The 56,739-nt window shown below is 64.4% G+C and carries 52 protein-coding genes, 1 tRNA gene and 1 pseudogene (1 of these 54 cut by a window edge); 24 read left to right on the top strand and 30 right to left on the bottom strand.

From position 1 onward, the window contains the following. Positions 1–7: 7 nt before the first annotated feature. Complete coding sequence (locus EBS11_RS02790) at positions 8–760, bottom strand: phosphatase PAP2 family protein (protein ID WP_365954704.1); 753 nt, start codon at positions 758–760, stop codon at positions 8–10. Positions 761–907: 147 nt separating this feature from the next. Here EBS11_RS02790 and EBS11_RS02785 point away from each other — a divergent pair, with 147 nt between their 5' ends. Next, positions 908–1,132 (top strand): hypothetical protein, encoded by a 225-nt coding sequence (locus EBS11_RS02785; RefSeq protein ID WP_010396348.1) that lies wholly within the window; start codon positions 908–910, stop codon positions 1,130–1,132. A 212-nt stretch (positions 1,133–1,344) separates the two neighbouring features. Here EBS11_RS02785 and EBS11_RS02780 read toward each other — a convergent pair whose 3' ends face one another. The 4 genes from EBS11_RS02780 to EBS11_RS02765 form a co-directional block, all read right to left on the bottom strand. Continuing rightward, positions 1,345–2,445: an AI-2E family transporter gene (locus tag EBS11_RS02780; protein WP_290600355.1), complete on the bottom strand. Its 1,101-nt coding sequence runs from the start codon at positions 2,443–2,445 to the stop codon at positions 1,345–1,347. A 242-nt stretch (positions 2,446–2,687) separates the two neighbouring features. Further along, a complete protein-coding gene (locus tag EBS11_RS02775; RefSeq protein ID WP_290600352.1) occupies positions 2,688–3,869 on the bottom strand; it encodes a DUF1501 domain-containing protein in 1,182 nt (393 codons plus the stop codon). An 11-nt stretch (positions 3,870–3,880) separates the two neighbouring features. Continuing rightward, a complete protein-coding gene (locus EBS11_RS02770) occupies positions 3,881–5,446 on the bottom strand; it encodes a DUF1800 domain-containing protein (RefSeq protein ID WP_290600351.1) in 1,566 nt (521 codons plus the stop codon). A 99-nt stretch (positions 5,447–5,545) separates the two neighbouring features. Beyond that, complete coding sequence (locus EBS11_RS02765) at positions 5,546–6,448, bottom strand: LysR family transcriptional regulator (protein WP_290600350.1); 903 nt, start codon at positions 6,446–6,448, stop codon at positions 5,546–5,548. A gap of 105 nt (positions 6,449–6,553) precedes the next feature. Between EBS11_RS02765 and EBS11_RS02760 the strand changes: the two genes are divergently transcribed. Then, entirely contained in the window at positions 6,554–7,567 is a 1,014-nt protein-coding gene (locus EBS11_RS02760; protein WP_290600349.1) for a zinc-binding alcohol dehydrogenase family protein, read from the top strand. Positions 7,568–7,569: 2 nt separating this feature from the next. Here the strand turns inward: EBS11_RS02760 and EBS11_RS02755 are convergent, their stop codons facing one another. Then, positions 7,570–8,838: a glycerate kinase gene (locus EBS11_RS02755; protein ID WP_290600347.1), complete on the bottom strand. Its 1,269-nt coding sequence runs from the start codon at positions 8,836–8,838 to the stop codon at positions 7,570–7,572. Between the two features lie 90 nt (positions 8,839–8,928). Here EBS11_RS02755 and EBS11_RS02750 point away from each other — a divergent pair, with 90 nt between their 5' ends. Further along, on the top strand, positions 8,929–9,282 hold the full coding sequence (locus EBS11_RS02750) for a YnfA family protein (RefSeq protein WP_290600345.1): 354 nt from the start codon (positions 8,929–8,931) through the stop codon (positions 9,280–9,282). A gap of 6 nt (positions 9,283–9,288) precedes the next feature. Here EBS11_RS02750 and EBS11_RS02745 read toward each other — a convergent pair whose 3' ends face one another. Both EBS11_RS02745 and EBS11_RS02740 read right to left on the bottom strand, forming a co-directional pair. Then, positions 9,289–9,690: a TerB family tellurite resistance protein gene (locus EBS11_RS02745; RefSeq protein ID WP_290600343.1), complete on the bottom strand. Its 402-nt coding sequence runs from the start codon at positions 9,688–9,690 to the stop codon at positions 9,289–9,291. Between the two features lie 69 nt (positions 9,691–9,759). Next, a complete protein-coding gene (locus EBS11_RS02740) occupies positions 9,760–10,722 on the bottom strand; it encodes a TerC family protein (RefSeq protein ID WP_290600342.1) in 963 nt (320 codons plus the stop codon). A 160-nt stretch (positions 10,723–10,882) separates the two neighbouring features. Here EBS11_RS02740 and nhaR point away from each other — a divergent pair, with 160 nt between their 5' ends. Further along, the gene (gene nhaR, locus EBS11_RS02735) at positions 10,883–11,782 is read left to right on the top strand and encodes a transcriptional activator NhaR (RefSeq protein ID WP_290600340.1); all 900 of its coding nucleotides are present in this window, start codon (positions 10,883–10,885) and stop codon (positions 11,780–11,782) included. Positions 11,783–11,950: 168 nt separating this feature from the next. Then, complete coding sequence (locus EBS11_RS02730) at positions 11,951–13,279, top strand: chloride channel protein (RefSeq protein ID WP_290600339.1); 1,329 nt, start codon at positions 11,951–11,953, stop codon at positions 13,277–13,279. On the opposite strand, the gene EBS11_RS02725 is transcribed toward EBS11_RS02730, so the two are convergent. From EBS11_RS02725 to msbA, 3 genes are all read right to left on the bottom strand, one after another. Continuing rightward, entirely contained in the window at positions 13,269–13,763 is a 495-nt protein-coding gene (locus EBS11_RS02725) for a MarR family transcriptional regulator (RefSeq protein WP_290600392.1), read from the bottom strand. The two genes, EBS11_RS02730 and EBS11_RS02725, sit on opposite strands and share 11 nt — an antisense overlap. 80 nt (positions 13,764–13,843) lie before the next feature. Beyond that, positions 13,844–15,007 (bottom strand): toxin-antitoxin system YwqK family antitoxin, encoded by a 1,164-nt coding sequence (locus EBS11_RS02720; RefSeq protein WP_290600337.1) that lies wholly within the window; start codon positions 15,005–15,007, stop codon positions 13,844–13,846. Between the two features lie 157 nt (positions 15,008–15,164). Beyond that, positions 15,165–17,000 (bottom strand): lipid A export permease/ATP-binding protein MsbA, encoded by a 1,836-nt coding sequence (gene msbA, locus EBS11_RS02715; protein WP_290600335.1) that lies wholly within the window; start codon positions 16,998–17,000, stop codon positions 15,165–15,167. Between the two features lie 240 nt (positions 17,001–17,240). On the opposite strand from msbA, the gene EBS11_RS02710 reads away from it, so the two are divergent. After that, a complete protein-coding gene (locus EBS11_RS02710) occupies positions 17,241–17,603 on the top strand; it encodes a hypothetical protein (RefSeq protein ID WP_290600334.1) in 363 nt (120 codons plus the stop codon). Between the two features lie 67 nt (positions 17,604–17,670). Here EBS11_RS02710 and EBS11_RS02705 read toward each other — a convergent pair whose 3' ends face one another. Continuing rightward, positions 17,671–18,054, bottom strand: coding sequence for a hypothetical protein (locus tag EBS11_RS02705; protein ID WP_290600333.1), 384 nt, complete (start codon positions 18,052–18,054; stop codon positions 17,671–17,673). Positions 18,055–18,112: 58 nt separating this feature from the next. After that, positions 18,113–19,075: a Dyp-type peroxidase gene (locus EBS11_RS02700; RefSeq protein WP_290600332.1), complete on the bottom strand. Its 963-nt coding sequence runs from the start codon at positions 19,073–19,075 to the stop codon at positions 18,113–18,115. 161 nt (positions 19,076–19,236) lie between these two features. Here EBS11_RS02700 and EBS11_RS02695 point away from each other — a divergent pair, with 161 nt between their 5' ends. After that, the gene (locus tag EBS11_RS02695; protein ID WP_290600330.1) at positions 19,237–20,658 is read left to right on the top strand and encodes a PLP-dependent aminotransferase family protein; all 1,422 of its coding nucleotides are present in this window, start codon (positions 19,237–19,239) and stop codon (positions 20,656–20,658) included. A 6-nt stretch (positions 20,659–20,664) separates the two neighbouring features. On the opposite strand, the gene moaA is transcribed toward EBS11_RS02695, so the two are convergent. Next, entirely contained in the window at positions 20,665–21,753 is a 1,089-nt protein-coding gene (moaA, locus tag EBS11_RS02690) for a GTP 3',8-cyclase MoaA (RefSeq protein ID WP_290600329.1), read from the bottom strand. A 100-nt stretch (positions 21,754–21,853) separates the two neighbouring features. Further along, complete coding sequence (locus tag EBS11_RS02685) at positions 21,854–22,138, bottom strand: helix-turn-helix domain-containing protein (RefSeq protein WP_290600328.1); 285 nt, start codon at positions 22,136–22,138, stop codon at positions 21,854–21,856. Between the two features lie 197 nt (positions 22,139–22,335). Here EBS11_RS02685 and EBS11_RS02680 point away from each other — a divergent pair, with 197 nt between their 5' ends. From EBS11_RS02680 to EBS11_RS02665, 4 genes are all read left to right on the top strand, one after another. Next, positions 22,336–24,651, top strand: coding sequence for an FdhF/YdeP family oxidoreductase (locus EBS11_RS02680; RefSeq protein ID WP_290600326.1), 2,316 nt, complete (start codon positions 22,336–22,338; stop codon positions 24,649–24,651). Continuing rightward, positions 24,648–25,568 (top strand): bestrophin family ion channel, encoded by a 921-nt coding sequence (locus EBS11_RS02675; protein WP_290600325.1) that lies wholly within the window; start codon positions 24,648–24,650, stop codon positions 25,566–25,568. Before EBS11_RS02680 ends, EBS11_RS02675 begins: the two co-directional genes overlap by 4 nt. Positions 25,569–25,758: 190 nt before the next feature. Next, on the top strand, positions 25,759–27,252 hold the full coding sequence (locus EBS11_RS02670) for an amidohydrolase family protein (RefSeq protein ID WP_290600324.1): 1,494 nt from the start codon (positions 25,759–25,761) through the stop codon (positions 27,250–27,252). A 46-nt stretch (positions 27,253–27,298) separates the two neighbouring features. Continuing rightward, entirely contained in the window at positions 27,299–28,279 is a 981-nt protein-coding gene (locus tag EBS11_RS02665; protein ID WP_290600323.1) for a ribonuclease Z, read from the top strand. Here EBS11_RS02665 and EBS11_RS02660 read toward each other — a convergent pair. Further along, positions 28,266–28,922, bottom strand: coding sequence for a tetratricopeptide repeat protein (locus EBS11_RS02660; RefSeq protein WP_290600321.1), 657 nt, complete (start codon positions 28,920–28,922; stop codon positions 28,266–28,268). The two genes, EBS11_RS02665 and EBS11_RS02660, sit on opposite strands and share 14 nt — an antisense overlap. A gap of 260 nt (positions 28,923–29,182) precedes the next feature. On the opposite strand from EBS11_RS02660, the gene EBS11_RS02655 reads away from it, so the two are divergent. Together EBS11_RS02655 and EBS11_RS02650 are read left to right on the top strand one after the other, a co-directional pair. Continuing rightward, on the top strand, positions 29,183–29,755 hold the full coding sequence (locus EBS11_RS02655; RefSeq protein ID WP_290600319.1) for a hypothetical protein: 573 nt from the start codon (positions 29,183–29,185) through the stop codon (positions 29,753–29,755). A gap of 51 nt (positions 29,756–29,806) precedes the next feature. Further along, positions 29,807–30,277: a GNAT family N-acetyltransferase gene (locus tag EBS11_RS02650; RefSeq protein WP_290600318.1), complete on the top strand. Its 471-nt coding sequence runs from the start codon at positions 29,807–29,809 to the stop codon at positions 30,275–30,277. On the opposite strand, the gene EBS11_RS02645 is transcribed toward EBS11_RS02650, so the two are convergent. Beyond that, a complete protein-coding gene (locus EBS11_RS02645; RefSeq protein WP_365954694.1) occupies positions 30,274–30,915 on the bottom strand; it encodes a TetR/AcrR family transcriptional regulator in 642 nt (213 codons plus the stop codon). The two genes, EBS11_RS02650 and EBS11_RS02645, sit on opposite strands and share 4 nt — an antisense overlap. A 224-nt stretch (positions 30,916–31,139) precedes the next feature. Between EBS11_RS02645 and EBS11_RS02640 the strand changes: the two genes are divergently transcribed. After that, positions 31,140–32,285 (top strand): MFS transporter, encoded by a 1,146-nt coding sequence (locus EBS11_RS02640; RefSeq protein WP_290600390.1) that lies wholly within the window; start codon positions 31,140–31,142, stop codon positions 32,283–32,285. Here EBS11_RS02640 and EBS11_RS02635 read toward each other — a convergent pair whose 3' ends face one another. The 5 genes from EBS11_RS02635 to EBS11_RS02615 all read right to left on the bottom strand — a co-directional run bounded on the left by EBS11_RS02635 (position 32,286) and on the right by EBS11_RS02615 (position 34,494). After that, the gene (locus EBS11_RS02635; protein WP_290600317.1) at positions 32,286–32,783 is read right to left on the bottom strand and encodes a prolyl-tRNA synthetase associated domain-containing protein; all 498 of its coding nucleotides are present in this window, start codon (positions 32,781–32,783) and stop codon (positions 32,286–32,288) included. Between the two features lie 70 nt (positions 32,784–32,853). After that, positions 32,854–33,054, bottom strand: coding sequence for a DUF3079 domain-containing protein (locus EBS11_RS02630; protein ID WP_290600389.1), 201 nt, complete (start codon positions 33,052–33,054; stop codon positions 32,854–32,856). Between the two features lie 132 nt (positions 33,055–33,186). Then, the gene (locus EBS11_RS02625; protein ID WP_290600316.1) at positions 33,187–33,645 is read right to left on the bottom strand and encodes a hypothetical protein; all 459 of its coding nucleotides are present in this window, start codon (positions 33,643–33,645) and stop codon (positions 33,187–33,189) included. Between the two features lie 29 nt (positions 33,646–33,674). Continuing rightward, positions 33,675–34,082, bottom strand: coding sequence for a GNAT family N-acetyltransferase (locus EBS11_RS02620; protein WP_290600314.1), 408 nt, complete (start codon positions 34,080–34,082; stop codon positions 33,675–33,677). Positions 34,083–34,254: 172 nt separating this feature from the next. Further along, positions 34,255–34,494 carry a hypothetical protein gene (locus tag EBS11_RS02615; protein ID WP_290600313.1) on the bottom strand — a complete coding sequence of 80 codons (240 nt, stop codon included), beginning with the start codon at positions 34,492–34,494 and terminating at the stop codon, positions 34,255–34,257. 283 nt (positions 34,495–34,777) lie between these two features. Between EBS11_RS02615 and EBS11_RS02610 the strand changes: the two genes are divergently transcribed. Further along, positions 34,778–36,178 carry a PLP-dependent aminotransferase family protein gene (locus EBS11_RS02610; protein WP_290600311.1) on the top strand — a complete coding sequence of 467 codons (1,401 nt, stop codon included), beginning with the start codon at positions 34,778–34,780 and terminating at the stop codon, positions 36,176–36,178. An 85-nt stretch (positions 36,179–36,263) separates the two neighbouring features. On the opposite strand, the gene EBS11_RS02605 is transcribed toward EBS11_RS02610, so the two are convergent. Beyond that, positions 36,264–37,130 carry a helix-turn-helix domain-containing protein gene (locus EBS11_RS02605; protein ID WP_290600310.1) on the bottom strand — a complete coding sequence of 289 codons (867 nt, stop codon included), beginning with the start codon at positions 37,128–37,130 and terminating at the stop codon, positions 36,264–36,266. A gap of 89 nt (positions 37,131–37,219) precedes the next feature. Here EBS11_RS02605 and EBS11_RS02600 point away from each other — a divergent pair, with 89 nt between their 5' ends. The 5 genes from EBS11_RS02600 (at position 37,220) to EBS11_RS02580 (ending at position 42,491) form a co-directional block, all read left to right on the top strand. Next, entirely contained in the window at positions 37,220–38,650 is a 1,431-nt protein-coding gene (locus tag EBS11_RS02600) for a cytochrome P450 (protein WP_290600309.1), read from the top strand. A 361-nt stretch (positions 38,651–39,011) separates the two neighbouring features. Continuing rightward, positions 39,012–39,617 carry a hypothetical protein gene (locus EBS11_RS02595; RefSeq protein ID WP_290600308.1) on the top strand — a complete coding sequence of 202 codons (606 nt, stop codon included), beginning with the start codon at positions 39,012–39,014 and terminating at the stop codon, positions 39,615–39,617. 800 nt (positions 39,618–40,417) lie between these two features. Then, entirely contained in the window at positions 40,418–41,296 is an 879-nt protein-coding gene (locus EBS11_RS02590; protein WP_290600306.1) for a ParA family protein, read from the top strand. Next, complete coding sequence (locus tag EBS11_RS02585) at positions 41,293–41,778, top strand: hypothetical protein (protein ID WP_290600304.1); 486 nt, start codon at positions 41,293–41,295, stop codon at positions 41,776–41,778. The genes EBS11_RS02590 and EBS11_RS02585 overlap by 4 nt, the downstream gene beginning before the upstream one ends. An 8-nt stretch (positions 41,779–41,786) precedes the next feature. After that, positions 41,787–42,491, top strand: coding sequence for a hypothetical protein (locus EBS11_RS02580; protein ID WP_290600302.1), 705 nt, complete (start codon positions 41,787–41,789; stop codon positions 42,489–42,491). Between the two features lie 432 nt (positions 42,492–42,923). Here the strand turns inward: EBS11_RS02580 and EBS11_RS02575 are convergent, their stop codons facing one another. From EBS11_RS02575 to EBS11_RS02545, 7 genes and pseudogenes are all read right to left on the bottom strand, one after another. Continuing rightward, entirely contained in the window at positions 42,924–43,139 is a 216-nt protein-coding gene (locus tag EBS11_RS02575) for a hypothetical protein (RefSeq protein WP_290600300.1), read from the bottom strand. Next, positions 43,136–43,795, bottom strand: a pseudogene (locus tag EBS11_RS02570) (phage portal protein); the annotation flags it as partial. The pseudogene EBS11_RS02570 and the gene EBS11_RS02575, both read right to left, overlap by 4 nt. Positions 43,796–44,085: 290 nt before the next feature. Then, positions 44,086–44,175, bottom strand: a tRNA-Ser gene (locus tag EBS11_RS02565). A 149-nt stretch (positions 44,176–44,324) separates the two neighbouring features. Further along, entirely contained in the window at positions 44,325–46,370 is a 2,046-nt protein-coding gene (locus EBS11_RS02560; protein WP_290600299.1) for an EAL domain-containing protein, read from the bottom strand. 1 nt (position 46,371) lies between these two features. Beyond that, a complete protein-coding gene (locus EBS11_RS02555) occupies positions 46,372–47,439 on the bottom strand; it encodes an HDOD domain-containing protein (RefSeq protein WP_365954689.1) in 1,068 nt (355 codons plus the stop codon). Between the two features lie 338 nt (positions 47,440–47,777). Continuing rightward, positions 47,778–48,404: a response regulator transcription factor gene (locus tag EBS11_RS02550; protein WP_290600296.1), complete on the bottom strand. Its 627-nt coding sequence runs from the start codon at positions 48,402–48,404 to the stop codon at positions 47,778–47,780. Positions 48,405–48,417: 13 nt separating this feature from the next. Continuing rightward, a complete protein-coding gene (locus tag EBS11_RS02545) occupies positions 48,418–49,788 on the bottom strand; it encodes a cache domain-containing protein (RefSeq protein ID WP_290600295.1) in 1,371 nt (456 codons plus the stop codon). Between the two features lie 246 nt (positions 49,789–50,034). Between EBS11_RS02545 and EBS11_RS02540 the strand changes: the two genes are divergently transcribed. The 4 genes from EBS11_RS02540 to EBS11_RS02525 all read left to right on the top strand — a co-directional run. Then, positions 50,035–52,095, top strand: coding sequence for a carbon starvation CstA family protein (locus EBS11_RS02540; protein ID WP_290600293.1), 2,061 nt, complete (start codon positions 50,035–50,037; stop codon positions 52,093–52,095). Further along, complete coding sequence (locus tag EBS11_RS02535; protein ID WP_290600387.1) at positions 52,095–52,295, top strand: YbdD/YjiX family protein; 201 nt, start codon at positions 52,095–52,097, stop codon at positions 52,293–52,295. The genes EBS11_RS02540 and EBS11_RS02535 overlap by 1 nt, the downstream gene beginning before the upstream one ends. Before the next feature lie 226 nt (positions 52,296–52,521). Further along, positions 52,522–55,383, top strand: coding sequence for a response regulator (locus tag EBS11_RS02530; RefSeq protein ID WP_290600292.1), 2,862 nt, complete (start codon positions 52,522–52,524; stop codon positions 55,381–55,383). Position 55,384: 1 nt separating this feature from the next. Next, positions 55,385–56,739, top strand: the 5' portion of a protein-coding gene (locus tag EBS11_RS02525; protein WP_290600291.1) for an EAL domain-containing protein. Its footprint extends 805 nt past the window's final position; the window shows 1,355 of its 2,160 coding nt (coding positions 1–1,355); the start codon lies at positions 55,385–55,387; its stop codon lies off the right edge, out of view.

Genomic DNA, 56,739 nt, shown 5'->3' with positions numbered 1-56,739 from the left:
TTTCCCCTTATCTGGTTTGCCGGATGTGCCGGCGGCGGCGCAGGGTCGACACGCCGGCGATGCAGATGGCCAGCCAGCCATAGCTTTCCGCCATGGCCGCCAGCACGTCGCTCAGGTAATGCGCGCCCAGGTAGATGCGGCTGAAGCCCACCAGCGCCGCCATCAGGAAAGCCCCCAGCGCGATGGCGATGCGCCTGCCCCACGCGCCCGGCGCCGTCTGGCAAATCAGGTAGGCGGCCAGCAGGCCGTACAGGGCCGTCGAGGTGGCAGTATGGCCACTGGGAAAGCTGTACGTACCCAGGGCCGTCTGCAGGATGGGCGTGTCAAAGCTGGGCCGCGCGCGCACAAAGATGTACTTTAGCAGCAGGTTCAAAAACATGACGCCCGGCATGGTTATCACCAGGGTCAGCAGCCAGTAAGTGGCGCCCTTGCGGTACCAGTACCAGCCCAGCAGGACCGCCAGGGTGATGGCGCCGATCACCCCATGCAGGTGCGTGACCACCAGCAGGCAGCTGGTGACCCACGGCACGGCATGCTGGTTGAACCACTGCGCCACCTGCAGGTCGATCACCGTGATCTGCGCCATGCCCATGACGGCTTCCGCGATCTCGTGGAATACGACGATGGCGACGAGCATCACGGCCACGCCCACCGTCATGTGCAGGCCCAGTTCGCCCTCGGGCGACAGGCGCGCCTCGACGAAGCGGCGCAGTTTCGTGGTCCAGCCCGTGGTCATGCCCATGTCATTCTTCTGTTGCAAACTGATCCCTCTTCCTTGTTCCCGGTGCTGATCAAAAAAACCACACCATTAAAAAAATACTGTTTATTCATACAGTAGCTGTGTATTCATACAGTAGTTATGCTATTCTGATGACTCGTTCAACACATCTCCCTCAAAGGAATTGTCATGGCAACATTGAATAGCGGTTTTGGCTCACGGTTCGGCCTGGAATACGCCCCAAGCTCTTTCCTCGTCCGCATGGGCAAGCGCGAAATCCTCGTCTGCCGCGACTTCCGCAAGCGCTACTACACCGTCAATCCCTTGATCGAGTGCGGTACGGGCATCGAGCCGGGCTATGTTGAAGTGCTGCTGATGCGCCGTTGGTTGTTGATCTTATCTAAAGCGCATTAAATACGCCTTAAAAATCTGCCGCGCGGCGCGATATGCGGCCTGCGATACGCGCTGTACCAAAGTACGGCGGCGCTTCCTGGCCACGACTCATTGCCGCTCGCGACGATTTTTTCGGCGTATTCCGGGGCTTTCGGCGACCTTGCTTGAAAGCCTCGCCCGGCCACGCCGGGAACGCCCAGTACCGGCCGGCGGCAACGCTGGCCGACCCCTCATTACTGCGTGCGTTCCGGTGCGGCCGGGCTGGCAGGTGTTTGCACTGGAGGCACCGCCTCAAACACGTTCGCCTCGTACCACAGGGTGACGAACAGCACCATCACGGCGGGGCCGATGAACAGGCCCACGAGGCCCAGGGTTTCCACGCCGCCCAGGATGCCGAACAGCACGGCCAGGAAAGGCAGGCGGGTGGCGTTGCCGATCATGCCGGGACGCACGAAATGGTCGGCCACGAACAGCACCACGGTGCCCCACGCGGCCACGCCGATGGCGGCGCCCACGCTGCCCTGGAACAGCAGCAAGGCAGCCGCGCACAGGTAGGCCAGCGGCGCGCCGAACGGAATGATGGCGAGGATGCCCGTGGCGAAGGCCCACAGGGCCGGCGACGGCAAGCCGGCGATGGCGTAGGCAATACCGATCAGCACGCCTTCGGCCAGGCCCACCAGCACCAGGCCGTTGACGGTGGCGCGTATGGCCGTGGGAATCTTTTGCGCATAGCGCCCCCACCGCTCGGGGCGCAGGAAATGGCTGCCGATGGCCGTGATCTGGCGCGTCAGCGCCTCGCCATCCTTGTAGAAGAAAAACAGGCACAGAAAGGCCAGGCCGAAATCGACGAGGCGGTGGAAGACGTCCGCGCCGAGGATTTTCAGCATGTCGCGCGCGGAATGAAAGCCGCCCACGGCGCTGCCCGCAAAGAAGTGGCCCAGGCCGTGGGGCTGGCTCAGGGTGGCCAGCCACCAGTCGCGGATGGCATCCCCCGCCAGGGGAATGTGCGTCACCCAGTCCGGCACGGGCAAGCCGTTGGTATTCGCATTGACGACGAAATTGGCCAGTTCGGGCACTTCGCGCGCCGCCTGCGCCACGCCGAACAGCACGGGAATGATGAAGATGCAGGCAAACGCCAGGGTCAGCAGGGCCGCCGCCACGATGGTGCGCTGCCCCAGCGCCGCGCGCACGCGCAGGTACAGGGGCCAGGTGGCCACGCACAGGATGCCGGCCCACACGAGCGGCAAAAAGAAACGCTGCATGACGAAGGCCGTCAGGGCTATCAGCGCCAGGGAAAAGCCTGCGCTGAGCATGTCGCGCTGGGTATCGGTCATACCACTCCATTCGTGCCCCGCACTGGGAACAATGACGGGGCCAAGCTACGCGCCAGTTGCGCAGGCGTAGCGTAACACGGCGGCATGCCGATGCAGAATACCCGTCCCCGCCTGCCATGCGTGGACATGGCGGCCTGCCGTCTCCGCGCCGTCCGCTGCCCCCGCGCCAGCGGACGCGCCGGCCCGCCCTGCCGCCTGCCGCCCGCCGCCCTGCCGCCCGCCGCCGCTGGCGCCAGGCGCGGCTACACGAGGCCCAAGTCCGCCGGCTTGACGCCGGCAAACACGTGCTCGAGCTGTGCCGAACTCAAGCCGAAGGTGCGGCGCAGCAAGCCGCCCAGCACGGCACGGTATTCGTTGAGCACGGGCATGTCGCGGTTCTGGAACAGATTCGCCTGCGTGATGGCCAGTTGCTCGCCCGCCACCTGTTTCCCCTTGATGCCGCCGCCCAGCACCCAGAATACGCTGCCGTGGCCGTGGTCCGTGCCGCGGTTGCCGTTCTCGCGGAAGGTGCGGCCAAATTCGCTGACGACGACGACGACGGTCTGGCGCCATTCGCTGCCCATTTCCTGGGAAAACGCGGCCAGGCCCCGTCCCAGCTCGTCGAAGCGCCCCGCCAGGTAGCCGTTCGCCCCGCCCTGCCCCACATGCGTGTCCCAGCCGCCCACGTCGACGAAGCCGATGTTGTATTTGTCCTTCATCAAGCGGGCGATGCGCTGCGCTTCCAGTTCAAAGCCGCGGGTAGAGATGGCGTTGCGGTTGGCCGCCTGCATTTCCCCCGTCAATTCCCGCGTGACGTCGTCGCGCACGACGAAGCCGGCGGCCACCTGCTGCTGCAGGGGCGTGCCGTGGTACATGGCGGCGATGATCTGGCTTTGATGCGCATCAATGCCGGACTTGCCCAGCGAGCGCAGCGCCATGTTCGGCACTTGCACGCCGCCCTGGAAGATCAGCGGCAGCTGGTCCGTGAAGGCGATGGCATGGTTGGCGTTGAGCGTCTGCGCCAGGCGGTTCAGGAAGCCCGAGCGGAAGTCGCGGCGCGCATTGATTTCCTGCCCCAGCTCGATCGTGTCCTGGGTTTCGAAGTGGCTGCGCGTCAAGTCCGTCGTGCCGGCAAAGGGGATGAAGGCCGCCTCGCCGCCGTTGAACATGAGATAAATGGTGTCGCGCAAGGCCGGATGCAGGGCCCAGTCGGCGTTCAGCGCCAGCGCGCCATTCTCCGCGCCCGGCTTCGCAATGGCGATATTCGGCCGCGCCGCATAGTAAAAATCGCTGCCCACGGGCACCAGCAGATTGTTCGCGTCATAGCCGCCGCGCAGGAAGACGAACAGCAGCTTCGCATCGGTGGCCGGGGCGGCCAGCAGGCTGCCCGCATGGGCCAGCAAGGGGGCGGCGGCCAGGGCTTTCAACAGGTCACGACGGTGCATGGTAATTCCTTTCAGCGATGCATCATTTCTGGCGAGGACAGCAGGAAAGTATTCCACTCCTGGGGCGAGGCGGCCTGCGCCAGCGCCTGGCGCGTGCCGGGGCTCAAGGTCGCTTCCAGCGACTGGAAATACAGGGCGCTGGCCAGCTGGGGAAACGCCACTTTTTCCTGCGGCTGCGGGCCATCCGTCTTGAACAGGCCGGCGCTGCCCGAGCCGATGGTACGGGCGATATCGAAGCGCGTCGTCATCTGGCCGGGGCTGGCCCAGGACGGGTCCGTCAAGGGATAGCCGTCCGGCGTCTGGCGCCCGTACAGGGGCTGGCCCATGCGCGAGAGCCAGTTCAGCATGGGTCCCGCATTCAGGATGGGCTTATCGTCATAGCTGAGGCGCACGGCCGACACCACGTAATGCATGGGGTCCTTGAACTTCTTGCCCAGCGACTGCTTGAACTCGGGGCTATTGAACATGGTCTGCAGCACGTCGGCGATCATGCCGTCGCTGTGCTGGAAGGTGGCCGCCATGCGCGCCACCAGCGCCTCGGGCGGATTGTCGCCGACGAAATACTGGGCCAGCTTGCCGCTGATGAAATGCGCCGTGGCGGGACTGCGGCTGAGGCGGTCCAGCGCTTCGTCCAGTTCGGCCAGGCCCCGGCCCTTCACCGTCTGGCCGAGGAATTGCTTGTCGCCGTAATCGTGGCGGTTGGGGTTGAATTCGAACAAGCCCCGGCGCACGTACTGCGCCCGCAGGGCCGGCTTGACCTTCGGCGCATCCGCTCCCAGGTTCACGCCCACGCCCGTGAGGATGCGCGCCAGTTCCTGCACGTCCTTCTGGCTGTAGCCGCCATTCACGCCCAGGGTGTGCAGTTCCATCAGCTCGCGCGCATAGTTTTCATTGATGCGGTTGGCGGCATTGGCCTCGTTGTCCAGGTAGCGCAGCATGGCCGGATGGTGGACGGTGGCGCCCAGCAAGTCGCGGAATTTCCCCAAGGCATGCGGCGCGATGGCGTTCGCCTCGTAATCGCCCACCATGGCGCGCAGGTTGTGCTTGCCCTGGTGCACGCTGAAATGGTTGAGCCAAAACCAGTCCAGCTGCTGCTGCAGCTGGTTAGGCGAATACACGTCCAGCAGCAAGGAGCGCGTGGCCGCCTCGCGCGCCAGGCGGTTCAGTTCCTGCTGATAATCCTTTTGCGCCTGCTGCTTGGCCATGTCATCCATCACGGCGGCCGATTCCTTGCGCTTCTGCTCCATGCTCATGACGAGCTGGTCGAGGGGCACTTGGCTGATGGTCATGGCGTCGATCTGGGCCTGGATGGCGGGCGGCAGGCTGGCTTTGCCGGGATGCAATTGCGCCTGCAGGTAGCGCTGCCAGCCTTCCGCCTGCAACTGGCGCGCGCTGCCGCCGTTCACGCCCCAGCTGACGCGCTCGAGCATGGCGATGCCTTGCGCGGCATTGTCCGGCGCACCGGCGCGCGCATCGCCGGCAGGCGCCAGCGCGCTGCCATGGCCGGCCGTGCCGGCGCAGCCGGCCAGCAACAGCAGGGAAATGAGGGTGGTCGGCAGCAGTCGGTTGGGGGTCATGGCGATCCTTCAGGCGGTTTCAACCAGAATGCTTGAGAGTACGCCCTCGTTGACGCGCGCATGATTGCCATTTGCAACGAGTTGTAATGAAACGTTACTTTATGGCAATGCCACGCACTTGTCGCGCAGGAAATCGCGCAGCTGCAGCACGAGCGGCGTCACCTGTGCCCGGTGCATGCACACGAGGTGCAGGGGTGCCGCTTCGCCCGCCACCTGGGGCAGCAAGGCCAGCAGGCGGCCAGCGGCCAGGTCGGCGGACAGGTCCAGCCGCGATTTATACGCGATGCCCAGCCCGGCCACGGCCCAGCGCCGCACGAGGTCGGCGTCGTCCGCGCTGCGGTTGCCGCTCACTTGTACCGTCACCTGCTCGCGCTGGGGCAGGCGGTAGAAGGTCCAGCGGTCGTGCATGCCGTCTTCCAGGGCGAAGCGCAGGCAATTATGTTGCGGCAAGTCTTCCAGCGCCAGCAGGGGACCGTGCGCGCGCAGGTAGGCGGGCGAAGCCACCAGCACCCTGTCGTTGGCGGGTGCGATGGGCAGGGCGATCATGGACGAATCGTCCTGCTGGCCGTAGCGGATGGCCACGTCGACCTGCTGGCGCACCATGTCGGCCACGCGGTCGCTGACGCTGAGCTGGTAGTGCAGCGTAGGGTGGCGCACCTGGAACTCGTCCAGCCAGCCCAGCATCAAATTGCGTCCCAGGTCGGAGGGCATGGCAATTTTCAAGGTTCCGCCGAAACTGTCCTTGCCCGCCAGCAGTGCGTCATGACCCGCGCGCAGCAGGCGCAAGGCTTCGCGCGCATGCTCCAGGTATTGCGTGCCTTCCGCCGTCAGGCTCAGCGAGCGGGTCGTGCGGGTCAGCAGGCGCAAGCCCAATTCCCCTTCCAGGCGCTTGACGGCGGCGCTGGCCAGCGCGGGCGAGATGCCGATCTCGCGCGCGGCCGCCGACAGGCTGCCCCGGTCGGCCGTGCGCACAAACACCTGCAAGTCGTCGAGTCGCAGCAATTTTCAGCATTCCTTTGAAAGTGTTTCGGTACGCGCCCACTGTTTCTCGGGCGGAAATGCCACCATCATACGTCATCCCCCCTTCACTCTTTGCCAAGGATCAGCATGAAAGCCATCGCCTACCGCCACAGCCTGCCTATCACCGATGACGACGCCCTGCTCGACATCGACCTGCCCATGCCCGTCGCCACGGGGCGCGACCTGCTCGTCGCCGTCCATGCCATTTCCGTCAACCCCGTCGACACCAAGGTGCGCAAGAACCGCGCGCCGAAAGAGGGCCAGCCGGAAGTGCTGGGCTGGGATGCGGCCGGCATCGTCACGGCCGTCGGCCCCGACGCCACCCTGTTCCAGGTGGGCGACAGGGTCTGGTACGCGGGCGCCATCAACCGCCCCGGCAGCAACAGCGAATTTCAATTGGTCGACGAGCGCATCGTCGGCCACATGCCCGCCAGCCTCGATTTCGCTCCCGCCGCCGCCCTGCCCTTGACGGCCATCACGGCCTGGGAATTGCTGTTCGACCGCTTGCAGCTCAGCCGCGACAAGAGCCTGACGGGCAAGTCCCTGCTGGTGATCGGCGCGGCGGGCGGCGTCGGCTCCGTGCTCGTGCAGCTGGCCCGTCAGTTGACGGGCGTGACCATCATCGGCACGGCCTCGCGTGCGGAAACGGCCGCCTGGGTGCAGGAACTGGGCGCCCACCACGTGATCGACCACAGCCTGCCCCTGGCCGCCGAAATCACGCGCCTGGGCTTGCCGCCCGTCGACTATGTGATCAGCCTGAACCAGACGGACCGGCATTTCGAGCAGATCGTCGAACTCATCGCCCCGCAAGGCAAGTTCGCCCTGATCGACGACCCCGAACAGATCGACGTGCGCAAGTTCAAGGGCAAGAGCGTGTCCCTGCACTGGGAACTGATGTTTACCCGCTCCCTGTTCCAGACGCCCGACATGGTCAAACAGCACGCACTGCTCGATGAACTGGCGCAGCTGGTGGACGCGGGCGTCATCAAGACCACCCTGGCCGAGCGCTTCGGCACGATCAACGCGGCGAATTTGAAGCGCGCGCATGCCCTGCTGGAGAGCAACACCGCGAAAGGGAAAATTGTCCTCGAAGGATACTAAATTCAGGTCATCAGGATGGCCCGGAAATCATTGACATTCGTCAAGGTCGGGCCCGTCACCACGCTGTCGCCCAGCGCCTGGAAGAAGCCGTGGCCATCGTTATTGTCCAGGCTGTCGCGGGGATGGATGCCCAGCGCCCAGGCCCGCTGCAGAGTGTCGGGCGCCAGGACCGCGCCCGCGATCTCTTCCTGGCCGTCGACGCCATCCGTGTCGCCGGCCAGCGCGTGGATGCCCTCCCGCCCTTGCAGGGCGATGCCCAGCGCCAGCAAAAATTCCACGTTGCGCCCGCCGCGGCCCTTGCCGCGCACGGTCACCGTCGTCTCGCCGCCCGACAGCAGCACGCAGGGAGGGGGAAACGGCTGGCCCCATTGCGCCGTTTGCAGGGCGATGCCGGCCATCACGGTGCCCACTTCGCGCGCCTCGCCTTCCAGGCTGTCGCCCAAGATATATGGCGTGACGCCGGCCGCCCGCGCCACGGCCGCTGCCGCTTCCAGGGCCAGTTGCGGCGTGGCGATCAGGGTCGTCTGCGTGCGTGCCAGCCGGGGATCACCGGGCTTCACGGATTCGCCGCGCCCGCTCTCCAAGGTCGTGCGTATGCTGTCCGGCAAGGCGATGCCGTAGCGGCGCACGATGGCCAGCGCGTCGGCGCACGTCGTCGCGTCGCCCACCGTGGGGCCGGAAGCGATGTCGCCCAGTTTGTCGCCGGGCACGTCGGAAATGGCCAAAGTAACGACTTGCGCCGGATGGCAGGCGGCCGCCAGCCTGCCGCCCTTGATGGCGGACAAATGGCGACGCACGCAATTCATTTCGCCGATGGTGGCGCCCGACGCCAGCAGCGCCCGGTTCAAGGCTTGCTTGTCTTCCAGGCTGATGCCATCGAGGGGCAAGGCCAGCAGGGACGAGCCGCCGCCGGAAATGAGGCACAGCACGGTATCGTCCGGCTGCAGGTTGCCGACCAGCTCGAGCATGCGCTGCGCGGCCAGCATGCCGGCAGCGTCCGGCACGGGGTGTGACGCTTCGGCGATCTCGATGCGCTCGCAGGGCACGGCATAGCCGTAGCGCGTCACCACCAGCCCCGACAGCGGCCCCGGCCAGTGCCGTTCCACGGCGTGCGCCATGGCGGCGGAGGCCTTGCCTGCGCCGATGACGATCAGCCGGCCTGCCGGCACGGGCGGAAGGTGTGGCGGTACGCAGTGCGACGGTTGCGCCGCTTCGATGGCGGCGTGGAACATGGCTTGCAGCAAGGCGCGTGGCGCCGGGGTCGTCGTCATTGCTTTCTCCTCGGGTCTCCGAACCCGATCATAGCAGTGCCGCCGCCACCTGGCAGCTACAATGGCGGCAAGATTACTCACAGGAATGAAATGAACGACGCCATCGCATGGACCCCACTTGCCCGCACCTTCGGGCTGTTTACCGTCACGGCCGTCGCCGAACTGCTGGGCTGCTACCTGCCCATGCTGTGGCTGAGCAACAAGGGCAGCGCCTGGCTGCTGCTGCCAGCCGCCCTCAGCCTGCTGGTCTTCGTGTGGCTGCTGACCTTGCATCCGGCCGCCAGCGGCCGGGTGTATGCCACGTATGGCGCCATCTATATCGCCACGGCCCTGGGATGGCTGTGGCTGGTGGACGGCATCACGCCCGCCTGGACGGATGTGGCGGGCGTGGGCCTGGCCCTGGCCGGTGCCGCCGTCATTGCCATGGGGCACAAGGCGGCTTGATGCGCGTCAAGCGGCATGCGCGCGGAAGTTGGTTTCCGCCGACCATGCCGCGCTGGCGCGGGCCAGCAGCACGGCTTCGCCATCGGCCAGCCAGTCGTCCGCGTCGGCAATCTTCCACATGGCATGCAGCAGCTTGCGGCGCAGGTCCGGGTCCGTGATTTCATCGAGCAGGCTGTCGATCACGCCATGGGCCAGCTGCACGGCGCCATGCACGGTCGAGGTCAGCATGTCGTCGCACAGGTCTTGCAGCAACTGCTGAAAAGCGGCCGGTTCCAGCTCGATATGCTCGAGGATCTTGCTGCGGTGCATGGCCTGCAGCTCGGCGCTGGCCAGGTTGCCGTCGACCACCATCATCAGGGCCAAAATACGTCCCGCTGCCTGGGGACTGTTCACTGCATACGTACGCATGATGCATTCTTTCATTGTGATTGATTAAAAAGCGCGCCACCGCCACGCGGGGCGCGCCGTACTGCCGTTTTACTTCTTGTCGCTGCGGGTAATGAACACGCTGGCCACGCAGCTGGCCACGATCAAGACCGCCACCACCAGCAGGGACGCTTCCACGGGCACGTGGTACCACGGCATGATCAGCATCTTGGCGCCGATGAACACCAGCACCATCGCCAGGCCGTACTTGAGCATGTGGAAGCGGTCCGCCACGTCCACCAGCAGGAAGTACAGGGCGCGCAAGCCCATGATGGCGAACAGGTTCGACGTGAAGACGATGAACGGGTCCGTCGTGATGGCGAAGATCGCCGGGATCGAGTCCACCGCGAACACCAGGTCCGTCACCTCGATCAGGATCAGCACGAGGAACAGGGGCGTGACATAACGCAAACCGCCCTTGGTCACGAAGAAACGCTCGCCGTGGTCGCCGTCCGCCACCCGCAGGTGGCGGCGGGCAAAGCGCAGCACGGGGTTGTTCGCCACGTCCGGTTCCGCATCGGCCGCCACCAGCATGCGCATGCCGGTAATCAAGAGGAAGGCGCCGAACAGGTAGAGCACCCAGCTGAACTCGCTTACCACCCACGCGCCGGCCATGATCATCACGGCGCGCATGACGATGGCGCCCAGCACGCCGTAGATCAGCACGCGGCGCTGGTACTGGACCGGCACCTGGAAGGCGCTGAAGATCAGCAGGAAGACGAAGACGTTGTCGACGGACAGGGCTTTCTCGATCAGGTAGCCGGAGAAAAACTCCAGCGCCTTCTGGTTGGCGATCTCGGGTCCGGCCGTGCCGTTCAGATACCACCACAGGCCGCCGTTGAACAGCAGGGCCAGGCTGACCCACACGAGCGACCACGTCGCCGCTTCCTTGACGCCCACCTTGTGCGCCTTGTTGCCGCCGAAGACGAACAGGTCCAGCGCCAGCATGAGCAGGACGAAGACGATGAAGCCGGCCCACATGGGCGCCGTGGCGATGCTTTCCAGGCCGTTCATCGCTGGCCCCCGTCAGTGTTTCCGTTTACCTTGCAGCACATGGCGCTCTCCTCGTTTGAATGTCAGGCAACCATCATATGCCTGATTAACACATCGAACAAATCGAATATAATTAAGTCATACATCGAAAAATTCGATGCATTAACGCACCGGAGCGGCCATGTCGAACCTTAATTTCAAGCACTTGCGCTATTTCTGGATGGTGGCCAAGACGGGCAGCATCGCCCGCGCCGCCGAGCAGCTGCACCTGACGCCGCAATCGATTTCCGGCCAGCTGGGCGACTTTGCCGACACCCTGGGCGTGGAACTGTTCCGCCGCAGCGGACGCCAGCTGGAGCTGACGGACACGGGCCGGCGCATCCTCGGCCATGCGGAAGAGATTTTCAGCGCGGGCGATGAATTGCTGGAAATCGTGCGCGACCAGTCGCGCACGACGACGACCACCTTCCGCGTGGGCTGCGCCGATTCCGTCTCGAAACTGATCGCCTGCCGCCTCGTGGAGCCGGCGCTGGGCCTGGACGAACCGCTGCGCATCATTTGCCGCGAGGGCCGCCTGGCCAGCCTGCTGGCGGACCTGGCCGTGCACCGGCTGGACCTGATCATCGCCGACCGCCCCATGCCGGCCCATTTGAGCGTGCGCGGCTACAACCACCTGCTGGGCGAAAGCGGCATGACCCTGCTGGGCACGGCCGCCCTGGCCGCCACCCTGCAGGGCGGCTTTCCCCGCTGCCTGGACGGCGCGCCCTTGCTGCTGCCGGGCGAGGACTACGCCATCTACGGCCGCCTGCTGCAGTGGCTCGGCGAACACAGCCTGCACCCGCGCGTCGTGGGCGAATTCGACGACAGTGCCATGATGCAAGCCTTCGGCCAGTCCGGGGCCGGCCTGTTCTTTGCCCCCACCGTCATCGCGCGCCAGGTCTGCCAGCAATACGCCGTGGTGGAACTGGGGCGCGTCGACAGCCTCGTCGAGCAAGTGTATGCCATCACGACGGAGCGGCGCCTGCGCCACCCGGCCACCGTCGCCATCAGCCAGAATGCGCGGCACGAGCTGTTCGCGTAGGCGCGGGAGACGCCCGCCCTCGCCGGGTTCCCGGCCAGGGTGAAGACTGTTGCCGGCTGCCCACGGATCAGGCACATTCTCGGGCACATAAAATACATTCGAACAAATACACATATATAATGGCACTCCTCCCCGACGCCCTGCGCGCCCCTTCCTGGACTTGCCGCAATGAAGCACTTGCACGACATCCCCTCTGCCTTCAAGCATGAATTTGCCAACCCGCGCCTGTGGTGGTCGCGCGCCGTCGTCGTCGGCATGGCCGCCATCGCCGGCCTCGTCGTCGTGGGCTTTACCTGGCTGGCGGAGGAAGCGCTGGACCTGTTCCTGTTTTTTGACGGCAAGGCCTGGTGGTTCGCCCTGCTGTGGACGCCCGCCTGCGCCGCCCTGCTGGTGTGGCTGACGCGCCGCTATGCCATGGGCGCGGCCGGTTCCGGCATCCCGCAAGTGATGGCCACCCTGGACCCGGCCGTGGCGCCGGAACAACGCTCGCTGTTTGTCTCGCTGAAACTCAGCGCCGCGAAGATCGGCCTGACGGCGGGCGGCTTGCTGGGGGGACTCTCGCTGGGACGCGAAGGGCCATCCGTGCAGATCGCCGCCGGCGTGATGCTGGCCGCCCGGCGCTGGCTGCCCCGCCACTCGCAGGTGAGCGCCCATTCCCTGCTGGTGGCCGGCGGCGCGGCCGGCATCGCGGCCGCCTTCAATACGCCGCTGGCGGGCGTCATGTTTGCCATCGAAGAACTATCGCGCTCGCCGGAGCAGCGCAACAGCGGCCTCATCGTGGCCGGCATCGTGCTGGCCGGCATGATGGCCGTCTCCATCCACGGCAACGCCACGCATTTCGGCATCATCCACCCTGGCCCCATCGGCCTGGCGCTGGCCCTGCCCGGCTTGCTCGTGACCCTGGTGGCGGGCGTGGCGGGCGGCCTGTTCGCGCGCCTGCTGCTGGCGTCCGCCCGAGGCAATCCGCTGGGGAAACTGTCCGCATGGAGAAAAGGCCGGCCCGTGCTGTTCGCCGCCGTCTGCGGCTTGCTGGTGGCGGCCATCGGCATCGCCAGCCATGGCGCCACCTTCGGCAGCGGCACCGTGGCCACGCGCGCCATGCTGGAAGGCTCGTCCGACGTGGCGCCCGCCTTCGTCGCCTTCAAATACGTGGCGACGTGGCTGACCGTGTGGTCGGGCGTGCCGGCCGGCATCTTCGCCCCGTCCCTGGCCATCGGCGCGGGCATCGGCCACGATATCGCCGTGCTGCTGCACTATCCGCACGCGCCCGCCCTGATCGCGCTGGGCATGGTGGGCTTCCTGGCCGCCGCCACGCAGGCGCCGCTGACGGCTTTTATTATTGTCATGGAAATGGTCGACGGCCACGGCATGGTACTGAGCCTGATGGCCTGCGCCGTCGTGGCCAGCACCGTGTCGCGCGTGCTCAGCGAGCCGCTGTACGGCGCGCTGGCGCAGCTGCAGCTGCAGCGCCTGCCGCAGCGGGACACTACATCGTGAATGGAAACGGCTGCATGCCCGCCTGCCTGTCATCTGGGGCGACGACGGCCAGCAAGGCGCTCAAGCCCTGGTTCAGCTGCGCCAGGCTGGCCGCGTCCAGCTGGGCCAGCGCACTGGGCAGCAAGCCGCGCGCCGGCTGCGGCGCGCCGGCGATCACGGCCTGGCCTTCCGGCGTCAGGGTCAGGGTGACCACGCGCTGGTCGGGCTGGTCGCGCGCCTTGCGCACATAGGTTTTTTTCACCAGCGCCTCGACCAGGTTGCTGGCCGTCGTCTGGTGGATGGACATCTTGACGGCCAGTTCGCCCATGCGCAGTCCTGGCCGTTCCAGCAATTCCTGCATCACCCACAATTGCGCGCCCGACACGCCGCACTGTTTCTCGATCTGCGCCGAGTGCCGCTGCGCCGCGCGCATGACGACACGCATGTTTTGCAAGGCCAGGCTTTGCGCCCTGGCCACCGCCGATGCTTCCGCTTCCACCACCATTGCCTCCAATTATCAGATCCGGCATCGCGCCTGCTGGCGGACCGGAATCCGTACATGATACCTGCAAAGGCGGGCGGCTCCTACTGCCCGTTTCGGCCGGTTTCGGCCGCCTCATGGCCCATGGGCACTGGCTCTCCGGCCTGCCACGCCTGCTCCAGCACCAGCTTGCCGGCCGCATCCCACTGGCGCTCGATGCCCTGCTTCCTGCCATGTTCATACGGCACGAGCTGCCGCAGGCTGCCGTCGCTGGCCCAGGTCCGCAGCAAGCCGTGGCGCTGGCCGTCGCGCATGGGTATGACGCTGGCGCGCGCGCCATTGTCATGCCACTGCGTCACGTCGCCCTGCTCGCGCCCCTGCGCATCCTGCCGCCAGGCGACCGAGGGCTGGCCGTTGCTGCCCCATTTCTGCATGCTCAGCAGCTTGCCCTGGCGGTACAGGGCCTTTTGCGCCAGCCGGCCATTGTCATGGCTTTCGAAGGACCAGCCGTCCGGCTCGCCCTGCACGTACACCGTCCTGGCGCGCAGGCTGCCATCCTGCGCATAGGTGGCGAACTCGCCATCGCGCTTGTCATGCACAAAATGCGTGCGCTGGAACAGCGTGCCATCGGCGTAATACACGTCCTGCACGCCATGCATGCGCCCCCCTTTCAGGAAGGCGCGGCTGCTGACCTTGCCATTCGGTCCATACGACACGTAAGCGCCATCGGCCATCCGCTTGCCGTGGTAGCGGATGCGGTTCATCAGCTGGCCATTCTCGTGATACGTTTCCGAGATGCTGTCGCGTCCGTTCGGCAGCGGCGTGACCTTTTGCTTGAGCTGTCCGTTGGCATAGTAGGAAGCGCCGCCGGCCGCCTCCTGGCCCCGCGCATCGAGCGGGGTGTCGCGCAGCAGCTGGCCATGCTCGTCGTAATACTTGCGAAAGCGCACGAACTTGATCTGGCTCAAGTCCAGGTCCGTTGCATAGGTTTCGAAGGCCAGTGCGCCCGGCGTGTCGGGAAACTCCAGCCGCACGTGCCAGGCGCCCAGCGCCCCGTCGCGCACGGGCGGCGTGCGCAGCGCATACGTGGCGCGGCCCGGCTCGCTGGGCACGAAATTTTCATCGAGATACATGGTCTGCTGTTCCTCTTGCGCCTGGCCGGATGCCGCTGCCGGCAACGGCGTCCGGGCTTGCGCCGCCAGCGGCAAGGCCGCGCCCATGCCCAGCGCGGCGGCCAGCAGCCAGCGCCCCGTGTGTTGATTCTTCATCTTAATCCAGTGGAAATGTTGCCTTGCGGCTTACATGATAAGGGCAGGCGCCAGGCGCCACGGGCACGATTGCCGCGCCCGCCATGAAAAACCGGGACCGGACCTGCTGGTCCGGCCCCGGCCCGGGGGTGCCTGGAAGCGGCAAGCGCGCCAGTGGTCAGCCCGCGCTGTCCCTGTGCGGCGACAGCTGGCTCGCATGCAGGCGCGCATACGCGCCGCCCTGCTGCAGCAAGGCGGCGTGGCTGCCCGATTCCACCAGGCGCCCGCCCTGCATGACGACGATGCGGTCGGCGCTTTCGATGGTGGACAGGCGGTGGGCGATGACGATGGTGGTGCGGTTGCGCATCAGCACTTCCAGCGCCGCCTGCACCTGGCGCTCCGATTCCGTGTCCAGCGCGCTGGTGGCTTCGTCGAGCAAAAGAATCGGCGCATCCTTGTACAGGGCGCGCGCGATGGCCAGGCGCTGGCGCTGCCCGCCCGACAGGCGCGAGCCGTTCTGTCCCGCCTGGGTGGCGTAGCCTTGCGGCAGCTGCATGATGAAGTCGTGGGCGTAGGCGGCGCGCGCCGACGCTTCGATGCGGGCCTGGTCCGGCGCCGGGTCGCCATAGGCGATATTTGCCGCCATCGTGTCGTTGAACAGGATCACGTCCTGGCTGACGAGGGCGAACTGGCGCCGCAGGGCCAGGAGAGCGTAGTCGCGCAGGTCGACGCCGTCGAGCAGGATCTGCCCGCTGCTGACGTCATAGAAGCGCGGCAGCAGGCCCAGCAAGGTCGTCTTGCCGCCGCCGGAGCCGCCCACCAGGGCCACCGTTTCGCCGGCGCGGATATCGAGCGTGATATTGCTCAAGGCCGTGGGCGCATCGGGGTCGTCGCTGTTGTAGCGGAAGTTGACGTTCTGCAAGGACAAATTGCCCTGCACCGTGGCGGGCGCCACCGTGCCCGGGTCCGGCTCCAGCGGCGTGTCGATCAGGCCGAAGACGGATTCGGCCGCCGCCAGGCCCCGCTGCAGCGGTTCATTGATCTTGGTCAGGTTCTTGATCGGCGACTGCATGGCCATCAGGGCGCCCATGAAGGCGACGAAGGCACCCGGCGTGATGGCGCCGCTCTGCGCGCGCAGCATGGCGAAATAGATCACGGACGACAGGGTAATGCCGACGAGCATCATGATGAAGCCGGAATTCATGGCCGACGTGGCCGCGTGCTTGACGGCCAGCTGGCGGTTGCGCTTGACCACGTCGACGAAGCGCGCCTGTTCATACTCCTGGCCGCCGAAGATCTTCACCACGCGCTGGCCGGCAATGCTTTCGTCGAGCACGGAGGTCAGCTCGCCCACGGCTTGCTGCGAACTCTTGCTCAGGTGGCGCATGCGGCGCCCCGCCAGGGTCACGACGATGGCGACGATGGGCATGGATGCCATGCAGAACAGGGCCAGCTTGACGTCGATGCTGAACAGCAGGATCAGGTAGCCGAGGGTGGCGACGGAATCGCGCACCATGACGTTGAGCACGTTCAAGCCCGCCTGCGACACCTGGCTGGCGTCGAAGGCCACGCGCGACTGCGTCAGGCTGGTGGTGGTCGTGTCGAAGAAACGGCTGGGCAGGCGCATGATGGTGGCGAACATCTGTTCGCGCAAGTCCGCCTGCACGCGGCTCGACAGCCACACGGAACCATAATCGCCGGAAAAACTGGACACCATGCGCAGCGCCGCCAGCCCCAGGATGGTGGCGGGAATCACCCACAGATCCACCTGCCCCGCCTGGGCCGGCAGGAAGCGGTCCACCCAGCCCTGCAGCATGCCCATCACGCCGGACGTGGGCACGACCTGCGCCGTCGCCGTGTCGCGCATGGCGTCGACGACGTTTTGCAATTGACGGATCAGCAACACATCGGTGGCCGACGCCACGCCCACCGCCAGCAAGGTGGCGGCGACGATGGCGCCATAGCGGCGAAACTGACTGGCCAGGCGGAAAAACAGGAGGCGACTTTGCTGCATGCAGATGGGAAAAATGAAGGTAAAACGTGATTCTAACCGTTGCGGCTGGCTTTCCGACGAGAAAGTGGAGAAGCAGGGCTTGCGCACCCGGCGGCGGCGGCGTGGCCATGGTGACAATTGGAGATGGTGATGGTGAAAATCCGGCCTACACTGGCTGAGCCAGCTTACGATGCCGAGCCATCGGAACTGGCCCCTCACGCTGCGGGCCTGGCGGCGCGCCACATCCTTCCTGGAGATACCATGAGCGTTCTCATCTACAAAGTCAAAGCCGTGCACCTAGCCATCGACAAGAGCCATCCGCCGCATCTGCATGTGAGCGCGACGGGCGAAGTCAGTTCCGGCGGCTGGAAGGCGGCCACCCTCACGCCGCACGTGTACATCACGCCGCCGCAGGACGGCATCCAGGACCTGGACTTCGAGGCGACGCCGCCCAAAGGCAGCGAACCCGTGATCCAGGTCATCCTGCCCATCGCCGCGGGCGCCGTCCTTGCCCTGCCGGACTGGCTCAAGGGCGTGCGCATCCGTGCAAAAACCAATACGGTAGTCACCCTGCTCACCGACGAAGCAAGCTTGCGGCAAGTGGCCGCCATCAACCACGACTAGGCCGCCGCACAGCGGCTGCGGACAGGCATCGCGGCGCCGCCCTCCCGGCAAGGAAGGGCGGCCGGTCTTATTGCTTTTTCACCTTCCACTCGCCCGCGCCCGCCTTGCAGACCGTCAGCTTGAGGGTCTGTTCCTGGCCCTTGGCACTCAGGGCCACCTGCACCTTGCGGCAGGTTTGCGCCTCCGTCTTTTGCGTATCGCTGGCCGTGATGTCGGCTTGGATGCGCACGGAGTTGCGCAAGCCTTCATTGCTCCATTGCACGGTTTCGCCATCTTTCTTGTCATTGAGCACGTCGCCCACGGCCTTCACGAAGACGGGCTTGTCGTTCTTGTTCAGATAAGCCATCGGCGTATCGGCCAGGAAACCCAGGCCCACGGCGGAAGCGGAAGCGCTGAAGACGACGCTGCCGAGGATGAGGGCGGACAGCAATGTGGCGGGACGACTACGCATGGAAAACTCCTTGTAAAGTAAAAATAGGGACCAGTGGCCGGAACTGCCGGGATGGCACTCAGCCGGGGTCCGCCGGCGAAATCCCCACGGCCAGCAAGGCGTCGATGCTGGGCACGAAATAGATCGCCGACGACAGCGCCGTGGAAAAATCCAGCAGCCGGTCCGTTTGGGTGATGCCATCATAGCCTACGCCGTACATTTGCCGCAGCATGCCCATCGTCACCGTGATGTCCTTGCAAAAACCGACGAACATGACGCCCGCCTCGCCGGCATTGGCGTAATTGGCGTTGCGGCGCACGATGTCGACTTCCTCGCCATCGCGGATGAACTGGTTGCGGCCCACGTGGGAATCGACGGGCAGCGGCGACAATTCGTGGCTGCCCGCCTTGGTGCGGCCCCATACCTGTTCCGCCGCGTGCACGGGCAAGGCGCGCAGGCGCTCCACGTCCATGCGCCATTTCTGCAGCAGCACGGTGGAGCCGCCCGCGCCCGCCTCGCCGTCGGGAATGATGGCCACGCCATGGGCGCGGAAGGGATTCGGATTGGCGACACCGTCGGCAAAGCCGTCGAAGGTCACATTGTTATGGTAGGGGAAACACAGCTGCTCGCTGGCCAGCTCGGCGAAAGGAGCCAGCAAGGTAAGCGCCGTGCGCATGCTGTCGTACAGGGTGGCCGCGTTCGACTGCGTGATCCAGACCCAGAAATCGTGCTGCGTGGCCGGCGCCGTCTTGCCGTTGGCGCCCACCAGGTCGTGCGAGAACGATGCCATGTTGTCCGGCACGCAGCCGGGGCACGCCGCGCGCCACAGCTCGGGCCGGAAACCCAGCACCACGTTGGCCGTGCCGCCCGTCAACTGATGGTGGCGGTTCAGGGTGGGGTCCAGGATGCCCGTGACCTGGGATTCCCACAGCTTGCCCAGCACCCTGAACAGCTGCGCCGGCTCGACGCCCGCCTTGATATTGAACTGCAAATGCACTTCATCGCGCGCGACGACGGACAGCATGCTTTGTGGAATGGCCATACCAGAGATTCCTCTTTTGATGTGCTATGTGGATCTTAAACCAGGACGTGCGAAATGCCAGTTTCATTTAGGCAACATGCGATAACTGTCATGATGCGGCCCCATGAATTGGACGATAATGCAATGACGTAGAGCAAGAATCAAAGAATGGACGCCTTGGCATGAAACTGTATGAAAAGCTCGCCGGAGAAATCGAGCAACTGGTTGCGCAAGGCGTGCTGCTGCCCGGGGAACGCATCCCGTCCGTACGCCAGACCAGCCAGCAGCACAAGCTGAGCATCACCACGGTGCTGCGCGCCTACGTCAAGCTGGAAAGCATGGGCGTGATCGAAAGCCGGCCCCAGTCCGGCTACTTCGTGCGCGCCCGCGCCGGCGATGCGCAGCCCGCCGGCCTGAGCATGCAGGCGTCCCAGCCCAGCCCCGTGCCGGCGGAAGTGCACGTGAGCCGCCTGGTGCTGTCGACCCTGCGCTCGATCGGCCAGAACGAGGCCATCCCGCTCGGCTCGCCCTACCCCGACCCGTCCCTGTTCCCCTGGGAACGCATCAACCAGTACGCGAGCGCCGTGGCGCGCCGCAACCGCGACTGGCGCATGACGGACGACCTGCCACCGGGCAATCCACAGCTGATCCGCGAAATCGCCCGCCGCTACCTGGAAAACGGCCTGGTTGTCGATCCCGACGAAATCATCGTCACCGTGGGCGCCACGGAAGCCATCAACCTGTGCCTGCAGGCCGTGGCCAGGCCGGGCGACACCATCGCCGTCGAATCGCCCGCCTTCTATGCCATGCTGCTGGCCGTCGAGCGGCTGGGCATGAAGGTGGTGGAAGTGTCCACCGATCCCTACGACGGCATCCGCATCGAGGCGCTGGCCGACATCATGGCCCGCCAGCCCATCGCCGCCGTGATGGTCATGCCGAACTTCCAGAACCCGCTGGGCTTCCAGATGTCGGACCAGCGCAAGCACGCCCTGGTCCAGCTGCTGGAACAGCACGACGTGCCCGCCATCGAAAACGGCGTCTACAACGAACTGTATTACGGCGACGCCCACCCGTCCTCGCTCAAGTCCTACGACCGCAAGGGCCTGGTGCTGCACTGCGCCTCGTTTTCCAAGAGCCTGAGCGCCGCCCAGCGCGTGGGCTGGGCCCTGGCCGGACGCTATCGCGGCAAGGTGGAAGAGCTCAAGTTCCTCAACACCCTCACCACGTCCTCGTTCCCGCAGCTGGCGATTGCCGCCTATCTGCAGAACGACGGCTACGAACAGCATCTGCGGCGCATCCGCAAGGCCTACGCGCAGCAGGCGCGCATCATGGCCGCCGCCGTGCAGCGCTTCTTCCCGGCCGGCACGAAAATCTCGCAGCCGCAGGGCGGCTACGTGCTGTGGGTGGAATTGCCCGGCAACGTAGACTCCATGCAGCTGTACCGGCGCGCGCTGGAGTGCCGCATCACGGTGGGACCGGGCCGCATGTTTTCCGTCAGTCACGCCTACAAGCATTGCATCCGCCTCAACTACAGCTATCCGTGGAGCGCGGGCGTGGAGCAGGCCATCATCCTGCTGGGCAAGCTCATCACCGAATTCCTCTAGGCGCCCTCAGCCGCCCACCAGCGACATGCGCACGGTGGCATACTGCTTGCCCGGCCGCCCGCCGGCCTGGGCCAGGGCGCCGCGCACTTCCGAATAGCGGTCGCCGCGTCCCCGCCAGTGCCGGCGCAGCACGGTTTCCAGCGCTTGCGCTGTAACAAGGTGCGGGCGCAGGTCGATGCCGTCGCGGGCGAACAGGCACAGGAACATCTGGCCGTCCGACGACACGCGCACGCGGCTGCAGTCGCCGCAGAACGGCTGCGACACGCTGGAAATGAAGCCCACTTCGCCGCCCCGGTCGCGGTAGCGGTAGCGGCTGGCCGTTTCGTGCAGGATGGGCTTGCCTTCGCCCAGCGCTACGAGGGGGAATTCGGCGTCGATCAGGGCGCGCGCCGCGTCCGACGTGACGACATGCGTGCGCGACCAGGCGCCGATGCCGCCCACGTCCATGAACTCGATCAGGCGCAGCACCACGCCCGTGTGGCGGAAATGGCGCGCCAGCGGCACGATCTGGCTGTCGTTGACGCCTTTTTGCACGACCATATTGACCTTCACGGGATGCAAGCCGACGGCTTGCGCCGTCGCTATCCCATGCAGCACTTTCTCGACGGGAAAATCGACGCCGTTCATGCGCTGGAAAATGCCGTTGTCCAGGCTGTCGAGGCTGACGGTGACGCGGTCCAGGCCCGCGTCCTTCAGGGAGCGCGACTTGGCCGCCAGCAGGCTGCCATTCGTCGTCAGCGCGATGCGCACGGCGCGCCCGTCCGGCGTGGCCAGGCGCGCCAGGCGTTCGATCAGCCGCTCCAGGTTCTTGCGCAGCAGCGGCTCGCCGCCCGTGATGCGGATTTTATCGACGCCGAGGCGCACGAAGGCGCGCGCCATCGTCTCGATCTGCGCGAAGGACAGGCGCGCGCTGGACGGCAGGAAGGGGTAGTCGCTCGGGTACAGCCCGGCCGGCATGCAATAGGTACAGCGGAAATTGCACTGGTCGATGACGGAAATGCGCAAGTCCGTCAACGGGCGGCCCAGCATGTCCACGCACGGCTCGGCAGGGTCTGGCTGCCAGGGCGCTGGCTGCGGAGACAGGATGGTGTTCATTGCTTTCCCTCGTTAGGCATTCATCTGTGTCCAGCATAAGGCCTATGGAGGCAGGCAAGGAGGTACAGTCCGGCGCCAGGCGATAGAGTACAGACGCCCGCTATGGCGCGGGCGGCGCGGCAAAGACCGTGGCGCACAGTTCCGCGCCCGCCGCACTGAGCAGCGCGCTGCCGCCGCCGCTTTCCGCCATGGCGACGTCCGCCAGCCCCGCGCTGGACAGCGCATTGAGCTGGCGCAACAAAGTACTCATCTGTACTCCCGCCCGCTTGGCCAGCTTGGCCAGCGAGCACGGTTTCCCGGGCGCCTCCTGCCGCGCCTGCCACAGCAGCGCCAGCAAGGCCACCAGCGCCGCGTCGATGCCTTCCATCCCGTCTTCCTGTTGCATGTATTTTCTCGCTGAAAGCCGGAAATGCGCGCCGCACTTCCCTCGCCTGTATCATAAATCAGCGGCATGGCCGGCGCGACGCTGCTCGCCATCTTCCCATCTGTACTCTGTTTTTTTGCCCGGAACTGTGCGCCTATGGGGCAGTGCGCCGCCACTACCATGTGGGTGTCCCATCGCAGATCACCAGGAGAGTCATCATGAGCAAGCCCAAGTCCGACGCGCGCATCGCGCCCTACACCCATCCTGCGGCAGGCTGGGGTGCCCTCAAGTACGTGGCCATCAACCTGCTCAAGGAAAAAGTCGGCGCGGGCAATTACCGCGCGCTGTTCGAGCAAAACCAGCCCGATGGCTTCGACTGTCCCGGCTGCGCCTGGCCCGACCGCGAACACGCGTCGACATTCGAATTCTGCGAAAACGGCGTCAAGGCCGTGGCTGCCGAATCGACGAGCAAGCGCGTGCGTCCGGAGTTTTTCCAGCAGCACACGGTCACGCAGCTGATGGAACAGTCGGACTATGATCTGGAACAACATGGCCGCCTGACGGACCCCATGGTGTACGACGCCGCCAGCGACAAATACCAGGCCATTTCCTGGGATGACGCCTACGCCCTCGTGGCGCGGCACCTGCACGCGCTGGACGACCCCGACCAGGCCGCCTTCTACACGTCGGGCCGCGCCAGCAACGAGGCGGCCTTCCTGTATCAACTGTTCGTGCGCGCCTACGGCACCAACAACTTCCCCGACTGTTCCAACCTGTGCCACGAGGCAACGAGCCGCGGCTTGCCGGAAACCGTGGGCGTGGGCAAGGGCACGGTACTGCTGGACGACTTCGAGCATGCGGACACCCTGCTGCTGTTCGGCCAGAATCCCGCCACCAACCACCCGCGCATGCTGGGCGAATTGCGCGAAGCGTCGCGCCGCGGCGCCACCATCGTTTCCATCAACCCGCTGCACGAACGGGGCCTGGAGCGCTTCACCAGCCCCCAGCATCCGCTGGAAATGCTGACGGGCGGCAGCACCAACATCTGTTCGCTGTTCATCTGCCCCACCCTGGGCGGCGACTTCGCCCTGATCAAGGCCATGGCCAAGCGCGTCGTCGAGCTCGATGACGAGGCCGTCGCCCACGGCCAGGAGCGCGTGCTCGACTGCGATTTCATCGCCGAACACACGCGCGGCTTCGACGCCTTCGCGGCCGACCTGCGCGCGGAAAGCTGGGACGTGCTGCTGGCCGAATCGGGCGTGGCGCGCGACAAGATCGAGGAATTGACGCAGATCTATGTGAAGGGCAAGGCCGTCATCGCCACCTGGGGCATGGGGGTGACGCAGCACAAGCATTCCGTGGCCACCGTGCAGATCCTGTCGAACTTGATGATGATGCGCGGCAATATCGGCAAGCGGGGCGCGGGCCTGTGCCCCGTGCGCGGCCATTCGAACGTGCAGGGCGACCGCACCATGGGCATCGAGGAACAGCCGACCCAGGCCTTCCTCGACCGCCTGGGTCTGGTCTTCAACTTCGAGCCGCCGCGCCACCACGGCTACGACGCCGTCGGCACCATCGCCGCCATGCTGGAGAAAAAGGTGAAGGTGTTCGTCGCGCTGGGCGGCAACTTCGCGATGGCCACGCCGGACACGCCGCGCACCTGGGAAGCGCTGCGCTCGTGCGACCTGACGGTCCACATCGCCACCAAGCTCAACCGCAGCCACCTCGTGCACGGCAGGGATGCGCTGATCCTGCCCACCCTGGGACGCACGGAAATCGACCTGCAGGGGGGCGTGGCGCAGGGCGTGACGGTGGAAGACTCCATGAGCATGGTGCACATCTCCTTCGGCATGAACCAGCCCGCCTCGCCCAATCTGCGCTCGGAAATCGCCATCGTGGCCGGCATGGCGCAGGCGACCCTGGGCAGCGAAAAGATAGCCTGGCTGCGCTTCAGCGGCGACTATGCGCTGCTGCGCGACTCCATCGAACAAGTGTTTGACGATTTCTTCGACTACAACCTGCGCGTGGCCAAGCCGGGCGGTTTCCACCTGAACATCGCCTCGCGCGAACGCGTGTGGAAGACGGCCAGCGGCAAGGCGCAATTCCTCGTCAACGCCATCGAATTGGACACGCCCATCCAGCGCGCGCGCCAGCAATATGGCGAGCGTTTGATGGTGCTCATGACGACGCGCTCGCACGACCAGTACAACACGACCATCTACGCCATGGACGACCGCTACCGTGGCGTGTTCGGCCAGCGCCGCGTCGTCTTCATCAACAGGGACGATCTGGCCATGCTGGGCTTTGCGGCGGGCGACTGGGTCGACCTGATCGGCGTGTGGCATGACGGCATCGACCGCCGCGCCGACCGCTTCCTGCTCGTCGAGTACGACATTCCCCGTGGCTGCATCGGCGCCTACTACCCGGAAACCAATCCGCTGGTGCCGCTCGACAGCGTGGGCTACGGTTCGGGCACGCCGACCTTCAAGTCCATCCCCGTGCTGCTGGCCCCTTCCGCCGGGGCCGGCGCGTGATCGTTCGCTCCACCTCGAACTGGCTGCGCATGCTGTTCGTCTGGGACGGCTCCGTGCTGCAAGCCATCATCCCGCAACTGCTGCTGATGCTCCTGATCAGTTCGCTGGCCCTGCTGACGGACGGGCGCGTCTTCGGCGTCAAGATTCCCCTCGACACGGCGCCGTTCCCCATGGTCGGCATCAGCCTGGCCATCTTCCTCGGCTTTCGCAACAATGCCAGCTATGCCCGCTTTGCCGAGGCGCGGCATATCTGGGGACAATTGCTGATCGCCGCGCGGGCCCTGGCCTCGCAGGCGATCACCTACCTGCCGCAGGAAACGAGCGGCCTGGACCACCAGTTGCTGCTGCGCCGCCTGGTCGCCTTCGTCTACGCGCTCAAGCACCAGCTGCGCCAGACGGCCCCGCAGGAAGACCTGGCGCGCTACCTGCCGGCCGCCGAAGCGCAGCAGTTGCAGGGCATGACCTTCAAGCCTGTCGCCGTGCTGCACACGGTGCGCGCCATGCTGCGTGACGCCGCGCAGCGCCAGGGCGGCCAGGCGCAGCTGCTGTGGATGCTCGACCACCAGCTCAACGACCTGGCCGCCACCGTGGCCGGCTGCGAACGCATCAAGAACACGCCGATTCCGTATCCGTACGGCGTGCTCGTGCACCGCACCGTCTACATGTACTGTTTTTTGCTGCCGCTGGGCCTGGTGGACGCCATCGGCGTGGCCACGCCCCTCATTTCCGTGTTCGTCGCCTACACCCTGTTTGCGCTGGAAGCCATCGCGCAGCAGATCGCCGAACCGTTCGGCCTGGCACCCAACTGCCTGGCCCTGAACGCCATGACGCGGGAAACGGAACGCTCGCTGCTGGAATTGAACGGCGAACCGCTGCCGCCGCCGATCCGGCCCTGCCCCCGCTACCAGCTCGATTAGGCAGGGAAACGCAGGCATGGGAAAAAAACGGGCCAGCATGTACCTTGAAGGCCCGATGCTACATTCTTTGCCGTAAAGCAAGTGCACGCTTGACTTGGCGGCGCGGCAGGCTTTCAATGAACATTGTTTCCACTTATTAACTTTGCCCCCGTGCCCGTGCATGGCGCGGCAGCGATGAAAGGATGGCGCGATGGCCCTGGCACAGGAACAGCATCTGGCGGACACCTGGCAGACGGGCGGCCTGAAGCCGCGCGCCTGCGACTGCGGCGGCACGGTCTTCGCCATCCTGCACCAGCGGGTGATGGCGGACATGCGGCGCCGGCAATTTCTCGGCGGCACGGCCGCCATGCTGGCGCCCTTCCTCGGCCTCGGCCTGTCCACCGGCAACGCCCAGCAGCCGCAGGCGCAGGACCGGCCCCTGCTGCTGACCAATCTGCGCCTGTTCGACGGCACGGGCAAGGCGCCCCGCGCCGGCATGCAAGTGCTCGTGACGGGCGCGACGATCACCGCCCTGCTGCCGGCCGGCGAGAAGGTGGACGGCGCGCAAGTCATCGATTGCCGGGGCAAGCTGGTCATGCCGGGCCTGATCGACGCCCACTGGCACACCATGCTGGCGGCCATCAGCCAGGTGACGGCCATGACGTCCGACGTGGGCTATCTGTACCTGGTGGCGGCGCAGGAAGCGCGGCGCACCCTGCTGCGGGGCTTTACCGCCGTGCGCGATCCTGGCGGACCCGCCTTTGCCTTGAAGCGCGCCATCGATGAAGGCATCGTCGACGGCCCGCGCATCTTTCCCTCGGGCGCCATGATTTCGCAAACCTCGGGCCACGGCGACTTCCGTTTGCGCTCGGACATCCCCCGCGCGGCGAATGCCCCGCTGAGCCTGGTGGAATCAACGGGCGTGGCCATGATCGCCGATGGCGACGCGGAAGTGCTGCGCCGCGTGCGCGAGCAGCTGATGCTGGGCGCCACGCAGATCAAGATGCTGGCCGGCGGCGGCGTCGCCTCGCTGTACGACCCGCTCGACAGCACGCAGTATTCGGAGCGCGAACTGCGCGCCGGCGTGGAGGCGGCCGCCGACTGGGGCACCTACGTGATGGCCCACGTGTACACGCCGAAAGGCATACAGCGGGCCATCCGCGCGGGGGTGCGCAGCATCGAGCATGGCCAGCTGGCGGACGAGGAATCCGCGCGCATGATGCGCGACGCGGGCACGTGGTGGAGCCTGCAGCCCTTCCTGCAGGATGAAGACAGCAATGTGTATCCCGATGCGGCACGCAAGGCCAGCCAGAGGATCGTATCGGAAGGCACGGTGAAGGCGTATGCGCTGGCGCAAAAGTACGGCATCAGGACGGGCTGGGGCACGGATATCCTGTTCAACGCGAAAAACACGCCCACGCAGGGCCGCCAGCTGGCCAAGCTGACGCGCTTCTACGACCCGCTCACCTTGCTGGCGCAGGCGACGGGACAGAATGGCGAACTGCTGGCCCTGTCCGGCCAGCGCGCGCCCTACCCGGGCGCCTTGGGCCGCCTGGCCCCGGGCGCGCTGGCCGACTTGCTGGTGGCCGATGGCGATCCGGCGAAAAACCTCGATTTCCTCGCCCGGCCGGAAGACAAGCTGCTGCTGATCATGAAGAACGGGCGCATCTACAAGGACACCTTGAGCGCGCCGCTGGCAGGTTGAAGCCAACAGCGTTGGCAAGCCGGCACGGCTGCCGCATAATGCGCCCATGTTCAAACTGACTTTTCTCGGCACGTCTTCCGGCGTGCCCACGCGCCACCGCAACGTCACGTCGCTGGCCCTGCAAACGACGCACAACCGCGACTGGTGGATGATCGATTGCGGCGAAGCGACGCAGCACCGGCTGCAGCGCCTTCCCCTGTCCGTGCACGACCTGGTGGGCATCTGCATCACCCACGTGCATGGCGACCACAGCTATGGATTGCCGGGCCTGCTGGCCAGCGCCTCCATGACGGGGCGCAAGAAGCCCTTGCTGCTGATCGCCCCGGCCGCCATCAAGGCGTGGATCGACGCCACCCTCTTGCACACGGAACTGTTTCTGACGTATCCGCTGATCCACATCGACGTGGACAGCGCGCCCGTGGTGTATCAGGAAGCGGGCTTGACGATCTCGCGCCACGCGCTGTCGCACCGCGCGCCCAGCGTCGGCTACCGTTTCGCGCTGGAAACGAGCCGCTGGAAGCTGGACAAGCCCGCCCTGCTGGCCGCCGGCGTGCCGCCCGGCCCCGCCTGGGGAACCTTGCAGGCGGGCCAGGATGCCCATCTGGACGACGGCACGGTGCTGGCCGCCACCGCTTTCCGCCAGGTGGACACGCAGCGCGCCACGGTGGTGATCGGCGGCGACAACGATACGCCATCGCTGCTGACGGACGCCTGCGCGGACGCGCAGCTGCTCGTGCACGAAGCTACTTACACGGAAGCCATGCTGCAAAAAGTCGGCCCCGGCCCCACGCACAGTTCCGTGCAGCGCGTGGCGCAGTTCGCCGCTGCCGTGCGCCTGCCCAACCTGATCCTCACCCACTTCAGCGCCCGCTACCACCATGCGGACGGCATGGCCGAGCTGGAAGCGGAAGCGCGGCTGCATTATTCGGGCCAGCTGTTCCTGGCGCGCGACTTCGACAGCTATGAACTCGATGCGGCGGGCGTGCTCAGCAAGCAGCCGGGGAAATCCCCGTTCAGTGGGGATTGAGGCCGTAGTGCGCCGCGTACTCGGCAGCGAGCGCGCGCGCCGCCTGCTGCTGTGACGGCGTGAGGATTTCCAGCAACTGGTCGCGGTTCTTGATCGATTGCGCGCTGCCCGCCTGGGCCGGCATGGCGATCCACGCATACGCCTGCACGTAGTCGAGGTCCACGCCCTGCCCCTGCGCATACAGCAAACCATATTCATTCTGCGCGGACAGGGAACCGGCCTCGGCCGCCTGCTTGTACCAGAACGCGGCCTCGGCGTAGTCTTGCGGTACATCAATCCCCTTGCGATACGCCTGCGCCAGGTTGAACTGCGACTGACCATCGCCCGCCTCGGCCGCCTTGCGCCCGTAGGCCAGCGACTGCGCCATGTCTTGCGCGACGCCGTCACCGCTCGCATACATCAGGGCCAGGTTGGCCAGCGACGGCGGAAAGCCCGCCTGCGCGGCGGCCGTGAACAATTCCACGGCTTTCGGTAAATCCTGCGTCACGCCATGGCCCTGGTAATACAGGCTGGCCAGCAAATGCTGGCCAGCGGGATCACCCGCATCGGCTGCTGCGCCGAATTGGCGGAACGCTTCCGCGTAATTGCCGTCGTTATAAGCGAGTATGCCCGCTTCATTCCAGGATGCGGTGGAGTCGGTCATGAAGATTCCTTGTTCGGAGAATGAAGGCATTGTACACAGCACGCCAATACGCAGAATGTACGATAGGAATGGTGTGGCACGTCGCCGGAATCCTGCGTTATGATTATTCCCCCCATGCGGTAATCGGGATATTTTATCCACGTGCCGGCCCGAGAATATCGCCATGAAGCTCATAGCCCTGTTTTTATCCCTGTTTTCCACTGCCGCTTATTGCGGCTCGCTACATCTGGAAAAGGCCGCGAGCGGCAAGGTGCGGCAAGGTGCGGCAAGCCGCCGATATCCGCTACGTGAATCACGATGACAAGCAGACTTACCGGCTGAACCTCGGCAAGCGCTGGGTCACTGGCAGCTGCAGCAGCAGCGGCACGGGCAATTTGCACGCGCTCCTGCTGGACATGAATTTCGACGGCCACGCCGACCTGTGGGTCACGGGCTATACGGATAGCCAGGGGCGCATCCGCTGTTCCGATGTGTGGCTGTGGGATACGCAGGCGAAAAACTACCGTTTCAGCAAGCCATTATCAGCGATCCCGAATCTGGAAATCAGCATCGCCGGCCGGAGAATCGAAGGCGGCATCGCCAATTGCGGCTGCGCGGCGCAATGTTTTTATGAGGACAGCTATGCATGGCACCGCAAGACATTAACTGCCATCGCCCGGCGCGAACAGGATTGCGAGCGCTACCGGGAATACGGCTTGAATGACAAGAACGAATTGATCATCGTCAAGGATGAAATCATCGATAGCGGCAATCTCCGCCAGCAGGCAATCGAGAATACCAAGATCTTTGACTGGCAACGCCATGTGCAAACCATGCGCAAATCCTGGGAATGAAGTTTATCCAGGCGCATTCCCGCCACAGACACGGCACCAGCGAGTAAATACATGACCACATATCCAGCCTCCATCACCTTCCATGCCGCCAAGGCGGACGACACCCCCGCCTTCATCGACCTGCGCGGCAAGACCCGGCAAAACGCCATCACCGCGGAGCGCCTGGCGGAAGTGGGCATCACGGCCGACACCTGGGCGCAGATGATGCGCTCGGGCAACCTGCCTGGCCACGTGTGCCTTCGCAACGGCCAGCTGGCCGGCTATTGCTTTGGCGAACGCGGCACGGGCGAAATCGTCGTGCTGGCCCTGCTGCCGGAAGCCGAAGGCCTCGGCATCGGCAAGACCCTGCTGGAACGGGTCATGGCGGACTTGCACGCCCAGGGCCACCAGCGGCTGTTCCTCGGCTGCTCGAATGACCCCGCCTCCCGTTCCTACGGCTTTTACCGCTACCTGGGCTGGACGGCGACGGGCGAGACGGACCAGTATGGCGACGACGTGCTGGAGTTCCGCTTTACGGCCTAGGCCGTCAAGCGGCTGGCATCCCACAGACGCATCAGCTGTGTGATGGCCCCGTCAAACACGGCGTAGCCGATACCGTCGCGGGCCTGGATGGACACGCCCGATAAAAAGCCGTCGAAGGCGGCGGCCAGCGCGGCCCCATCCGTGCCCGCCGCCAGTTCGCCGCTGGCCAGGCCCCGCTCCACGCAGCGCGCGAAGCCGGCGCGCGTGCGGGCGCGCGAAGCGGTCAGCGGGGCGGCGACGGCCGCATGTTCGGGCGTGGGCGCGCTCATGCAGCCGAGCGCCACCATGCAACCGGGCGGGTGGCCCGGCTCGGACTGCATCCTGGCCGACTGGCGCAAGGCCAGCTCGATGGCTTGCCGCGGCGCCAGGCCATCGTCCCACAGGCATTCCGTCACGCGCGCATACGTGTCCAGATAGCATTGCGCCGCCTCGCGGAACAACGCTTCCTTCGAACCGAACGCGGCATAAAAGCTGGGCGCGGAAATGCCGCCGCCCAGGCCCGCCTTGAGCTGGCTCAAGGACGTCGATTCATAGCCCTGCTGCCAGAATAAAAACATGGCCTGCTCGACCGCCGCCTGCCGGTCAAACGTGCGCGGCCGTCCCATTTGCGCCATCCATTCCTCCTCATCGTCATCCACTTACATACTACTCGATACAGAAGTCGTTGACAACGTGGTGCGGCATCACCTATATTTATACCGATCGATACATATGTATCGCCACGACGGGCAGGGGCACGCCTGCGCCTGCCTGCGCCCTCACACTTACAAGGATATTTGCCGTGAATCACGCCACGCTTACCACCGGAGCCAGCCCTGCGCTGGCCGACCGCCTCCCCGTCGCCGGCCTGCTGGCCCTGGCCATGACGGGGTTTATCTGCATCGTCACGGAAACCTTGCCCGCCGGCTTGTTGCCGCAAATTAGCGCCGGACTCGGCATCAGCGCCGCGCTGGCCGGGCAAATGGTCACGGCGTATGCGCTCGGCTCGCTGCTGGCGGCCATACCGCTGACCATCGCCACGCGCGGCTGGCGCCGCCGCAACGTGCTGCTGCTGACCATCATCGGCTTTCTCGTGTTCAATACCGTCACGGCCCTGTCGACGCACTACTGGCTGACCCTGGCGGCCCGCTTCTTCGCGGGCATGGCGGCCGGACTGGCGTGGAGCTTGCTCGCCGGCTACGCGCGGCGCATGGTGGCGCCGCAGCAGCAAGGCCGCGCCCTGGCCCTGGCCATGGTGGGCACGCCCGTCGCCCTGTCCCTGGGCGTGCCGCTGGGCACCCTGCTCGGTTCCCTCGTCGGCTGGCGCGCCGCGTTCTGGATCATTTCCGCCCTGACATTGGTCCTGATCGCCTGGGTGCTGGCGAAGGTGCCGGACTACCCGGGCCAGTCCGCCCATGAACGCCTGCCCCTGCGCCGCGTCTTCACGACGCCGGGCGTGCGCCCCGTGCTGGCCGTCGTCATCGCCTGGATGCTGGCGCACAATATTCTCTACACCTATATTGCCCCCTTCGTCGCGCCGGCGGGATTGACGCAGCGGGTCGACCTGGTCCTGCTCGTCTTTGGCGCCGCCGCCCTGGCCGGCATCTGCGTCACGGGCAGGCTGGTCGAGCGCCACCTGCGCACCGCCGTGCTGGCCAGCCTGGCCGTGTTTGCCGCGACGGCCCTCGTGCTGGGCATCGCCTCGCATCTGCCCGCCATCGTCTATGTGGCCATGGCCGTCTGGGGCCTGAGCTTTGGCGGCGCGGCCACGCTGTTGCAGACGGCGCTGGCCGACACGGCCGGCAGCGGCGCCGACGTGGCCCTGTCGATGAATGTGGTGGCGTGGAATGGCGCCATCGCGGCCGCGGGCATCGTCGGCGGCGCCCTGCTGCAGATGTGGGGTGCGGGCGCCTTTCCGTGGGCCATGCTGGCCTTGCTCACGCTGGCGTTCGCGATCGCCTGGTCGGCCCGGTCGCATGGTTTCCGCCCGGGGCGGCGCAGCGGCGGCGCGCCCGTGGCCGGGCATTGATCACGCGGGCGCCGACGGCACCGTCAGGATGCGGGGCACGTGCCCCGTGTGCGCGAGGAAACGGACCAGGGCGGCATGCGACAGCAGCACGGTAGCCGTGTTGCGCAGCGGATGGGCTTGCAGATGGCCGGCGTCCCACACGGCCTGGTCCAGCACCAGCTCCACGGCTTGCGTGCTGTCATGCAGCAAGGCAAACAGGCTGACGGCGCCGGGTGCGATGCCCAGGTGCCGCTGCAGCCGTTCGGGCGAGGCCATGCTGAGCTTACTCGCAGGCAACAGCCACCCCAGCGCCGCCACGTCGATGCGCCGGTCGAAGGGCACGATGACGAGGAAATGCCGCCTGCCCTTCTCGTCGCGCAGGAACAGGTTTTTCACCATCAGGCCCGGCATGGGCGGCACGTGCAGCAGCGCTTCGCCGATCGTATGCACGGCCGGATGCTCGGCCAGCCGGTATTCGCCGGCGCTGCTTGCCAGCCAGCGGGACAGGGTTTCTTGCATGGTCACTCCTCAGCGCGAACGAATGCGCGATGAAGAGATTGTAGCGGCGCACCGTGCGGAACGCTTGCCGTCAAGGCTGGTCCTCGTCCTTGTCGTCCTTGTCGGCCGCCGCCAGCCCCCAGTCATTCCAGCCCTCGCCGAACAGCTCGATCGGATGCTGTGTCCGTTCGGAGCCATTGCCGCAGCGCATGGCATCCGGCGAGCAGTACTGGTCGCAGCCCCAGCAGATGCGCTCGGGGTTCCTGGGGTTGAGGGGAAAGGGCTTGGCCATGGCGATGGGGTCCGTTGAGGTCTTGTCGACGACTCTAGACCCGGCGCGGGGGACGGTCAAACGAATTTCGGCGGGGAATTTGTCCTGGGTCAAGGTTGTGCCGATGGTGGAACTGCGGCGCGGCGCCGTACCCTATTCCCGAGCGTTCCCGACGGAGATGGCAACTTCCAGCACGGTCCGCGCGTAATTGACACCACCGTCCGCCGCAGCTTGCGCCTTCAGCTCGTCCAGCGCATACACCATCGTCACCGTGGCACCGGGCACGAACAGCCGGCTGTCCTGCGAGTGGTGCGCGTAGATGCTCTCGTCCACAGTCGAGCCATCCGCCAGGCGCAAGGTGACGCTGTTGACTTGATCGCCGCGGCGGCTGTCCTGGCCCGCGAAAGACGTACGCTCGATGCTGCCCGTCACCGTTTGCGTCAGGAGGCGCCCGGCCGCGATGCTGTCCCACCACTCCGCGGAGGCAAACAGGCCGTGGCTGCCTTTCAGGCCCATGTGGGGCCTGGACTCGTCGAGGGTGAGCGCCCGGGTCTTGGCGACGCGGCCGGGGTCCCGTGCAAGGGCGCCGGCCAGGGTGTAGACGGTTTTCATGAGGCGCGGGCTTTCCCGGAAGCGGTCGCTCAATGCTTGCGCCGAATCACGTAGGCATTGCCCGCAGCTTCAAAACCGAGCGTCGGATAGTAGGACATGGCATCCGGGGCCGACAGCAGTATCAGGGACACGTCGTCGCCGATGACGGCCTGGGTGCGCCGGACAAGTTCCTTGCCGATGCCCAGGCCCTGGTATTGCTTGTCTACCGCCAGGTCCGAGAGATAGCAGCAGTAGGCATAATCGGTCAGCGAGCGGGCCAGCCCCACGAGCTTGCCATCCACCCATGCCGACAGCAGCAGGCCGGGCGCGGCAAACATGCGCGCGATCCTCGGCAGATCGGCCGTCGGCCGCTTGATGCCCGACTGGTCGAAGACGCGAACGACATCGACCGGGTCCAGGGGGAAATTGTGACGATATTCTACGGGCAGGTTTTTCATGGGCTTAAGAGTACGGCGTAATTGCGCAAGGGCGCGCCAGGCGGGCGAGCCTGGCATGCGGGTTCGGGCAGGCCTTGCCGGCACCTGCAGCTACCAGGGTGGCGCTTGCCTGGGGCAGGCGGCATCCGGTTCTGGCCGAGTCAACCCGATGGCGACCGGCCATTCCTTGTCATCAGGTGAACGATATTTCCAAACCGAGCATCTTGACGAGGTCGAAGGTGACGAAGCCCAGGCCCAGGAGCAGCAGCACGAAGATGGCGACCGCCTTGCCGCTGGCGCGCAGCACGGCGCGCCGCTCTTCGATCTTGCCCTTCCTCCCTTGATCGTAATGCCACTTGATGGCGAAGAACATGCCCGTGCCGAGCACGAGGCCCTTGAAGGTAACGAAGACTATCGGGATCCAATCGATCATTTTGAGTATTTCCAGCTATTTCCAGCTATTACTTGACACTATCCATGGTGAGGAGCACTGCCTCAAAACGCTGCAGCAGCAGCGACATTTTTTCAACCCCTCCCCAGCCACCCTGCCTGAGTCTTTCATTATAGCCACCTATGAAACAACAAGGGCATCGCACGCCGTGCGTTGCCGCATCCGGACGGGAGAGGAGAAAACCCCGGCGACTGCCATGCAAGGTGGCGTTGCCGCAGGTTCTGATGCATACTACTTAAAAACAATTTCCATACATTGAGACAAAATGTCCCACTTAAAAACCATACAAGATGATGCTTTGCCACCCTGGATGCCCCGCCTGGCCGGGTACAAAGGGCCGCGTTTTTTACAGATTGCCGATGCCTTGCAAGCGGCGGTGGCAAACGGATCGCTGACCCCGGGCGACCGCCTGCCGCCGCAGCGCCAGCTGGCAGCCCAGCTGGGCGTCGACCTGACGACGATCACGCGCGCCTACGACGAAGCCCGACGCCGCCACTTGCTGGAGGGCCGCGGCGCCCGCGGCACGTATGTCGCGGCGCCGAAGGTGGAGTTGACCGCCATCCTCGACCTGAGCATGAATACCCCGCCGCCGCCCGATGGCGTGGACTTCGACGACATGCTGAAACAGGGGCTGTCGCAAGTATTGATGCGGGCAGATAATGAATTGCTGATGACTTATCACCTGGGCGGAGGAAGCGACTCCGACCGCAAGGCCGGCGCCAAATGGCTGGCACCGATGTTTGGCCATGTGGATACGCAGCAGCTGGTCGTCTGTCCCGGTGCGCAGGCGGCGATCGCCGCCTTGATCCTGGCGCTCACGGAGCCTGGCGACGTCATCCTGGCAGAGCCGGCAAGTTATCCCGGCTTGCGTGCGGCAGCGGGCCAGTTCGGCCGGCAGCTCATGGCGGTGGAAGCGGACAGACACGGGATGGTGCCCGAGAAGCTCGAGCAGGCGTGCCGCCAGCACAAGCCTGCGCTGATCTACCTCAATCCGACCTTGCAGAACCCGACCGCCATCACCATGCCGGAACGCCGGCGCAAGGAGCTCGCCGGCATCGCCCAGCGCTGCAAGGTGCGCATCGTCGAGGACGATCCCTACTGGCTCCTGGCCGAAGCCCCGCCGCCGCCGATTGCCACGTTTGCCCCGGAACAGGTGGCTTACATCTCCACCCTGTCGAAATGCCTGACGCCCGGCCTGCGCGTCGCCTTCGTGCTGATACGCGACCCGCTCGAACGCGAACGCTTCCTCGTCGCGCTACGCTCCTTCGCGCTGATGGTCGCCCCCTTGACGGCCGCCCTGGCCACCCAGTGGATACTCGACGGGTCGGCGGACCGCCTGATGGACGGCGTGCGCCAGGAGGCGCGCCTGCGCCACAGGATGGCGCGCGATATCCTGGCGGGGCGCTACAGCGGCCTGGGTGACGGCCTGCATGTATGGCTCGAGCTGCCGGCGTACTGGAATTCCTCGCAGCTGGCGCAGGCAGCCGCCAGCTCCGGCATCGCAGTCACGCCGGCGGAGGCATTCGCAACGGGCAGCGGCGCCGTGAATGCCATCCGCATCTCCCTGGGCAGCATCAAGGACCGCGGGCGCCTGCAGGCGGGCCTGCAACGGCTGTCCCACCTGCTCGCGCGGCGGCCCGAGTCCTTCAGCGCGGCGGTGGTGTGACGGTCAGGGAAGCGCGGCGCTCCGGCCAGGGGGCTCTCGATACGGCCGCATTGGCCTGCGGCGCCGGTGTGCATGTCCCGCCGGCTCAGATCCAGATGCGGTACAGCCAATAGCTTTCATCCGTCTGCGCGAGCGTCGCCAGCTCGCGCGGGCTTGCGCCGACCAGTGCGCGCGCATCGCGCGACAGGTGGGCTTGATCCGCATAGCCCGAGCGGGCCGCCACGTCGGACAGCGACATCTTCCCCTGCTGCTGCTCGCGCGTCGCCGCCACCAACGATTCCTCGGCCCTTGCCAGGCGGCGCAGCATGCGCAAGGGATGCCCCGTCCAGACACGGACGCGACGCTCCACCATTCGTGCGCTGCGTCCCGCGCCGGCCGTTGCGGCCCGCAGGGCGAGCGCCTGCAGCCAGTCGTGGATGGGCGCCCACAAGGCGCCCTCGGCGCCGCGCTCCTGGCGCCATCGCGGCTCCAGCCAGTCTTCCAGCACGGCGATACGGGCCTCGTCGTCCGCTGCCGCCAGCAGGGGCGCCGACAGCGCCCGCCACTCTTCGCCAAGCGCGGCGCCAAGTTCGGCCATGTTGTTGATCTGGGTGGACATGTCCAGCCCCGTCAGCCGATGCAGCGCGTCGGCGAAGAACAGCACGGTGATCGTATGCACGGGGCCGGGATTGGCAGTCATGCAGGGCAGCGTGCGCGGGCCGGAAAAGACCGCGTCGCCAGGGCCAGCCTCCTCGCCGGTGGCCGGCTCCACCAGTGTGGCGTTTCCCTCGATCATCCAGGTAATGGCGCAGAACGGCGTCGCGGGAAAGCGATTCAGGCGCTGCGCCGCCGGCAAGGGAGCTGCGCCCATGGTGCTGCGTACCAGCCAGGCCCGTACGCAGGAAGCCAGCGCCACGCGGGGGGCGACGAGGCGGGCGACGGTCGGCGGGCAGATGGCATCAGGTGGCGTCATGCCAGCATTGTAGCGTGTCGCAAACGTTCAAGACCTGCCTGACGGGGCAAACGATACTGCCTGCATCACCTGCCAACCGAGGGAGTCTCATGAATACCGCTGCCATGCCCGTCTCACGCGAAATCGCCGACTTGCCGGCCCCGCCCGCGCTGCCGTTTCTCGGCAATGCGCACCAGCTCAACCCCCGCACCATCCACCAGACCATGGAACAATGGAGCGGGCGCTACGGCCCGATATTCCGGGCCAGCATCGGCAGCCGGCAGGTGGTGGTGCTGTCTGACAGCAAGGCGATCAGCCAGGTGCTGCGTGCGCGGCCCGACACTTTCCGCCGCCCCGCCGTGACGGCCGATATCTCGGCCGAACTGGGCGGCGCTCCCGGCGTCCTGCTGGCCGAGGGCGGCGACTGGCTGACGCAGCGCCGCATGGTCATGCACGGCTTTTCGCCATCCATGGTCAAGGCGTATTTCCTGCGCCTGCGTCAGGTGGGCCTGCGGCTGGCGCAGCGCTGGAGCGCGGCGGCGCAGGCGCAGCAGGAGATGGATCTGTCCGGTGACCTCAAACGCTACACGGTCGACGTGATTGCCGGTCTCGCCTTTGGCGAGGACGTCAATACGCTGCAGAACGGCGACGACAAACTGCAGGACCATGTGAGTGTCGTGATGGCCGGGGTGGCCCGCCGCTCGCTGATGCCCTTCCCTTACTGGCGCTGGCTGCGGCTTCCCGCGGACCGCCGCCTGGAACGCAGCGTAGGCGCGCTGCAGGCGGCGACGGATGGTTTTATCGCCCAGGCAAGCAAGGCGCTTGCGGCCGATCCGGCACTGCGCGCCCAGCCCGTCAACATGCTGCAGGCCATGCTGCTGGCGGCCGAGAAACCCGGCAGCGGCGTCAATCATGCCGTCATTGCCGGCAATGTCTCGACCATGCTGCTGGGTGGCCAGGAAACGACTGCCAGCGCCCTGGCCTGGCTGATATGGCTGCTGTGGCAGCATCCGGCGGCCCTGAAACAGGCGCAGCAGGAAGTACTGGACAAGGTGGCCGATAGCTGGACGATGACGCCCGAACAGCTGGATGGGCTCGACTATGTGGAAGCCTGTGCGCTTGAAGCCATGCGCCTGAAGCCGCCCGCGCCCTTCCTGCCGCTGCAGGCGCTGTACGAGACCAACGTATTGGATGTGCGCCTGCCGGCGGATACCCTGCTGTGGTGCGTACTGCGGCACGACAGCATGGACGAGGCTTTCCTTCCCGGCGCGCAGCGTTTCACGCCGGAGCGATGGCTGGGTGACGATGGCGCTGCCCGCCGGCTGTCCATGCCGTTTGGTGCCGGGCCACGAATGTGCCCAGGGCGCTACCTGGCACTGATGGAAATCAAGGTGGCGATGGCAACGCTGCTGGCCAACTTTGAGGTAACGCAAGTCCGGCCATTGACGGGGAGCGCCCCCAAGGAAGTGATGGGCTTCACGATGATGCCCGCGCCGCTGGCCATCACCTTACGCCAGCGCGGACCGGCGGCAGCGGGCTGATCGCGGCCGGACAGCGATCTGTTCATGGAGCCTTATCCCTTGCGCGGCGGCAAGAAGAGCCACCGCGCCGATGCCATGGGCAAGTGCTGCCGCACATGCGCGCTCGCGCCCACGATGCACCCTAAGGCAACCGGATTCCAGCATGGCAGGCAGGCCTGCTGCCGGCAGGGGCCGTGCCTGGCGGGCCGAAAATGACTTTTTATTGTTTTTCAAACTTTAGGTCCACTTGCCATATTGATACATACAACTTCTCTTGCACGATGGTTTCCGCTGACCGGCCCCGGAGGGATCCGCCGCCCTCGCGGGATGGAACGCCAGCGCAACACAGGAAAAACCGACTCACCCATGAATTCATATGCCCATGCGTAAATTTCACCGCCTGTCGGCCTGTGTCCTGGCAGCCTATATATTGCTGCATCTTGGCAATCACCTCGTGGCCCTTGCCGGCGCCCACGCGCACATCGCCTTCATGGAGGCGATCCGGCCACTCTATCGACACGCCATGGTCGAACCGGTGCTGCTGGCGTGCGTGCTGTTTCAATGCGGCAGCGGAATATGGATGGTCCTGCAGAAACGGAAAAAACGCTACGGCCTGGTAGCGTGGCTGCAGGCCGGCTCAGGAATCTACCTGGCCCTGTTCCTGCTTTTCCATGTCGGCGCAATCCTGTTCGGCCGCGCCGTACTCAAGCTCGACACGAATTTTTACTATGCCGCAGCCGGTTTGGCGCGGATGCCCTATGAACTGTTCTTTGCGCCCTACTATTTCTTCTCAGTCTGCGCCCTGTTCACGCACCTGGGCTGTGCCCTGTACAGGCAAGTCGCAACACGCTCCCCGACGGTGCGCAGTCTCGCCATTGGCATCCCGGCGGGAATCGGCCTGCTGGCCGCCCTGCTGATTAACCTGGCATTGGCGGGCAAGCTCCACCCGCTCGACATTCCCACGCAGTACTTGAGCATTTACCGGTAAGCGGGGGAGTGAGAGTAACGGACTGGAGCATGCATCGAGGAGGCATCGCCCTTGCCTTGCCGTCGCGGTAGCTGCACGGACAATCTGCGGTGCGGTTGGCGTGGCATGGCGGTCATCCGGTGCGACGGGTTGGTCTGCCATTTGGATACGGGATGAGGCTGAGTACCGTGGCGGCGGGCTTGGCTGGAGACCTGGTTGGAGCCACGGGAGCCTGCGGCTCAGGGGTTGCACTGCGGCAGCGCTTGGAGGATTCGGGGCGGGTTGAGCCGGTTGGGCCAGCCCTTCGAGTCTCACGCGCAGGGCGGGCAGGTGCCCTGCTGGAAGCGGTGTAATGCACAAACCTACTATTCATGCGCCTTATATGACCACCTAGCAGCAGCGTACCTACGCTTGTACCGTCGATTGAAAAGAAACAGAATTTCTCGATCTTTGACTTTTTCGGCGGTACGCGGTTGCCTGCGACCTTCGAGCATGGGACGCGAGCGCAAGCTTGGGAATCTCGACAAGAGACTCAACAACCATGCGGGCTTGCGGATCGTTTTTGCTTCGCAAAGGCAACATCATAGCAGCCCAACAAGATAGGATCCTTGGGCCTGATTTTACGTTTGTGGATTATTTCAGTGCCGCTTAACGTACCAAATCAGGTTCATGAGAAAAAATAATGTTCTTGCAATCGTCGCAAGTTCAACAATGTCACTCTTGCAGTTAAATATTTCCTAAAAATCATACCAATTAGGTATTATGTAGAAGTATTGCAATTTTTTAGCTCACGAGAGCAACTACTTACGTCAAGGATGCATATGACAGGACAAGTCGTTACAGTTATGAACATGAAAGGTGGCGTTGGCAAGACCACTGTATCTATGCACTTGGGGGCACTTACCGCTGGCACTACGTTCCCAAATCAAAGACCTAGAAAGGTTCTGCTGATTGATTACGACCCACAGTTCAATTTATCTCAAGCTCTGCTTCCGTCAAAAAGGTACTTTGAGCTTGAGGAGGCAAAAAAAACAATATTATCTGTTCTTGTCGATGATGACTCAACGCTTGACCCCTACCATCTTCAGGTACCTGGTAATGAAAATCCACCGAAAGTTGGAGACGTTCGAGCTAAAATTCTTCATTTCACAGATAGCTCCACTCTCGATCTGATCCCATCAACCTTAAATCTAATGTATGTTGCACTTGGCGAGGCCAACACCAGTACGAAACCGATGGAGGTACGATTCGAAAAATTTATAAAGGAATGCAAGAAGGAATATGATTTAATAATTATCGATTGCCATCCAGCAGGGTCAATCTTCACGAAGACATCGCTGAGAAATTCGGATCATGTATTAATACCTGTCGCACCACAACGTTATGCACTCCGTGGCATTGGATTAATGATGTCTTTCATTGATTCCAAGAAACAAGGCTCCAAAGGACCAACCCCACATATCTTATTTAATTTAACTGGACGCAATGGTGTAACAAGAACGGAAACAGAGATCCGAGACAATAAAAAATATGAATCTAGTTGCTTAAAAAACACACTGAAAAAATATAGTGCTTTAAATGATTTAGATGGTGGGAAAGGCTATCTCTGGCAGAACAAAAAATCATACAGCACAGAAGCATGGAGAAACGCGGTGCAAGTTACAGGCGAGTTTTTATTCCGCATAGGAGTATTCAAATGAAAAAATCGAGAGCCAATACTGATTTAATTAGAAAAATCGTAGGACATATTCTCTCATCGGAATTTACAGAAATACAAATAAATTCAATTGCATTGGATTTAGTTAGGAATCCAAAATTCTGCGCCGACTTAGGCAATTCCTTAAGAAAATCAATTCAAGCAATAAGTGGAATCACCGATCAGACTCCAACACCATCAAAAGTATCAAAATCCGATATTTCAAAAGCCAGCCCTTACGATTTAGAGAGCGCAATAAAAGAAATTCAAGATAGAAAAATACCAAAAAAAATAGTTATATCAGCTATACCAAAAAACTTTCTTCCAAGAGTGTCCGACATGTCGCTAATGAAAATGTCGCTCAGAGATGTAATAACTCGATCCTTCCAAGGAAAATCAGAATATTCAATTGATTTTTTTCTTAAAAATCTAAACATTCAAAACGACTATGATCCTTACTTAGCTGGCATCGATAAAAAACGTTAGTGAAAAACATGACTACAAAACTAGAAAATGCGATGAAAGCCGTTGACTGGAATGCTAATGTTGAAGTATTTCTTCAAGATCAAAGTTTAATGTCCGAAATTGACCAATCTTGCATACGTCTTGCCATATGGGCAAAACAGCTTGAAAACATTGACTCGAAAAATCCTGCTATCAGTTTTGTGAGGGCAATGCAAATATCATCTCACCATGCTGTTGCCACAATGGGGCTAGCAATGTACAAAGCTTCGGCTGCATCAATACGAGGCATAGTTGAAAACGTATTGTATTACACATACTTTAGGACTCACCCTGCAGAACTAGCATCTTTAGTTCGAGATGCAAATTATTACGTATCAAAAGGCGAAATTTTATCCTTTCACAAAACACATAGCCCAGATTTTATGAAGTTACAGAACAAATTTGGTTTGCTTTCCAGAATTGAAAATTGGTATAGCGCAATTTCAGCGATCGTTCATGGCCAAATACCTGGAGTGTGGACGGATCAAAAGGGCATTGCTGACACAAAACCAAATATTTCAACTTTAAAAATGGCAGTAAAAGAATTCTGCGAAGGAGAAAAAATCGTACACGATCTTTTATTGATAACCATTGGCAAGGAAAATTGGGACGCATTTTCCCATACCTCAAAAAAAATATTGCTTTCTGGAGTGTCTGGGGATCAAAAAAATATTTTAAATTTGGACAAGCACTAAAATTAAAATAAAAATAAAAATATTTTTACAAAAATCTCTTCAAAATAGTTTGAAATTATCTATTTTGGAATTGATATTGATTGACATATAAATACCAAAAATTAGAAGCTCTGATTTTTTTGCACAAGGAATCTCTCAAAGTGCGTCAAAATGCGTCAAATCGCACGCCCCCTCTTCGCCCCGCCGCACCAGTACTCATGCGCCTTCGTCCATGGCGTAAATTTGAGTTAAAAGAGCCCTATATAGCGGGCAGGTGTGGAGCGGGCGCAACTGCGCGCGCCGGGCCGAAATGGGCGTTTTTCTTGCTTTTCGCGCGCCACAGCAGGCAGGGACGTAAAAAAACCACCTCGTGGGCGGCCTGTGGGGTGGCTGGGGCGGTTCGGCGCGGCTTGCCGGGCCTCATCGGCCCTGCACGCTATCGCGCCGTAGCGGTCATTCTGGGCGGCCGGCGCGGGCCTTCGCGGCCAGCTCCTTTTCGTAGTCGTCGCGGCAGTCGATGTTGCAAAACCGGAGGCCCGGCACCAGCGGCTCGTCGCAGTAGTGGCAAGCGCCGTGCGACACCAGGCCGATGCTGCGCCGCACGGCGGCCAGGCCGCGCACCACCTCGGCGTAGATGATGCTGTCGGTCTTGTCGATCTGGTCGCTCATGCTGCGCCCTCCCCGCCCTTGACCAGTTCATACGGGGCGAACTTCACCACTTCCACGCCGGCCCATTCGTTGATCGCCATGAACTGCGACTGCAGCGGCACCAGCTTGTTGCGCGCGAACACGCGTGCGGCTGGCTCGACGGCGCCAAAGCCGCCGGCATTGTTCGGCAGGATGCCCATGAGCTGCGGCGGCACGCGGTGTGCGGCCAGCTGGTCGTCGCGCGTGACGCTCTTGATGTTGAAAAACTCGTCCTTGGCGGCCACGTCGGACACCGGCAGGATCTGGATGCCATCCATCTTGCCGTTCGGTGCGTACATGAACAGGTTGCGGAAGTTGCCCGGCCCCTTGCTGTCGCGCATGGCCTGGCGCAGGTTGTCCACGTCCTGCGTGTCCGCCGCGGCGTCCGTCATGTAGAACACGAAACCGGCATGCGAACCGTTCTTGTAATACTTGCGGCGAAACAGGGTCGCCGCCTCGTTGAGCCAGGCCGATTGCAAGGCGCTCAGGTACTGCGGCACGCCGTACAGCTCCTGATTGACGTCCGGTTCCATCAGGTGGAACACGCGGCCCTTGTCGAACTGGTGCACGGCCTGGTAGCCGTTCACAAAAAAATACGTGTCCAGATCGACGCCGCGCCGCATGTACTTGGCAGCGCATGCTGATACGCCAGCGCCTTGCCGCTTGAGGTACGAGGGTCAGGTCCGCCGTCCGGACACGGGCTGAGGCGTTGGGTGCCGTGAAAGCGTGCTCAGCAGAGAGCCTAATTAGAACCACGAACGCGCGCCCACGGCGCGCGGGGCTGCCGCGCTGCGGCAGCGGTTGGAGGATTCGGGGCGGGCTGGGCCGGCAGGCCCAGCCCTTCGAATCTCACACGCAGGGCGCGAAGGCGCCCTGCTCGCTTCCGACAGGCAATAAAAAACCGCCCGAAGGCGGTTTCTTTATTTCCTGGCGGAAGCGGTGAGATTCGAACTCACGAACAGTGTAACCCGTCGCCAGTTTTCAAGACTGGTGCCTTCAACCACTCGGCCACGCTTCCAGATGGCAGCATTATACATAAAGGTCAGTGGCTTACCAATGGCGAGTCGCCGGTGCCGCACATTTAAGCGTCAAGGCAAGCTGCGGGGACAGGCCGCGGCCCTGCGCCGGGGGCTTCCCTGCCTGCGCCGGCGCGCCACGGCAGCACCGTTACACGCCCCAGTTTTCCCGCAGGGCCCGCTCGAACTCGCGCGCCGGCAGGGGGCGTGAGAACAGGTAGCCTTGCACTTCGTCGCAGCCCGAACTCTTCAGGAAGGCCAGCTGTTCCGTCGTTTCCACGCCTTCCGCGATCACCTTGTGGTGCAGCTGCTGGGCGATGCTGATGATGGTGCTGGCGATGGCGCAGTCGCTGGCGTCCGTGGGGATGCCGGTGGTAAACGATCGGTCGATCTTTAACGTGTCGATGGGGAAGCGTTTCAGATACGACAGGCTGGAGTAACCCGTGCCGAAGTCGTCCAGGGACAGGGCCACGCCCAGGGCCGTGATGCGGTCCATGATGCCGATCACGCGCTCGATGTTGTGCATCAGCGTGCTTTCCGTGATTTCCAGCTCCAGCCAGGCCGCTTCCAGGCCGTAGCGGGCCAAGGTGGCCGCCACCCTGGCGGGCAAGGCCGCCGTGAATTCGCGGGCGGACACGTTGACGGCCAGGCGGATGGGCGGCAGGCCCGCCAGCTTCCAGGCCTGCGCCTGGGCACAGGCCGCTTCCAGCACCCATTCGCCCACCTGCACCACCAGGCCCGTCGATTCGGCCAGGGGGATGAATTCGGCGGGCGGGATCATGCCATGCTGCGGGTGGTGCCAGCGCACCAGGGCTTCGGCGCCGATGATGCGCCCGCTCGCCAGCGCATATTTCGGCTGGAAGTGCAGCAACAATTGCTGCTCTGATAACGCCTGGCGCAAGCCTGTTTCCAGGCGCATGCGTGCCTGCATGCCCAGATTCATGTCCTGGCTGTAGAAGGCCACGCTTTCCGCCTCGCCGCCGCTGTCCTGCTTGGCGCGGTACATGGCAATGTCGGCCAGGCGCAGCAGGGTTTCCGCGTCCTGCCCGTCCTGCGGATACACGCTGATGCCGATGCTGGCGCCCACGCGCAGGTCGTGGCCTTCGATCAGGAACGGCTCCACCAGCGACGCGAGGAGCTTTTGCGCCACCATGCTCGCTTCGAAGTGCTGGCCGATGTCGAACAGGCCGACGGCGAACTCGTCGCCGCCCAGGCGCGCCACCAGGTCCTGGTCGCGCAATGCCTGGCGGAAACGCAAGGAAACCTGGCGCAGCAGCTCGTCGCCGATGCGCCGGCCCAGGGTGTCGTTGATCAGCTTGAAACGGTTCAGGTCGATGAACAGCACGCAGCCGAGCATCTTGCTGCGCTGCGCCACGGAAAGGGCCTGGTCCACCAGCTTGGCCAGCAAGGTGCGGTTGGGCAGGCTGGTCAGCGGGTCGTAATATGCCAGGTGGTGCAGGCGCTCTTCGGCCAGCTTGCGTTCCGTGATGTCCGTCAGGTAGGCGATCAGGCCGATGGGCTTGTCGTCCATGTCCTGCAGCGGCGACAGCGACAGGCTGGCCCAGAAGATCTCGCCGGACTTCTTGCGGCGACGCACTTCCATCAGGCGCCCGCCCTGCTCCAGGAAGGCGTCGTGGAAACCCGTGTCTTCATCGTCGTACAGGAACAGGATGTTGCGCCCCACGGCTTCCACCGAGGAATAGCCGAACAGGCGCTCGGCGCCCTTGTTCCAGCTGGTGATGTAGCCCGTCAAATCCATCGTCAGCACGGATTCGTGCAGCTGGTCGAGGATCTGCGTCTGCTGCGCCAGCAAGGCTTCCACTTGCGCAAACGCATGGGTCGAGCGCTGCGCCAGCGAGTGCACCTGCAGCACACCGGCCGTCAGCGATGCCAGGCTGGCCAGGTGGCGGCGGTCGGCGTCGTTGTACAGGCTGCGGCCGGCCACGGCATAGTGGCCGTAGCAATGGCCGTCGAAGCTGACTTCCTGCAGCAAGGCAGGCGTGTCGCGCGCAAACGGCGCGGGCGGCGCGGCAGTATCGGCGCTGATTGCGGGCAGGAACTGGCAATACGGGCTGGCCATCACGGCGCCGGCGATGCGGCCCAGCTCGGCCATCAGTGCCGGGCCACGCAAGCGCACGACGGCGTCGCACAAGGCGGCGCTGTCACTGAGGTAATCCGACACCGGCAGCAAGGTCATGCTACAGGTTCCGGCTGACCTGGATGGCCCACTGGTAGGCCTGCAGCAGGCTGCGCCAATAGGTTTCTCCATCGATGCCGGCGCGGCGCAAGCCCTCGGGCGGCGGCGCCGTGCTTTCCACCAGCGCCAGCAGAGTGCCCAGTTCGCCGCTGCGTTCCAGCAAGGCGGCGCTGACGGCGGGCGCCAGGTTCAGGGTGGCGATGATCTCCCCCATCGGCATGCCCAGCAAAATATCCAGCAGGGAAAACACGCCCGCCATGAAGGCCAGGTCCTGCGCGTCGCGGTCGCCGCCGCGCAGCTGGCACAGCGCTTCCATCTGCGCCGCGCGCACGGCCGCCAGCGGCAGCAGCGCGTGGATCTTGCCATCGTCCTGCTGGCGCGCGTACAGCAGCAGTTGCAGCCAGCGCTGCAGCTGGCGCCGGCCCAGCAGGGTGATGGCCTGGCTGAAGCTGGTGATCGGCGCCGTGAAACCGAAGGCGGCCGAATTGACCAGTTTTAACAGATGATAGCTGAGCGACGGGTCCTGCTTGAGCGGCACTTCCAGTTCGTGCGCATCCGCATCGCGGGCCAGCAGGCCCAGCAGCGCGAGCACGCGGCGGCGCGAGGTGGCGTCTTCCGGTTCGCTTTGCTGGCGCGCATGGTGCAGGGCATAATCGCCGGCAAACCAGCTCGCGCCCAGTTCCTGCAAGGCCGCGAGACGGCCTGCGTCGCCGATGTTGTAGGCCAGGTGCGGCCCCGGCAGGGGCAGCAGCTGGTGCAGGCCCGGCAGCTCGCCGGCCGCGTCGATGGCCAGCGCGCGCGCCTCGACCTGCGCCGCCGCCACGGGACCGGCGCCAGGGCCGTCCAGGACGATGCGGTAGCCGGCGTCGCGCCACTGCTGGCATTTCTTTTGAATCTGCTTGTCGCCGGCAAACTGAGCCGGCAGGCGGAAGATGGTGCGCTGCGGCGCCAGTTGCGCCAGTACGGCCTCGTCCACGCCATGCGGGTCGGCCAGGGGAATGATGCAGTCGAGCGGCGCCAGGAACGCGTAGGCATCGGCGGCAGCCAGCGCCACGGTCAGCGCCGTCATGAGCGGGGCCGTCGAGGGCTGCGGTACATGCAAGGTGACAGCGACCCACTCGTTATGAGCATTGGCAACTGCTTGTAATCCCACCAAAGGAAACAGGTTTGATTCAGACGCTGACATCGGTATCTCAGTGTGGGTAGGGCGCCATAGTAAATAAACTGACCAGCATTGGCAACCCTGGCCCGGCAGGGATGCCATTTCGACAGCGAGAATCATTCTATCCGAATCTCACCCACGAAACAGTTTAATTTTGGCAATAAATGTTCAAAAAAAACATTCCCCCGGGAGACCAGCCTGCCATGCGGGTTTGAGAAAAATACACGGCCAGGGCCGCGCACCGTTCAGCTGCTGCCGTGCGCGTGCTCGACGGCATATTTGATCAGTTCGGCCTGCCCCTCGATGCCCAGCTTGCGCTTGATGTTCAGGCGGTGCGTTTCCACCGTGCGCACGCTCAGGTCCAGGTCGCGGGCGATCTGCTTGTTCGACTGGCCCGCCGCGATGTGCTGCAGCACCTGCTGCTCGCGCGTGGTGAGGAAGGAATCGTGCACCTGGGGGCGCGACAGCTGCCGCGCCAGGGCCGCGCTGTAATAGATGCCGCCGGACATCACCGTCTCGATGGCGACGACGATATCTTTCCCTGGCGCATCCTTGAGCACATAGCCGCGCGCGCCCGCCTGCAAGGCTTGCGACACGTATTCCAGCTTGTCGTGCATGGACAGGATCAGCACGGCGATGTGCGGGAATGCCTGCTTGAACAGGGCCGTCGCTTCGATGCCATTCGTGCCGCGCATATTGATATCCATCAATACCAGGTCCACCTGGTGCAGCCGCGCCTGAGCCAGCGCCTCGTCGGCGCCGCCCGCCTCGGCCACCACGTCGAAATGCGCCACCGCTTCCAGGCGCGCGCGCAAGCCGTCGCGCACGAGGGGATGGTCGTCCACCAGCAGGATTCTGATCGTCTCGGTCATGGTTCTTTGTATCTCAGTGTGTGGGGGGAAGGCCGAACCGCGCCAGCACCACGGTGCCGGCCGGCGAGGACGCGATGTGCAGGCTGCCGCCGATGGCTTCCATGCGTTCCGTCATGTTGCGCAGGCCGATGCCGCGCTGCGGGTGCAGGGCGATGCCGTCGAAGTCGAAGCCGCCGCCATTATCCTCGATGCGCAGCTCGACCGCCTTGCCCGCCTCGCGCAGGCTGACCTCGACGGCGCTGGCGTGAGCGTGGCGCTCGCTGTTCGTCAGCGCTTCCTGGGCGATGCGGAACAGCACGGTATTCACCATGTCGGGCAAGCCTTCTCCCGCCGTGGCCGGACTGGCCGTGAAACTGGCTTGCGCGCTGCTGCTGTCATTGAATTCATGCACGAGGTGGTCCAGCGCGGCGGCCAGGCCCAGGTCGTCGAGGATGGCCGGGCGCAGGTTGTGCGAAATGCGCCGCACCTCGCCCAGCACCTTGTTGAGCTGCTCGGCGGCCCGCTCGAAGGTGGCGGGCGCCTTGTCTTGCTGCTCGGCATTGCCGGCCAGGCGCGCGATGCCCGCCTCGATCTGCAGCTTGATGGACACGAGCCACTGGCTGATGCCGTCATGCAAGTCACGCGACAGCCGCGCCCGCTCCTCTTCCTGCGACTCCACCACGCGCTGCGCCAGCACCTTCAGCTTGGCGTCGGCCACGCGCAGTTCGCGCAGGTTCAGCACGAGGCCGCAGGCGGCCACGAGCAGCGAGCCGAGGATGGCGATGGCGGCGATCAGTTCCATGGTCGAGCGGATATTGCGCGACTGCTGGGCATCGACCTGGGCCAGCGCCTGGTCCACGTCATCCATGTAGATGCCCGTGCCCATCATCCAGCCCCATTCCGGCATCAGGATCACATAGCCGAGCTTGGGCGCGGACTTGTTCGTCGACGGCTTGATCCAGTTGTAGCGCTCGAAGCCGCCGCCGCTTTGCGCCCGCTGCATCAGGCGCTGGATGGTCAGATTGCCCTCGGCATCGCGCAAGTCCCACAGGTTCTGCCCCACCAGTTCGGGCTGGCGCGGATGCATCAGCGACTTGCCGTGCAAATCGTAGATGAAGAAATAGCCGTCGTCGCCATAGCTGAGCGAGGCAAGGATGCGCTTGGCTTCCTCTTGCGTGGCGGCATCCTTGCGCCCCGACTGGTACAGGGAGGCGATGGAATGGCTGGCCAGGGTCACGTAATGCTTGAGTTCGGCTTCCTTGCTGGCCAGGTAGGCTTGCTGGATGGTGGCGCGCTGCTGCTCGGCCAGGGTATTTGCCTGGTGCCGCACGGCAAAAGCGATGGCGCACAGGGCCAGGATCAGCGGCGTGATGGCCAGGAAAATGACTTTCTGTCTGAGTTTCATGGCCTGGCGCGAACTCCGGTGGCATCGATGCGGGTGGAAAGGGGTGATTTTACGTCGCCGCGCGGCGATCGGCCTGCGTAGTACTACTGAGCGTTACTGCGTAGTGCTGCGCTTGCCACGATTATACGGTTCCTGAATACTAGCCATAAGCTGCGGATACACCCGATGCACACCAAACTGGCGACGACCAGGACCCGCGGCACACATCATCGCACGGCACAGCGCCCGTCAATCTCTGGAGGAAGCATGAACCGCATTTTCAAACAACTGGGCTGGGCAGCGCTTGCGCTGGCCGGCGCCGGCTCCCTGGGCGTGGTCGCCCTGCAACGCGGCGAACCGATCAGCGCGATCTGGATCGTCATCGCCGCCGTCTGCGTCTACCTGATCGCCTACCGCTTCTACAGCCTGTTCATCGCCGACAAGGTGCTGGGCCTCGATGCGCGCCGCATGACGCCCGCCTTCAAGCACAACGATGGCCTGGACCACGTGCCGACGAATAAATACGTGCTGTTCGGCCACCATTTCGCCGCCATCGCCGGCGCCGGCCCCCTGGTCGGCCCCGTGCTGGCCGCACAGATGGGCTACCTGCCCGGCATGCTGTGGATTTTGGCGGGCGTCGTGTTTGCGGGCGCCGTGCAGGATTTCATCGTGCTGTTCATTTCCATGCGCCGCGACGGCCGCTCCCTGGGCGACCTGATCAAGGCCGAACTGGGCGAAATTCCCGGCATGATTGCGCTGCTGGGCTGCTTCATGATCATGGTCATCATCCTGGCCGTGCTGGCCTTGATCGTCGTCAAGGCGCTGACGGGTTCCCCATGGGGCAGCTTCACCGTGATGGCGACGATCCCCATCGCCCTGTTCATGGGCGTGTATTCGCGCTTCATCCGCGTGGGCCGCATCGGCGAAATCTCCATCATCGGCTTCGTCTTGCTGATGCTGGCCATCATCGGCGGCCAGTACGTGCAGGAACACGCCGTGCTGGGCCCGATGTTCACCTTCACGGGCACGGAACTGACGTGGATGCTGATCGGCTACGGCTTCATCGCGTCCGTGCTGCCCGTGTGGCTGCTGCTGGCGCCGCGCGACTACCTGTCGACGTTCCTGAAGATCGGCACCATCCTGGGCCTGGCTATCGGCATCATCGTCGTCGCGCCCTACCTGAAAATGCCGGCCATGACCAAGTTCATCGACGGCTCCGGCCCCGTCTGGTCGGGCAATCTGTTCCCCTTCCTGTTCATCACGATCGCCTGCGGCGCCGTGTCCGGCTTCCACGCCCTGATTTCCTCGGGCACCACGCCGAAGATGATTGAAAACGAAAGCCACGCCCGCTTCATCGGCTATGGCGCCATGCTGATGGAATCGTTTGTTGCCATCATGGCCCTGGTGGCCGCCTCGACCATCGAGCCGGGCATCTATTTCGCCATGAACAGCCCGGCCGCCCTGATCGGCACGACGGCAGACTCGGCCGCCCAGGCCATCTCGCAGTGGGGCTTCTACATCACGCCGGAAATGCTGACGCAGACGGCCAAGGACGTGGGCGAGCACAGCATCATCTCGCGCGCGGGCGGCGCGCCGACCCTGGCCGTCGGCATGGCGCAGATCCTCTCGGGCGCCATCGGCGGCAAGGCCATGATGGCCTTCTGGTACCACTTCGCCATCCTGTTCGAAGCGCTGTTCATCCTGACGGCCGTCGATGCGGGCACGCGTGCCGGCCGCTTCATGCTGCAGGACTTGCTGGGCAGCTTCGTGCCTAGCCTGAAACAGACGGAAAACGTCATCGCCAACCTGCTGGCCACGGGCCTGTGCGTGGCGGCCTGGGGCTACTTCCTGTACCAGGGCGTCGTCGATCCGCTGGGCGGCATCAACACCCTGTGGCCGCTGTTCGGCATCGCCAACCAGATGCTGGCCGCCATCGCGCTGATCCTCGGCACCTGCGTGCTGTTCAAGATGAAGCGGGGCCAGTATGCGTGGGTGACGATCTTGCCCACCATCTGGCTGCTGCTGTGCACCCTGACGGCGGGCTGGCAAAAGATTTTCGACGCCAACCCGCGCGTGGGCTTCCTCGCGCATGCGAAGAAATACTCGGCGGCCCTCGATGAAGGCACCCTGCTGGCACCGGCCAAGTCCGTGGCGCAGATGCAGCAGATCATCTTCAACGATTACCTGGACGCGGGCCTGGCCGCCTTCTTCGTGGTGGTCGTCGTCAGCGTGCTGTTCTTCGGCATCCGCACCATTTTGAAGGCGCGCGCCGACAGCAAGCCTAGCACCAAGGAAACGCCGTTCCAGGCCATGCCCACGGTGCAATGATGTTCGACGAAATCATCAAGGCGGGACGCTATCTGGGGCAAAGCATGCGGCTCATGTGCGGCTTGCCCGAGTACGACACCTACGTGGCGCACCGGGAAGTGACCCATCCCGGCGAGCCGATGATGACGTATGAAGAGTTCTTCCGCGAGCGGCAGGAAGCCCGTTATGGCGGGGCCGGCAAGCGCGGCGGCTGCTGTTAATAGCGGGGTCAGACCCTTCGGGTCTGACCCCAGCTTTTCACCGGGTTTGATTTTATGAACCCCAAAAGCAACAACTGGGGTCAGACCCGACAGGGTCCGACCCCGGAGTTCCCCTCCCCTCTCCTCCCTTAGACCCACATCAACATCGGGGTGTGTCTTCGCGTCTATATTTTTCCAGTAGGAATTAAAAAACAGTCAACGGGTCGACCGGAGAAGCGCCGCCACCATGTTCAATTTCCAACGCTCCAGCATCAGCCAGAAGCTGACCATGATCTCGGTGCTGTCGTCGGGCTGCGCGCTGCTGCTGGTGTTCGTGGCGTTCGCGCTGACGTCCGTGCTCAGCCACAAGGATGACGAAGGCAAGCAGCTGCTGTCGCTGGCGGGAGTGATCGGCGCGGCCAGCGCGGCGCCCTTGCTGGCCGGAAAGCCTGCCCAGGCGGAACAGGTGCTGGCTGCGCTGGCCGCGCGCGACGAGATCGCCCAGGCCGCCCTGTTCGACCGGGGCGGGCGCCTGTTCGCCCTGTACCGCGCGCCGCAGCACGAGCAGGCCACGGCGGCGGCGGAAGACCTGGACCCGGCCCTGCTGGCCGACCTGGGCGCGCAAGCCGTCACGCAGGGTGCGGGCAGCACCCTGGCGCCCGCCATGCGCCTGTACCGCCCCGTCTACCGGCCGGACGCGGAGGGGCAGGAGCTCATCGGCGCCGTGCTGATCGAGGCGGACCTGAACCACATGTGGCGCGACATCGGCCGCCACGTGGGCGCCATCGGCGGCGCCACCCTGCTGTCCTTCCTGATCGCCGTGTGCCTCGCGCGGCGTTTCAAGAGCGTGATTGCCGAGCCCATCACCAAGCTCATTGATACAGCGCAAAAAGTCTCCAGCAGCCAGACGTATAGTCACCGCATCGCCCACCAGCGCAGCGACGAGCTGGGCGTGCTGATCGACAGTTTCAACGACATGCTGGCGCAGATCGACAGCCGCGACAGCACGCTGGCCAATTACCGCGACCAGCTCGAGCGCCAGGTGGGTGTGCGCACGGCGCAGCTGGAAAAGGCCAAGGATGCGGCCGAGGCGGCCAGCCAGGCGAAGAGCGCCTTCCTCGCCACCATGAGCCATGAAATCCGCACGCCCATGAACGGCGTGCTGGGCATGACGGAACTGCTGCTGGCCAGCCCCTTGACGCCGCAGCAGCGCCACTACACGAGCATGGTGCAGCGCTCGGGGCAGAACCTGCTCGTGATCATCAACGACATCCTCGACTTTTCCAAGATCGAGGCGGGCAAGCTCAGCGTCGAATACATCCGCTTCAATTTCCGCGAACTGCTCGACGACATCGAACACGTCTTTGCGCCGCAGGCGGAGGCGAAGAATATCTGCCTGGAATTCGACATCGCCAACGACATCCCCATCGCCATCTGCGGCGACCCGAACCGCCTGCGCCAGATCATCGTCAACCTGCTGGGCAACGCCATCAAGTTCACGGAAACGGGCAAGGTCACGGTGAAGGTGGAAGTGTGCTGCGAGGATGCGCCCAGCGTGGGCCTGCGCTTCGAGGTGCACGACACGGGCATCGGCGTGTCCAGCGAAGCGCAGAGCCGTATCTTCGAATCGTTTTCGCAGGCCGACGGCTCGACGACGCGCAAGCACGGCGGCACGGGCCTGGGCCTGACGATCTCGAAGCAGCTGGTGGAGCTGATGGGCGGAACTATCGGCGTCGACAATGCTTTAACGCAAGGCTCGATCTTCTGGTTCGAAGTAAATTTCGATAAGCGGCGGGTCGACAGCGAGGACCCGTCCTTCAACCTGAAAACCACGCGAGGGTTACGCGCCTTGATCGTCGACCACACTCCCGCCACGCGCGCCGTGCTGGAACGCCAGCTGGCCAGCTGGCACATCGTCAGCGACAGCGCCGGCACGGCAGGCGAATGCCTGGGCAAGCTGCGCGCGGCCCACCAGGCAGGCACGCCGTATGCCGTGGCCCTGCTCGACATGGAACTGCCGCGCACCAGCGGCCTGGCCCTGGCCGCCACCATCAAGAGCGATCCGCTGCTGGCGGACCTGAAACTGTTGCTGCTGAGTTCGGAACAGGGCGCGGCCGATCCCGTGCAGCGGCGCGAGGCGGGCGTGGCCTTCCAGCTGATCAAGCCGGCCCGCGAATGCGACCTGTTCGACTGCATCGTCACGCCGCCGCGTGCCGGCGAAAACCTGCGCGCGGCCGCGCCGCACGCGCTGCGCCCCGCCGCGCGCCCGCCCGGCCGGCGCCAGCGCCGCCGCGTGCTGCTGGCCGAGGACAACCCCGTCAACGTGGAAGTGGCGCTGGCCATGCTCGACAGCCTGGGCCTGGACGTGGCCTGTGCGCACAATGGCGAGGAAGCGCTGCAGGCGGCGCAGGCCGAGGATTTCGACCTGGTCCTGATGGATTGCCAGATGCCCGTCATGGACGGCTTTGCCGCCACGGCGGAAATCCGCCGCCACGAGCAGCAGCGCGGCCACGCGCGCGTGCTGCCCATCGTCGCCATCACGGCCAACGCGCTGCAGGGCGACCGCGAAGCGTGCCTGGCGGCCGGCATGGACGACTACCTGAGCAAGCCCTTCACGCAGCAGGACCTGGGCCACACCCTCGCCCGCTGGATCACCCTGCCCCGCGCGGCCACCGTGCACCACAGCGAGCAGCAGGAAGCGCCACAGGAAACGCCGCAAGCGCTGCGCCAGGAGGCGCCGCCCGCGCCCGCCGGCCAGCCGCTGAACCGCCAGGCGCTGGAAAACATCCGCGCCCTGTCGCGCGCGGATGGCGATGCGCTGCTGGAACGGGTGATCCTTGCGTTTACCGGCGAGACGCCGCGCCAGCTGGCGGCCATGCGCGAAGCCATCGCCGGCGCGGATGCGGAAGCGCTGCGCAAGGTGGCGCACAGCCTCAAGTCGGGCAGCGCCAACGTGGGCGCCGACGGCCTGGCGCAGCTGTGCAAGGAGATGGAAAAACTGGGCCGCGCCGGCAGCACCGAAGGCGCGGCCACGCTGCTGCAGCAGATGCAGCAGGCATTCCTGGCGGTGCGCGAATCGCTGAGCGCCATCCTCGTGAAGGAACACTGACATGACTGCGCCCCTCCCTCCCCCACGCGGCCTGGTGCTGGTGGCCGACGACGACCCCGTCATGCGCCTGCTGATGCGGCAGATGCTCACGCAGGTGGGCCTGGACGTGATCGAGGCCGAGGACGGCGTGCAGGCGCTGGCCTGCTACAAGCTCCAGGGCCCGGACCTGGTCATGCTCGACGTCGACATGCCGGCCATGGACGGCTTTGCCGTGTGCCGCGAAATCCGCCACCAGGAGGTGGGCGGCACGGTGCCCATCATCATGGTCACGGGCGGCGACGAACTGGAGGCCGTCACGCGCGCCTACGAGGTGGGCGCCACGGATTTCATTTCCAAGCCCATCAACTGGCCCATCCTGGGCCACCGCGTGCTGTACGTGCTGCGCGCCAGCGACGCCATCGCCCGCCTGCGCATCGCCGACGCGCACAACCGCGCCGTGCTGGCCGCCATCCCCGACACCTTCTTCCGCCTCAACCGCGAAGGCTTTTATCTGGACTACGAACAGGGCCACGACGCGAGCGCGGGCTTTTCCATCGCCAACTGCGTGGGCAGCCATATCCGCGACGTGCTGCCGCCCGAGATCGCCGCGCGCCTGCTGGACAAGGCCCGCGCCGTGCTGGCCACGCAGCACATCGGCTCGGTCGACTACACGCTCACCCACGGCGACAGCACGCGCCACTTCGAGGCGCGCCTCGTGGCGACAGGGGCCGACGAAGTGCTGGGCCTGGTGCGCGACATCAGCGAACGCAAGCGCACGGAAGAGCAGATCCGCCGCCTCGCCTACTGCGACAGCCTGACGGGCATCCCCAACCGGCAAGCCTTCCTGGAAACCCTGGAACGGGAACTGCTGCGCTCGAAAGAGCACGACAAGAAATTCGCCGTGCTGTTCATGGACCTCGATGCCTTCAAGCGCATCAACGACACCCTGGGCCACGACGTGGGCGACCATCTGCTCAAGGTGGTGTCCGAGCGCCTGCGCGAAACCATCCGCCCCAGCGACCTGGTGCTGCGCGCCGAACATGAGCTGGACGCCGGCGCGGGCGGCAGCAACCTGGCGCGCCTGGGCGGCGACGAATTCACGATCCTCATCCCCGACCTGGAACGGGTGGAAGACGCCCTCAACGTGGCGCACCGGGTGAAGGAAGCCATGCGCCGGCCCTTCATGATCGAGGGGCACGAGATTTTCGTCACGGCCAGCATCGGCATCTCGCTGTACCCGGAAGATGGCGAGGACTGCAACTCGCTTTTGAAATATGCGGACACGGCCATGTACCACGCGAAGAACTGCGGCAAGAACAACGCCAAGCTGTACAGTTCCTCGCTGACGATGGAAATCATGAGCCACGTCAAGATGGA

It is taken from the genome of Janthinobacterium sp., assembly GCF_009923995.1.
Lineage (GTDB): Bacteria > Pseudomonadota > Gammaproteobacteria > Burkholderiales > Burkholderiaceae_D > Janthinobacterium.
Note: the sequence above shows the minus strand (reverse complement) of the source record. Positions and strands in the feature narration are given on the sequence as shown.

Coding starts and splice junctions, on each gene's coding strand:
- EBS11_RS02670 (WP_290600324.1), top strand. CDS start 25,759: ATGGCCCTGGCACAGGAACAGCATCTGGCGGACACCTGGCAGACGGGC.
- EBS11_RS02545 (WP_290600295.1), bottom strand. CDS start 49,788: ATGAAACTCAGACAGAAAGTCATTTTCCTGGCCATCACGCCGCTGATC.
- msbA (WP_290600335.1), bottom strand. CDS start 17,000: ATGCAGCAAAGTCGCCTCCTGTTTTTCCGCCTGGCCAGTCAGTTTCGC.
- EBS11_RS02535 (WP_290600387.1), top strand. CDS start 52,095: ATGTTCGACGAAATCATCAAGGCGGGACGCTATCTGGGGCAAAGCATG.
- EBS11_RS02550 (WP_290600296.1), bottom strand. CDS start 48,404: ATGACCGAGACGATCAGAATCCTGCTGGTGGACGACCATCCCCTCGTG.
- EBS11_RS02695 (WP_290600330.1), top strand. CDS start 19,237: ATGAAACTGTATGAAAAGCTCGCCGGAGAAATCGAGCAACTGGTTGCG.
- EBS11_RS02530 (WP_290600292.1), top strand. CDS start 52,522: ATGTTCAATTTCCAACGCTCCAGCATCAGCCAGAAGCTGACCATGATC.
- EBS11_RS02665 (WP_290600323.1), top strand. CDS start 27,299: ATGTTCAAACTGACTTTTCTCGGCACGTCTTCCGGCGTGCCCACGCGC.
- EBS11_RS02610 (WP_290600311.1), top strand. CDS start 34,778: ATGTCCCACTTAAAAACCATACAAGATGATGCTTTGCCACCCTGGATG.
- EBS11_RS02750 (WP_290600345.1), top strand. CDS start 8,929: ATGAACGACGCCATCGCATGGACCCCACTTGCCCGCACCTTCGGGCTG.
- EBS11_RS02745 (WP_290600343.1), bottom strand. CDS start 9,690: ATGCGTACGTATGCAGTGAACAGTCCCCAGGCAGCGGGACGTATTTTG.
- EBS11_RS02770 (WP_290600351.1), bottom strand. CDS start 5,446: ATGACCCCCAACCGACTGCTGCCGACCACCCTCATTTCCCTGCTGTTG.
- EBS11_RS02625 (WP_290600316.1), bottom strand. CDS start 33,645: ATGAAAACCGTCTACACCCTGGCCGGCGCCCTTGCACGGGACCCCGGC.
- EBS11_RS02575 (WP_290600300.1), bottom strand. CDS start 43,139: ATGAGCGACCAGATCGACAAGACCGACAGCATCATCTACGCCGAGGTG.
- EBS11_RS02620 (WP_290600314.1), bottom strand. CDS start 34,082: ATGAAAAACCTGCCCGTAGAATATCGTCACAATTTCCCCCTGGACCCG.
- EBS11_RS02660 (WP_290600321.1), bottom strand. CDS start 28,922: ATGACCGACTCCACCGCATCCTGGAATGAAGCGGGCATACTCGCTTAT.
- EBS11_RS02590 (WP_290600306.1), top strand. CDS start 40,418: ATGACAGGACAAGTCGTTACAGTTATGAACATGAAAGGTGGCGTTGGC.
- EBS11_RS02540 (WP_290600293.1), top strand. CDS start 50,035: ATGAACCGCATTTTCAAACAACTGGGCTGGGCAGCGCTTGCGCTGGCC.
- EBS11_RS02740 (WP_290600342.1), bottom strand. CDS start 10,722: ATGAACGGCCTGGAAAGCATCGCCACGGCGCCCATGTGGGCCGGCTTC.
- EBS11_RS02635 (WP_290600317.1), bottom strand. CDS start 32,783: ATGCAAGAAACCCTGTCCCGCTGGCTGGCAAGCAGCGCCGGCGAATAC.
- EBS11_RS02755 (WP_290600347.1), bottom strand. CDS start 8,838: ATGACGACGACCCCGGCGCCACGCGCCTTGCTGCAAGCCATGTTCCAC.
- EBS11_RS02720 (WP_290600337.1), bottom strand. CDS start 15,007: ATGAAGAATCAACACACGGGGCGCTGGCTGCTGGCCGCCGCGCTGGGC.
- EBS11_RS02580 (WP_290600302.1), top strand. CDS start 41,787: ATGACTACAAAACTAGAAAATGCGATGAAAGCCGTTGACTGGAATGCT.
- EBS11_RS02725 (WP_290600392.1), bottom strand. CDS start 13,763: ATGGTGGTGGAAGCGGAAGCATCGGCGGTGGCCAGGGCGCAAAGCCTG.
- EBS11_RS02600 (WP_290600309.1), top strand. CDS start 37,220: ATGAATACCGCTGCCATGCCCGTCTCACGCGAAATCGCCGACTTGCCG.
- EBS11_RS02730 (WP_290600339.1), top strand. CDS start 11,951: ATGAAGCACTTGCACGACATCCCCTCTGCCTTCAAGCATGAATTTGCC.
- nhaR (WP_290600340.1), top strand. CDS start 10,883: ATGTCGAACCTTAATTTCAAGCACTTGCGCTATTTCTGGATGGTGGCC.
- EBS11_RS02785 (WP_010396348.1), top strand. CDS start 908: ATGGCAACATTGAATAGCGGTTTTGGCTCACGGTTCGGCCTGGAATAC.
- EBS11_RS02710 (WP_290600334.1), top strand. CDS start 17,241: ATGAGCGTTCTCATCTACAAAGTCAAAGCCGTGCACCTAGCCATCGAC.
- EBS11_RS02780 (WP_290600355.1), bottom strand. CDS start 2,445: ATGACCGATACCCAGCGCGACATGCTCAGCGCAGGCTTTTCCCTGGCG.
- EBS11_RS02595 (WP_290600308.1), top strand. CDS start 39,012: ATGCGTAAATTTCACCGCCTGTCGGCCTGTGTCCTGGCAGCCTATATA.
- EBS11_RS02630 (WP_290600389.1), bottom strand. CDS start 33,054: ATGGCCAAGCCCTTTCCCCTCAACCCCAGGAACCCCGAGCGCATCTGC.
- EBS11_RS02615 (WP_290600313.1), bottom strand. CDS start 34,494: ATGATCGATTGGATCCCGATAGTCTTCGTTACCTTCAAGGGCCTCGTG.
- EBS11_RS02680 (WP_290600326.1), top strand. CDS start 22,336: ATGAGCAAGCCCAAGTCCGACGCGCGCATCGCGCCCTACACCCATCCT.
- EBS11_RS02640 (WP_290600390.1), top strand. CDS start 31,140: ATGACGGGGTTTATCTGCATCGTCACGGAAACCTTGCCCGCCGGCTTG.
- EBS11_RS02560 (WP_290600299.1), bottom strand. CDS start 46,370: ATGACCTTGCTGCCGGTGTCGGATTACCTCAGTGACAGCGCCGCCTTG.
- EBS11_RS02605 (WP_290600310.1), bottom strand. CDS start 37,130: ATGACGCCACCTGATGCCATCTGCCCGCCGACCGTCGCCCGCCTCGTC.
- EBS11_RS02685 (WP_290600328.1), bottom strand. CDS start 22,138: ATGCAACAGGAAGACGGGATGGAAGGCATCGACGCGGCGCTGGTGGCC.
- EBS11_RS02760 (WP_290600349.1), top strand. CDS start 6,554: ATGAAAGCCATCGCCTACCGCCACAGCCTGCCTATCACCGATGACGAC.
- EBS11_RS02775 (WP_290600352.1), bottom strand. CDS start 3,869: ATGCACCGTCGTGACCTGTTGAAAGCCCTGGCCGCCGCCCCCTTGCTG.
- EBS11_RS02585 (WP_290600304.1), top strand. CDS start 41,293: ATGAAAAAATCGAGAGCCAATACTGATTTAATTAGAAAAATCGTAGGA.
- EBS11_RS02650 (WP_290600318.1), top strand. CDS start 29,807: ATGACCACATATCCAGCCTCCATCACCTTCCATGCCGCCAAGGCGGAC.
- EBS11_RS02700 (WP_290600332.1), bottom strand. CDS start 19,075: ATGGCCATTCCACAAAGCATGCTGTCCGTCGTCGCGCGCGATGAAGTG.
- EBS11_RS02705 (WP_290600333.1), bottom strand. CDS start 18,054: ATGCGTAGTCGTCCCGCCACATTGCTGTCCGCCCTCATCCTCGGCAGC.
- moaA (WP_290600329.1), bottom strand. CDS start 21,753: ATGAACACCATCCTGTCTCCGCAGCCAGCGCCCTGGCAGCCAGACCCT.
- EBS11_RS02555 (WP_365954689.1), bottom strand. CDS start 47,439: ATGACGGCGCTGACCGTGGCGCTGGCTGCCGCCGATGCCTACGCGTTC.